Source organism: Enterococcus sp. AZ095b (assembly GCF_051714725.1).
Classification (GTDB): domain Bacteria; phylum Bacillota; class Bacilli; order Lactobacillales; family Enterococcaceae; genus Enterococcus_B; species Enterococcus_B pernyi.
The window spans coordinates 2,175,760-2,233,430 of sequence record NZ_JBIOSL010000001.1 but is presented as its reverse complement, the minus strand read 5'-3'; the positions used below and the strand labels follow the sequence as shown (position 1 = coordinate 2,233,430).

Sequence of the window (57,671 nt, the reverse complement as noted above, 5' to 3'; positions counted from 1 at the left end):
GTCGTTGGTTTGATTGCAGGTGGTGAAGCGGCTATGACTGTCGCAGTTGAAGGTGCAGAGGATTCACTTGAGTTAGGGAAAGAAGATTTGATCCAGTTGAACTTGACGGAAAATGATTTGGTCGTAGGTATCGCGGCAAGCGGTCGCACGCCTTATGTGATTGGTGGCTTAGACTATGCTCGTTCAATCGGCGCAAAGACGGCCACGATTTCTTGTAATAAAGAAGCTGAAATCAGTCAACATGCTGATTTTCCTATTGAGGTAGATGCCGGACCAGAATTTTTAACAGGTTCGACACGTTTAAAATCTGGAACTGCACAGAAATTGATTTTAAATATGATTTCTACAATCAGTATGATCGGTATCGGAAAAGTATTCAATAATCTAATGGTCGATGTCAAGCCAACAAATGACAAATTAGTCGAACGTTCAAAGCGAATCATCATGGAAGCAACAGAAGTGGATTATGAAACAGCAGAAAAATACTTTTATGAAGCGGAACAAAATGTTAAACTAGCGATCGTTATGTTATTGACGAATAGTGACAAAGAGACAGCAAAAAGAAAACTAGCTGAGGCAGACGGCTTTGTAAAACGAACGTTGTAAGGGGGAAAAGGAAATGGCAAAAAATGAATTGACTTTGACAGAACTGGCAAAACAAATTTATGCTGGGGCTGGTGGCATGGGCAACGTAGACAGCGTTGTCCATTGCATGACACGGGTTCGGATGAAGGTCATTGATGAATCGTTGGTCGACGTAGCGAAATTGAAAGCGATACCGGGCGTGTTAGGGGTAGTTGAGGACGAACAGTTACAAGTCATCATCGGACCAGGGAAAGTAAACAAAGTCGCACAAGAAATGGTTGACCAAGCAGGAGTCAAACTAGGTGAAAAAATTCCTGGAAACCCTAATGTTACAACTGGTTTATCAGGGAAAGACAAGGTCAACGAACGTGCCCAAGAGATGAAGAACGTACAAAAATCAAAACAAAAACCGTCAAAAATCAAATCTATTTTAAAAGATATCTCGAATATATTTGTCCCAATGATTCCAGCTTTTGTTGGTACAGGGATCGTTGCAGGGATTGCCGCAGTATTGACAAACCTTGTGACAGCCGGAACCATCGATGGCGCATCATGGCAACAGTACATTGACATCATGAACATTCTTAAAAATGGGATGTTTAGTTATCTTGTCATCTATACTGGGATCAATGCCGCTCAAGTATTTGGCGCAACGCCAACACTTGGTGGAGTAATCGGTGCGGTTGTCATGTTGACAGGGATGAATCCAGAAGCTCCTTTGACGAACCTGTTTACTGGAACCCCACTTGCTGCCGGACAAGGTGGGATCATCGGAGTGATCTTTGCGGTCTGGTTGCTTTCGATCGTTGAAAAGAAATTACACAAAATCGTTCCTGATGCAGTAGACATCATTGTGACACCAACACTTTCATTGATTGTCATCGGGCTGATCGAGATTTTCTTGATCATGCCATTAGCTGGTTTTATCTCAGATGGTATGGTAGGAGGGATCAATTGGGTACTTAGTGTGGGTGGTGCCTTCTCAGGATTTGTATTAGGTACATTATTCTTACCGATGGTCATGTTTGGTTTGCATCAAATATTGACTCCGATCCATGTGCAAATGATCGATGAAACAGGACGTACATTATTATTGCCTATTTTAGCAATGGCAGGAGCTGGACAAGTTGGTGCTGCGCTTGCTTTATGGGTACGTTGTAAGAAAGACAAAGAATTGACTGAAATGATCAAAGGTGCGTTACCTGTAGGGATTTTAGGGATTGGTGAACCATTGATCTATGGGGTAACATTGCCTTTAGGTCGTCCATTCATTACTGCTTGTATTGGAGGCGGTATCGGTGGTGCGGTGATTGGCTTGATCGGGAATATTGGTGCCATTGCTATTGGACCTTCTGGCGCAGCGTTGATTCCTTTGATTTCAGATGGCAAATGGTTTGGCTACGTCCTTGGATTATTAGCTGCTTATGCGGGCGGATTCTTAGCTACTTTCTTTTTCGGGATTCCTAAAGAACAATTAGCGAAAGAAGAATTAGCAGAAGAAGCACCTGTTTATACAGCATCAAGTACTGACTCAACAAATCAAACACAAGCCGTTCAATTATGTGCAGTAGCAGATGGTACAGTGCAATCAATCGAACAAGCGAGTGATCCTGTATTTGCTCAAAAGATGATGGGAGAAGGGTATTTTGTTGAACCAACGAATGGTCATATCTATGCGCCAACTTCTGGGATCATCAGCTCTATTTTCCCAACGAAACATGCCATCGGATTAACAACAGCTGATGGGTTAGAGCTATTAATCCACATGGGAGTCAATACTGTGGAACTAGGTGGGACGCCATTTGATATAAAAGTGAGTGAAGGACAAGCTGTCACAAAAGATACGATGATAGCGGACGTGGATCTAGCTGCGATCAAAGAGGCAGGAAAAGAAACCGCTATGATGGTTCTCCTGACAAATATGGAACATGTCCTAACGTTTGTTTTAACACATACAGGTGAAGTAACAGCAAAAACACCCGTGATGGATGTGGAAAGTGTAAAATAATAAAAAGCGCAAAATCAAAGGATTTTGCGCTTTTTATTAAGCTCTATATCGTTGAACTAAGGCATGGTAGATTCTTTCAACATCTATTGGTGTACCACGTAATTCATAATCTTCTATCATAGGAAAGCCGAATTGTTCAGCATATTGTTTCGCTGTCAAACAATATTGATAGTTAAAATTTTTATTTCCGCTACCGACAACACCAAGACAAAGCGCATGATTTTCTTGATATTCCAAGTATTCTCGCATGGTTTCTGTCAAAATCTCTTGGTCACCACTGTCAATGCCATTGCCTCCTTCTAGATAGGTTGGCACAAACACAAAGAAAGGTTTAGTTTCTTTTTCAAAGTCGCTATTTTCATGGATCTCTTTCAGGTGGACTAAGGGAAGTGAAGCATCTTTTTCATGTTGTTCCACAGCAAATGCTGCTAATTTTTTGACGAATCCTCGGGTGTTACCAGAAATTGAGATATATAAGATATTCATGATATCGTCCTCCAATCATTCTTATCCAGTATAGCATTTTTTTGTTTTTTGGGTAGATAAGAAGAGGAAGAGAAGCGGTCGCTTTCCTTGTATAATTAGAAAAAAATAGTTACAATTAAATTTCAATTAGAATTTTTTAGAAAAAAATAAATGAAACGAAGTTTTGCTATACTTTGCATAAAAGCGGTTTATTTTGGAGGATGCGTACATGGACACAGAGCAACAGAAAAAAGGTATTGGATTGATCCCACTAGCGGCCTTAGTGATTGGGTCAGCGATTGGAGGTGGCGTTTTCGGTATTATGACCGACATCTCAGGATCGGCTGGTGGCCCAGCATTGTTCAGCTGGGTATTAGTTGGGACGTCCATGATGATGCTCTCTTTGTCAATCAATAATATCAATAAGAAACGTCCAGAATTAGAAGGTGGTATTTTTAGCTATGCCGAAGCTGGCTTTGGTCGATTTTCGGGATTCATCAGTGGGTGGGGCTATTGGCTGACCTGCTGGTTAGGAAACGTGGCATTTGCTACGCTATTGATGAGTGCGTTGGGCTATTTCTTTCCAGTATTCGATGGGGGGCAAAATGTCGCCTCGGTCATCGTCAGTACTATATTTTTGTGGGGATATGCTTGGCTCGTCAATCGAGGAGTCGAAAATGCCAGTTACGTCAATGCAATCGTGACAATTTGTAAATTAGTTCCGCTATTTTTATTTATCATTGTTGCTATCAGCACGTTCTCATTGCAACAATTCATCAATAATTTTTCAAGTGATATCATCTTGAATGCCAATGGACAGCCGATTCCTTTCTCAAGTCAAATACTAAGTTGTATCATGGTGATGCTTTGGGTATTTGTTGGAATTGAAGGTGCATCTGTGGTTGGTTCACGAGCAAAGAAAAAATCAGATGTCGGAAAAGCCACGATTTTAGGAATTTTTGGATTGATCGTGATCTATGTTTTAGTTTCGATGTTGCCTTACGGTACAATGACGATGGAAGAACTCCAAACAATCCAAACGCAACCAGCAATGGGCTATGTGTTTGAGATGATGGTTGGTAAATGGGGAGCTGTCGTGATCAATGGTGGACTGATCATTTCCTTGGTCGGTGTATGGTTATCTTGGACGATTTTACCCATTGAAACGATGCGCAATATGGCGGATGACGGCTTATTGCCAGCGCGTTGGGGAAAAGTCAATAAAAAGGGCGCACCCACATATGCGATCGTATTAACGACTTTATGTACAAATGTCTTTTTGCTTTCGCTACTGTTTACAGATAGTGCCTATAACTTTGCTTATACCCTCGGAACAGCAGCGATCTTCTTTACGTGGTTATTCTTAGGATTGTATCAAATGAAACTATCTTATCAAAGAAAAGAATGGGTCCAGTTCTTGGTTGGCTCATTAGCAAGTGCTTTTCAAATTTGGGCAATGCTATTTGTCGCTTTCAATGAAGTGATGCTCGTTCTTGTATTATTTTTACCAGGTATCTTATTTTATCTCAAAGCAAGAAAAGAAAAACAGCAAGCTGTTCCACAGACAAAACTTGATTATTTATTGCTTTCGTTAGTATCGATTTTTGGAGTAGTGGCATTGGCATTATTTGCAACTGGAGTATTGCATTTATAAAACGCACAAAAGTTGAAACCCATTCTTTTGTATCACTCAAAAAGCATCTAAGAGATCGACCCGATTCAGGTCATTTCTTAGGTGTTTTTTCATGCTGCCTATTCACTGATTGTTTAGTAAAAACGATACGTGACTTTCTCACAACGTTTTTCCGCGATTGTTCGTTTCATTTCAGTGAAGAGGAATGGTTACGTTGTCACATTTTGACACATTGAGGCAGATTTTGTTTTAATGATGATCCAAACAAACAATTTTGTAAGAGAAAAAGTTGAGAGAAAGATGGTCGAAATAGGTAGTGATTGCCTATACTTATTCCTTGAGGCATAAAAAAATGGAGGGAATATATGAGAGTGAAAGGGTTGACGAGCTATCAATTGAAATGGATAGCAATTGTTTTTATGGTCGTTGATCATATCAACAGTTATTTCGGGATGCAATTAGGGTTACCAATTTGGGTCTCGTGGTTGGGACGTTTTGTTGCGCCATTATTTGTATTTTTATTAGTTGAAGGTTTCAAGTATACGCATAGTAAATATCAGTATGCGAAACGATTAGGAATAGCTGCATTCGTAGTAGCGATTGGAAATATCATCTATCATTTATTAACAGGAAATTACATCAGTGAATATAATCATCAGCCAAACTATTATTTATTTTTAGGTCCACATAATATCTTTTTGACATTATTTTTGCTGTTTTGCTTGATGTGGCTTCTTTCTATAATAAAAGGAAAAACACTTTGGAGAAAAGGAATGCTCGTAGCAGTAGCACTTTTATTGGTCATGATCACGATTGCTTTTTCAGAAGGTGGTCTGTATTTAGTTCCAATGTTGTTGCTGATGTATTTCTTCCGCGAGAAAAAAGAACGAGGGAAATTGGTTCTAGGTATTTTTGTGTATACGCTGATTTTATTTTGTCTAGCAATTTTATCCTACACACAAATGCCTGATTATCAATCATTGTATCAATTTTTAACGTTTGATAATGAATTTATGATGGTCACCGTCATCCCATTTATCATTCTTTATAATGGAAAACTAGGTGGAGCCGGACGCGCATTCGACAAATACTTTTTTTACTTGTTTTATCCGTTACATCTATGGATCATTTATTTGATTTTTTCTTTTATTCATTAAGAAACAAATGAGGCGAGGTCTGGACAGAAATATTCAGCCTCAAGAAATAAGGCACCATCCACAAAAATTGTTCTTCAAATTCTTGTGGATGGCGTCTTGTTTTTTCGAAGAGGTTACTTCTGTTCTTGTCGTTTATTCGGTTTTAAGGGAGAGAGGACTAATGTCTCAGAAACGTCTCATTTGTTTTTATGAGTTGTTTCAAACATTACAGTTTTGATCCCTTAGTTAGATGTAAAGAAATGTTATGTAGTTCAAGAAAATCGGCAGTATAAATAAGACTTCAAGTCATTTGTTGTTATGGAATTGACAGAATTTTTAAAATATATTATTTTTTTTGTAAGAATTCTCTATATTTTCAATCAATTTTATTTTATAATGAAAAAATATCATGTAATTTTTAGGAGGAAAACAGATGGAAAATTATCTTAGCCTGTTAGGCGTACTGATTGTTATTCTTGGTTTTGCTTTCAAGTTAGATTCGATCTTGATCGTTATGGTTGCGTTAGTCGTGACCGCATTTACTGGTGGATTAGGACTTGAAGGTATGCTGGAAACTTTAGGTACAAGTTTTGTAAATAACCGAGGAATGGCAATTTTTATTATTATTATGTTAGCAACTGGTACGTTAGAACGCAATGGTCTGAAGGAGTCTGCTGCAACGTTGATCAAACGTTTCAAGAAGGTATCCGCTGGAATGATCATCGATATTTATGGTGTTTTCCGCATGATCTTTGCAGCTTTCAATGTCAGTTTTGGTGGGGTGGCCGGCTTTGTACGTCCAATCATCATGCCAATGGCGTTAGGTACCGTTGAATCAAAAGGATTAACCGTCAATCCCGAACATGAAGAGGAATTAAAAGGAATGTCTTCAGCGATGGAAAATATTTGTTGGTTCTTTGGTCAAGTATTATTTATCGGTGGGGCCGGTGCTTTGTTAGTACAATCCACATTAAAAGACTTAGGCTACGAGGTAACTCTTGGACAGTTGGCACTGGTGCAAATACCAGTCGCAATCACAGCTCTAGTCGTGGCGAGTGTCTATTTTTATCTAAAAGAAAAGAAATTAGCGAAGAAATACTATTCAGGAAAGGAGAAATAAGATGGATTTTTTGAACTTTTTTACAAATTCTGAAATATTGTTAAGTGAAAAATTATTGGAAATCTTATATTTCTTGATGGGACTAGTCTTGATCTATACGGGCCTTCGTAATGCCTTTGATAAAAGTAATCCTCATCGATTTGGTTCTGCCTTTTTCTGGACAGTTTTAGGAGTCGTGATTGCTGCTGGACGTTGGATATCTCCAACTTACAACGGAATCTTGATTTTCGCGATGACGATCCCAGCAATCACCAAAAGAGTGAGTAAAGGTGCAAGTCGTTTGCCATCAAAAGAATACATGGAAAAAATGTCAGATAAATTAGGGATGAAAATCTTTATTCCGGCATTGAGTATTGGGATCTTTGCCATTTTATTCGCACTATTCACTGATTTAGGTGCTTTAGTCGGTGTAGGTGTTGGGGTATTTGTAGCGATGTTGATCTTGATGTTCTTTTCAAGAGATAATCGACCAACGACTTTCTTGGATGATGCTTCAGACATGTTAGGTACAGTCGGTCCTTTAAGTATGTTACCGATGCTCTTAGCTTCATTGGGTGCGGTCTTCACGAGTGCAGGTGTTGGTACCGTGATTTCTAGTGCAGTCGGTACGATCGTTCCAGAAGGAAATGTCAATATTGGTATCATCATCTATGCGCTAGGAATGGTTCTATTTACAGTGATCATGGGGAATGCTTTTGCGGCAATCACCGTCATGACAGTCGGAATCGGTGCACCTTTTGTCTTTAGTCAAGGGGCTAATCCAGCATTGATCGGTATGGTCGCGTTGACATGCGGTTTCTGTGGAACGTTGTTGACACCGATGGCTGCTAACTTTAACGTAGTACCAGTGGCGATGTTAGAAATGAAAGATAAATACGGCGTGATCAAGAATCAACTATTTGTTGCTGTATTCATGCTGGTTTTCCAAATCATCTATATGATTTTATTTAAATAGTATCTTGAGCGAAAAAGAATCAATGATTTCCATAAAATATGGAGAAGATTGATTCTTTTTCTGAACAGCTAAGCATTTCATTATTGACTGTTTTTTGTTAAAATAGATAGACACTGAGTCCTTCTAATAGGAATGACTTACTGAAAGTACTAAATACACGAGTGAGAAACAATCAAATTTTAATGTTTAGTTAAATCTTTGAAGGATGAATTGAGCGCATCATTTTATAGAATAATGGAGGAATGAAAAATGAAAGTACTCGTAACTGGTTTTGATCCATTTGGTGGAGATAAAGTAAATCCTGCCTATGAAGCAGTCAAAAAAATGCCGTCTGAGATTGCCGGTGCAGAAATCATCAAATTAGAAGTTCCCACTGTTTTTGGTAAAAGTGGTCAAGTCGTAAAAGAAGCAATCCAAGAACATCAACCTGAAATCGTGATTTGTGTTGGTCAAGCGGGTGGACGTTCAGCGATTTCTTTTGAACGCGTAGCAATCAATCTAGCTGAAGCACGTATTGCAGATAATGAAGGTAACCAGCCATTTGATACGCCGTTAGAAGCAGACGGCCCAGCTGCTTACTTTACTTCATTACCAATCAAAGCAATGACAAAAAATGTCCATGAACATGGTTTACCAGCCTATATTTCTTATACAGCTGGTACGTTTGTTTGCAACGACATCATGTATCGATTGTTACACTTGATCGAAACAGAGTTCCCAACGATTCGTGGAGGCTTTATCCATGTACCATTCTCACCAGATCAAGTCATCGATCGCCCTGTAGGGACACCGGCAATGTCACTTGATGATATTGCGGCTTCATTGACTTATGCGGTAGAAGCAGCAGTCAACAACAAAGAAGATATTTCAGGTAACGCAGGAACAACTCACTGATAGTTAGCTGAAGCGCAGCAAGTGCAAGACACTCCTGTCACAACCTCAGCTTCACGTATGAAAAAAGCGAAAAGCCGAAAATAGCTCACATTATTTTCGGCTTTTTTGTTGCTCTTTGAACGTATTTATTTTTACTCTCTTAATTTAGAAAGGCAGGTGAAAGGTATGAATGAAAGTTGGCAAGCAATTTTTGATGAATGGTTCCCAAAAGAAATCAAGCAACACTACCCAATAAAAATCTCCAAACAATATACAAGTAGACAACGATGGGAAATCTATGAACGATTGACGAAACAACAACGAATTGTCATGGATCAACATCGTCGTTACTTGATCCACTCACGGTTTTTGGAAGAAAACTATTTAGCAGCAACGGATTGGATTTTTTCTGACTTTAAGATCAATCCATTTTATCGCACATCACGTAGGCAACAGAAACTTTATTGTGAATGTGGCCGTGAACTGAAAGTCCAATACATCGTTCGTTCCCCTAAAACAGGTAAGGAATTAAAACTAGGGATCAATCATTTTGCAGAACACTTGCACGTTAGTCCAACAGTTGCAGCGTCGATCAATCAGGGAATGACTAAAGTGGATCTAGCGCTGGATGAGATCCTCTGGCTGAAACAACAAAATATTGCCTTTCCTGAACGACTCTGGCAAGAATATTGTCTAATGTTGTATCATAATCGCCGGCTGAAACAACCGATTTTACCAGATAAAAAGCTGACTAAACGACTCACTGAATTTCGTCATGCCCAGTTACCGATTTATCTGGCAGACTATCAAGCAATGGAAAAGTACATCCAACAAGTGAGCTATCAGGCAAAAGAAAAGCCGAAAAAAATCCTTGAGAAAAAATCATTATTTGAGGATTTTTCAGAAGATTTGACTAAAGATGTTGAAGCGTTCTTGACTAATTATCAACTATTTCTTCGAAAAGATTGGTCATCTGTTTCAATGGCTGAGACAAGCCAACCATCTGTCGCTTTTTTTGCAGAGTTTATCGCTAATCTGCGAGAAGGATCGAAGAATGAAGCTGTAGACGTCGATCGATTAGCAAAAGAACAGCGTTTTATCCAACCGCAAATTTATTATTTTGTTTGGCAACAATATCAGCGTTATGGATTTACAACTGGTTTTTTCGATAGTATCCCTCGGGTGATGAGAAATGGTTTTCTAAAGATTTTACGCAAAGAACGCGAAGAAAAACAGCAAGCTACAACAAAAACTGTGACAGAAACTGAATGGCAAGAACTTGCAAAGAAAATCAAAAAACAATCAGTCGCCTCTTTGATCCAAGAATATGAACAAGCAGACTATGTATTTACTTCAGAACAACAGCTTGCATTAAAAAAATTCCAAGAATTGGAATCAGTGATACAAACGATGGATGAAGACATTAGAATGTTGCTCAAGGATTTGATTTAGTTGACTCGAACCGCTGAGAGAATCTTGGTATGACGATACCTAGAAATAAGCGAGAAAAGTCCCATCCTATTTTGGGTGACTTTCTCGCTTTAGTAAGAGGTTTGAAAAACAAACCAATTTCTAGTACAAGTTTATTTATTGTTTTCCATCAAGAAACATGGTGCGAAAAATATTCTGCTTCCATGCGCTGCATGCGCGCTCTTTCTTTTTTGTTGTACCAAGGAGAGATAGTAAAGGCTAATAAGTCATTGATCAAGTAAACAGAGCTATTGATAAACATAGCTAAACTAGCAGACCCATGGGTATAGGAAACATACCATAAGACCATTTGTGCAAGACCAGAAGCAAGCCACCAATAATACTGATTGTTGTAGCGAAGGAAGCTAATGATGCCGGCAGAAAGACTGATCGAAAAAGCAATGGCATCGATCCAAGGACGAGGGTCGTCTGTATACGTACCAATCAAATAACCTGAAATCAAGTAAACGAAAACAGTCCCGGTTAATGCAATCAACCAACTTTTTCCACTAAATTCTCGAATTTTAGAAGCCATATTATGATTCCATTCTTTACTTAATAAAACTGGGATATCCAATGTGACCATGTAAGCAATTTGTTCGCCGATACTTAAATAGTTTTTGGCAGAAAAGCCAACGACGATAAAACAAATAGCAGAGAGAATTCCTAGAATACCGTTGACTGATTTAGCGGCATTGATTGATAAAATACATAACACCCCTAGATTTGTCCCGATAAAGGTAATGATCGATAACCAAGTGATTGGCTGATTCACAAGTGTCATGACTTGGCAACCTAAGCTAAAATAGAATAGATAATAATTTTGTTGAGGCCAACCTTTCAATTGATGAATCAAAAATCTGAAATAATTACTCATAATAAAAAACTCCTTGAAACACAATATATAGTGTCTGTTTATTTTAGAGACACAAATTATTGTATTCCTTTTAAAATTTATTTCTAGTCTTTCATTTTAAAAAAATATATGTTATTATTCGATTTGATTGTTTTCTGAGAAACATTTACTTTCAAACGATGAAAAGTAGGAGGCCATTTGATGTGGTCTCTCTTTTTTTGTGCAGCGGGAGAAAAATCTATGCTATGTATAAAAGTATTGATAAGATAAAGGAAACAAAAAGATTGGAAGTGTGAGAATGAATTTAACAACCGTTCACCATGTTGCGATCATTGTGTCGGATTACCAAAAGTCACGTGCTTTTTATGTTGATTTGCTAGGTTTTGAAGTTATTCGTGAAAATTATCGAGAAGACCGTGGCGATTATAAGCTAGATTTAAAACTAGGAGATATGGAGCTTGAGATTTTTGGCATCAAAGACGCACCTAAAAGACCGAGCTATCCAGAAGCTTGTGGTTTGAGGCACTTAGCATTCAAAGTGGAACATATCGAAGAAACAGTCGCGGAACTACAAGGATTGGGGATTGAAACTGAACCAGTCCGTATCGATACCTTTACAGGCGAAAAAATGACTTTCTTTTTTGATCCGGACGGATTGCCGTTGGAGTTACACGAATAAAGGTAACAAATTTGTCACTTTTTCTTCCGTTCATTCGATTTTTTTCTTTCCTATTTCTTGTTATTCTAGAAAAAAACGGGGAGAGAGTGGAATGAAAAAAATAATCATTGCAGCATCGATTGCTATCATTGTTAGCTTAGCGGCTTCGTTAGGACTATTGGATGCAAACTTTTCTTTTGATGACATCAGTGACCAAGAATATCAAATCTCATTGCAAAAGGCAGTGTCTATTTTGCGAGATGAGTACCATGAAGAGAAAGTCAGTCGTATCCAGTTCAACCAATTAGACGAAGAACAAAGTAATAAAAAGATGTATGAATATATTTTTTATACTCCCAATCGAGTGATCACAGTGAATCCAATCTCAGGAAAGACGATGGTTGTTGATGAAAGCCGAAACGAACCAGGGCAATTCTTTCACTTGAAAACGATCCATCAAGTGAAACATCCACAGGCAGCAATGAAAGAAGCAGTCCATAAAGTCGGAAAACATCACGGGAAAGCAAAAAGTTGGGAAATCACGACAAAAAGTGGTCAATTGTATTATTCTGTAGCCGTCGATGGAATGAATCATTTAGAAGATGTATTGATCAGTGCTTGAAAGAGAAGTGGTTTCACTTCTCTTTTTTTATAGATAAGAGTAATCTAAAAGTGTAAAACAAAGAAGGGATTGAGGGAATCATGCAAAAAATGGTTTGTCCAAACTGTGGAAAAAAATTCACTTATGAAGAAGTAAATCATATCGTCGAACACGTAAAAAAAGAGATGCCGATTGTTTGCCCCTACTGTCGTTTTGAAGCAAAAACAATCGTTTCGAATGGTTATTTCGTGACACAAAAAATTGAAGATTATTTGAATTAGCTGTTTTGCTCTGAGATTTCATTATGGTAAAATGAAAAAAAGGAGTGTCAGAAATGATTCGTAATGCAAAAAAAGAAGATGCGGCAGCTATCGCTCCGCTTATTTTAGTTATATTGAAAGATATGGACTTACCGTTTCTTTTAAAGTACGGTGAAGAAAAAACATTAGAAGTCTTGGAAGAAGCCATTACAGACCCAGACTATCGTTACAGCTATACAAGAGGGATCGTTGATGAGCGAGAAGGCAAGGTAGCAGGAATCGTTTACGGTTATACAGACGAAGAAGAACCAATCATCGACCAGCCGTTAGAAAAAATCTTACAAAAGCATGGCATTTATGAGCAAGTAAAAATGTTTACGGATAGAGAAACATTCCCTGATGAATGGTATTTAGATTCTATCTGTGTTTCAGAAGAATTTAGAGGACAAGGAATCGGTTCCTCTTTGTTAGAAGCATTGCCACCAATCGTCAAAAAACAAAACCGCGATGTCATTGGACTAAGTTGCGATAAGCAAAACCCGCAAGCTAGAAAATTGTACGAGCGCCATGGGTTCAAAGTAATCGGGGAACGAACGATTAGTGGACATCTGTATGATCATATGCAAAAGAAAATCGTCTAGTGAGTTTTTATTGCTCAATCAAGCTTACCAGATTAACAAAATGCAGGCATACCTGAAAAGGTGTGTCTTTTTTTATTAATAAAAAAGTGAGGAATATCACATAATTCAAAAATAATTGTGAAAGAATATAAATACTATACGTTATGTTAAATGAAGAATGTATGAAAATAATGTAATTTTTCTATATAATTTCAGAAAAATATGTATTTTATCGATTTTTAGGAATATAATTACGAATGTTTTTATGTTATGAAATTTCACATATTGATGAAAAGAGATGAAAAAATGTTCAAAAATAAAGTTGTGAATCTTTCCCTAATGTCTGTTTTGCTTCTCCATTTATTTTTTCCAATCCAAGTAATTGCTGAGACATTTCTTCCACAAGATCCAGGAAGTGTTTATAATGATTTGACTGGTGATTATGGGGTATTAGGGATTGCTTCTCAGTTCCATGTGTTCGCAAAAGAAAAAACGACCATCAATGCGCATACAGAGGGGAATGTAGCAACGAGTGTTTTATCAGCAACGAATAACTTCGGTACATCGATCAGTACAGGGGATTTAAATAAAGAGATCAATTATGCACAATCCGTTGAGACAATCATTAGCTCAGCAGAAACTGCGGCTTCTGTTAAACGATCGAATAAATTTATTGTGGGACCAAACAATGTGATCACGACGGAAAACGATAAAATAATTGTCAATGGAACAAGATTGGATCATTTATCAGTGGATGAGTTCTATCAAGATCGAGAAGATGCTCAATATATTGATTTCAACAAAGAGTTTGAAAATTTAATGCTGACATCAAATATGTTGATGTCATTAGATCCATTAAAAACATATACGCCAGATGATTTCCCTGATATGAATAATCGTGTGATTGACTGTACAGATCTGGTTGGGGACCAGCCCTATGTCATCAATGTTGCTGCTTCTGTTCTGGCAAAGAATACCCCCTTACGAATCAACAATCCTGAGGGAAAAGTGCTTATAATCAATGTTGTCGATGCACCGACTAATTTTTCGGTACAATCCCAGATCCAATATAATAAACGTTCCAATCATCAAACAGAAGATTTTTCTGATGCCAATATTTCTTGGAATTTTGGTAATCTAACAGAAAAATTAGAAATCAATGCACCTTTCCAAGGAACGATTATTGCACCTTGTGCGGATATTACAGTCAATCAAAGTCAAGATGGAACGATCATAGGGAAAAATGTGATCTTGAATGCTACAACAAATCGTTGGGACCCAAATGAAATTTTTGCTGTACCAAATACGCATGATGACACGACAGATACAACAAGTAGCAGTACAGAACCAAGTACGAGTGAAAGCAGTACAGAACCAAGTACGAGTGAAAGCAGTACAGAGCCAAGTACGAGTAAAAGCAGTACAGAACCAAGCACAAGTAAAAGCAGTACAGAACCAAGTACGAGCGAAAGCAGTACAGAACCAAGGACAAGTGAAAGCAGTACAGAGCCAAGTACGAGTGAAAGCAGTACAGAGCCAAGTACGAGTAAAAGCAGTACAGAACCAAGCACAAGTAAAAGCAGTACAGAACCAAGTACGAGCGAAAGCAGTACAGAACCAAGGACAAGTGAAAGCAGTACAGAGCCAAGTACGAGTGAAAGCAGTACAGAGCCAAGCACGAGTGAAAGCAGTACCTATCCAGGTAAAAATGGAAAGCAATCAGATACAAGTACCACAACAAGTAGTGCTAGTAGTGTTTCATCAACAAACGAGTCTGACGAGCCTGTTATCAGTGGAGAAGGAACAGTTGAAAGCGATGGATCAGGTACGATGCAAATGAACGATAGACGTGAAAATAAAGTAGCGCTAACTGTTGAATCAAATACCAATAATGATGATCCTTCGACTAAGAATGTACAATCACAAAATCAACAGCTTTTCCCTCAAACAAATGGGGAAAGAAATAATTTGTGGATCATGGTAGGTGCAGTGCTTATCTATGTAGTGACACTTCTTTTCTATAGAAGAAAACAGGTGTAAAAGAAAAAACGAAGCTGTGACATCGATTGTCTGATCCCTTTAAACCTGAATAAACGGTGTTCCAGAAGTAACTCCTTTAAAAATAAGCCAGAAAACTCCAAAAATTTGAAAGACAATTTTCGGAGTTTTCTGGCTTATTTCTCGGAGCTGGACATTTCTGTCACAACCTTATTTTTAGTTGACATCAAAGCGATAAGAAAGAGGTGTTTCTTTGTCTTTGTTTTTTCGATAGAGCCAGTAATCAAGGACAGCAGCGATACAGATACAGATAGGCGCATTTTCTTCACAAGGGATATCAAGGACATAATAATCACCGGTAAAGAGGGTTGCTTTGTCCATTTCCATGATTGGTTCATTGAAATGCTGGATCTGATAACGATGATTATAGATATCTCCTTGAACAGTCCAATGTAATCGGCGAATATAATAAAAATCTCCTGGCCAATTGAAAATCTTTTGCATCGTACCGACTTTTTCGAAATCTTTATAAAGTTCAAAGCGTGTCCCAAATGTCAGACTGATTTGTTTGATATGAGCGACTAGATCTCCATTCATGGCATAAAGAGATAAAGCATCTCCTTTCGTTCCCCAGCGGCCGACCATCAAAAAAAGTGATTTGCCTTTTTCGTCTTTGACGATTGTCCGGGTCGCACGACTCAGCTGTTTTTCCTGAATGAAAAATTCTGACATATTTGTTCCCCTCTTTCTTCAAACAACTATAGATTTTCGTTGATTGCGCGTAAGATGGCTTTGCCAACACCCGATTCAAGGTTCGTGTCTGTTAAGTATTTAGCGTAATCTTTGACTTCGATCTCTGCATTTCCCATAGCGAAACTAACGCCGGCGGTTTGCAACATGCTGACATCATTGAAATTATCACCGATCGTCATGACTTCATCTAAAGTGATCCCTCGTTCATGAGCGACATGAGCAACTGCGATTCCTTTTTGAGCATTTTTATGGTTGACTTCAAGATTATTTTGACCAGAAGAGGTCACTGCCAGTTCGCCTAAATTACTGATTTCTTTCCCTACAGGGCCTAAAATACGTGGACCTTCAGTATGGAAACAGATGATTTTTAGGACTTCAAGTTTATCATCAAGTAGTAATTCGCGAATGCTGTCAACATAAGTGATGTGTAAGAGTTCAAGATTAGCTGAAGCCATGGCGATCGCCATTTTGTAAGTCAAATGGGGCATATGGGTCGCAATGGAAGAAGCAAAGCTTTCGATTCTTTTTGGTTGGCTTTCCGAATACAATCCTTGGTTTGTCGCTACCTCGTAATAAATACCATTTGCATCTAAAATATCCATAACTGTCATGGCTTGGGGACTTGGAATTGGTACTGTAAAAAGCGACTTACCGGATCTGTCAAAAACTTGCGCGCCATTCAAAGTGATCATCGCACAATCGATTCCTGCTTCATCTAAGGCTGCTCGTGCTTCTTGTGCGTTACGTCCAGTAGCGACCATAAATTCAATACCCAGCTCATTTGCCATGCGGATTGCTTCAGTATTTTCTGTTGAGATACTCATATGTGCATCGAGTAAAGTGCCGTCCATATCAGAGGCAATTAATTTGATCATGTGATTACCGTTCCTTTCCTTTTCTCCCTCCTAGTTTAACATACTAATGCGAGATAAGATGGAAGATTTTGACTTGTTAACAAATAATTTGTGAGTTATTCTGGAAAATAGGAGGTGGGAAATTTGAAGAAAATCATCCACAATAGTTGGCAAGAAGTATTAGCTGATGAATTTGAAAAAGATTACTATCAGCAGTTGAGAATATTTTTAAAAAATGAGTACGTAACTCAAAAAATCCATCCGGATATGTATCATGTTTATGAAGCGTTAGAGCTGACTCCCTATGAAGAAGTCAAAGTCGTGATTCTAGGACAAGACCCTTATCATGGAGTAAATCAAGCGCATGGTCTTTCTTTTTCCGTACAACCAGGAGTAAAAACACCACCGTCTCTGGTCAATATCTACAAGGAATTGAAGAATGACTTAGGGATCGAACCAGTTTCTCATGGGAATTTAGTGACTTGGGCCAAACAAGGTGTGCTGCTGTTGAATACTGTACTAACTGTCAGAGAAGGGCAAGCTTATTCTCATCGCGGAAAAGGCTGGGAACAATTGACGGATGCGATCATTGAAAAGCTGAATGAACGAGACAAACCGATCGTATTTATTCTTTGGGGGAAACCTGCACAAGAAAAAATGAAAATGATCGATAAAAGTCGACACATTATAATAACAGCCCCACATCCAAGCCCATTATCGGCGCATCGTGGCTTTTTTGGTTCAAAACCATTTTCAAAAACGAATGATGCGTTGCTTGCTCTGGGTGAAACACCGATTGATTGGCAACTGCCTAAAACAGTGTAATGATACAGCGCTTTCCTGTTATAGTGCAGTTTTTCCGGATTATGTGAAAAACTTAATTATTATCCATTATTTGACTGATACAGAAATTTAAAACTGTTCTTTTTTTTGATAATAGTGTATCATGGTAGTTAATAAAAATAACTGGGGGTCATCTTGTGGAATTGTTTGATAGTTTAAGATTTAAAATTGTACGTCGCGGCATCAAAATCGTGTTTCCAGAAGCAACGGATGCAAGAATTTTAGGAGCAGCAGCACGTTTAAAAGCAGAAGAATTAGTTGAACCGATTTTGATCGGTAGCAAAGAAGAAATTGAAGCAGCAGCAAATGCACGTGGTATCCAAACATCTAACTTCACGATCATCAATCCAAATGATTATGAAAAATGGGATGAAATGGTCGAAGCTTTTGTTGAACGCCGTAATGGAAAAGCAACAAAAGAACAAGCAGAAAAAATCTTAAAAGATGTCAATTACTTTGGAACAATGCTTACATATATGGGCATTGCTGATGGTATGGTTTCTGGAGCGATCCATTCAACCGGAGATACAGTACGTCCAGCACTACAAATCATCAAAACAAAACCAGGTGTAAGTCGTACAAGTGGTGCTATGATCATGGTTCGCGGTAGAGATCAAGAAAAGTATGTCTTTTCTGACTGTGCGATCAACGTGAATCCAAACGCACAAGAATTAGCTGAAATTGCTGTGGAATCAGCAAAAACAGCTGAACTATTCGATATCGATCCAAAAATCGCATTGATGAGCTTTTCAACAAAAGGTTCTGCAGCAGCTCCTGAAGTAGATAAAGTGGTTGAAGCAACAAGAATCGCGAAAGAATTAGCGCCTCAATATACGATCGATGGCGAATTACAATTTGATGCTTCTTACGTTCCAGCAGTCGCTCAATTAAAAGCCCCTGATTCTAAAGTGGCAGGTCAAGCAACAGTCTTTGTCTTCCCTGAATTACAATCAGGAAACATTGGCTACAAGATCGCTCAACGTTTTGGTAACTTTGAAGCAATCGGACCAATCTTACAAGGATTGAACAAACCAGTAAGTGACCTTTCTCGTGGTGCTAATGAAGAAGATGTCTACAAATTAGCAATCATTACAGGTGCACAAACATTATTAGATTAATCGAACAGTAGATCTAAAAAGAAAAGGGCTAGGGAGCTGAGGATTCCTGACTCTTTTCTTTTTTTTTGTTGGATTACACGTTATACTGACAAAAAAGAATGAGGAGAAATGATGATGATTGAATTAACAAGTGTGGCGATGACAGACCAATTAGCAGAAATCATTGGAAAAGTCGCTCATCCGGGAGATAATCTAGTGTTAACTGGCGATCTAGGTGCTGGTAAAACGACTTTGACAAAAGGAATTGCAAAAGGATTAGGCATCGTTCAAATGATCAAGAGTCCGACCTATACGATCATTCGGGAATATACACAAGGAAAAATGCCTTTGTACCATATGGATATCTATCGTGTCGCTGCTAGCGGTGCTGATTTGGGATTAGATGAATATTTTGAAGGTGATGGACTTTCAGTCATTGAGTGGGGAAATCTATTAGAAGATGCTTTACCTGAAGATTATTTGGAACTGATTATTGAGAAAAGTGATACAGAATTAGAAAAAAGATATGTGAAATTCCAATCATACGGACCGAATAGTCAAGAGTTTGAAAAACGTATCTATGAAGCATGGGCGAATTCTCATGGCTAATGATGTTGAACTGACGTTAAAAGAAGCGGAGAAATCAGATGCTGAAGGATTGTTAGTGATGCTACGCCAAGCGAGACAAGAAACGGATTATTTTGTTGTTGAGGAGCGTTCACTCAATAAAAGTAAAGAGGTACTTGCAACTGAATTGTCTCGAATAAAAGAAAGTGCAGAACATTTATTATTTTTAGCCTGTGTCAAAAAACAGGTGGTAGGTGTTGTTTCTGTTGCTCCCAAACCTGACTTGCCCCGTCATGGCGAAATAGGGATCAGTATCTTGAAAGAATATTGGGGAATGGGGTTAGGTACGATTCTTTTAGAGGAGGCAATCATTTGGGCTACAGAAAATGCGCGATTTAGTACGTTGGTTCTTGACGTATTGGCGGGCAATCAACGAGCCATAAATCTTTATCAAAAAATGGGGTTTCAAGAGGAAACCCAAAGTGTTGACTCTTCGAGAAGACAAGGTCAATCATTGGCGATAATCAAGATGAAACGAACGATCGAGCATAAAATAAACTGATTTCAAAAACAAAGAACCTGAAAAGTAGTTGTCCACTTTTCAGGTTCTTTATTTATCATCATCTTTGATTCTTTCGTACGAGGGAATCAACCAATAGAAATGCAAGAATTAGCTTATTTTAGCTAGTTGAACTATTTCACTGTGACTAATTTTTTCAATGGGTCTGTCCCAAAATATTTTTCCTGATATAACAAGATTTCCGCACATGCTCGACTATCTTCTAACGCATCATGGTGATTTTTCAACGTGATATCCAAATTTTCACAAACTGTATTCAAGCGATGATTTGGCATTTCTGGAAACAAGCGGCGACTTGTTTTGACGGTACACAATGAGAGATAGTTCGGTTGAGGCAACTGATAATAATCTAAACAACCAGCTAATACTTTTGTATCAAATGCGGCGTTATGCGCAACGACTAATCGGTTTTTTTGGAAATACTTTTCGATTTTCTGCCAAACATCTGGAAATTTAGGTGCCTGTTGGACATCTTCGGGTCGGATACCATGGATCTGGATGTTCCGCCAGAAAAATGGCGTTTCCGGTTGGATCAAGGTATAAAATTCATCGACAATCTGACTGTTCTCCACTTTGACAAGGGCTAAGGAACACGCACTATGAGATTGGTGGTTCGCAGTTTCAAAGTCCATCGCGATAAAATTCATTTTCAAATAAGCCTCCTTTAAAAAATAAACCATAACATAGATTTGTATGAAAAGAAATAGCTTTTTCAGACTATGTATCAAGTAAATATGGTGCCAGTGAAGAATCAAGGGAAGAAAATCGGGACAACCCAATTTCTTCCGTTGCTATCCTAACTATTCGATAATTAATTCGACAGGGCAGTGGTCACTACCTAGAATCGATGTATGGATTTTTGCATCAACCAAACGAGGTGTCAAATCTTCACTCGTCAAGAAATAATCGATACGCCAACCTGCATTGTTTTTTCTAGCATTGAAACGATAACTCCACCAAGAATAGACACCTTCTAACTCTGGATAGAAGTAACGGAAAGTATCTACAAAACCATTATCAAGTAAATGAGACAATGCGTTTCGTTCTTCGATAGAGAAACCGGCACTTTTTTGATTCGTTTTCCAATTTTTCAAATCGATGTTCTCATGGGCAACATTTAGATCCCCACAAACAATTACCGGTTTTTGTTTTTTCAACTCTTCTAAATAATCATAAAAAGCAGATTCCCATTCTAAACGGTAATCGAGACGTTTCAATTCATTTTGTGAATTTGGTGTATAGCAAGTGACTAAGTAAAATTCAGGATATTCTAACGTGATCAATCGGCCTTCTTGATCATGGACATCAATGCCCATTCCATAAGAAACGTTCAATGCAGGTTCTTTGGCGAAGATCGCTGTACCTGAATAGCCTTTTTTGACTGCATAATTCCAATATTGATGGTAACCTGGTAAATCCAAGTCGATTTGACCTTCTTGTAGCTTTGTTTCTTGAAGACAGAAGAAATCTGCATCAAATTCCTTAAATGTTTCTAGAAAATTTTTGTTGACGATGGCTCTTAAACCATTGACATTCCACGAAATCAGTTTCAAAAAAACACGCTCCTTTTTCTATCAAGTCTGTGCGATTATATTGTACCTCATTTTTATTAAAAATAGTGTAAGATAAGAGTAATAACAGATAGCAGGAGGGAAACCATGAAAATTGGCGTAGTAGGAGTAGGTAACATTGCCGAAAAAGCATATTTACCCACATATGCAGGGAAACAAGGAATGGTTGATTTTTATTTTGCGACACGTAATCAGGTAACGAAAGATCGTCTGAAGAAAACCTATGGATTTGCTCATTTGTATGAGTCTTTGGATGACTTAATTGAAGAGGAGATCGAAGCATGTATGATCCATGCGGCAACAAGCGTTCATTTTCAATTAGCTAAAAAATGTTTGGAACATAATATCCATGTTTATATCGACAAGCCTTTAAGTGTCGACCTAAAAGAAATCCAAGAGTTACAAGAATTGGCAGAACAACATCAAGTGATTTTAATGGTGGGCTTCAACCGGCGATTCGCCCCAATGGTCGAAGAATTAAAAGCGATTCCAGAAAAACGGTTGATCCAGTTACAAAAAAATCGCATTGCGGCAAAAGAAACAACTGCTTTTGTCATTTACGATCTGTTCTTGCATCTGGTGGACACGGCTGTTTATTTATTAGACGAACCAGTGATCAAAACAACTTCTCATATCCGAGAAAAGGAAGGATCTATGGAAGTAGCGATGTTGCAACTTGAAACTGCGAACCAAATGGCAATTGTGACGATGGATCTTGGAAGTGGTGCAAATACTGAAACCTATCAAGTAACGAGCAAACAAGGAACCTATGAATTGAGTGATCTGACAGAATTAGTCATCCGTAAACCAGATACGGTGGAAATAAAGAAATTTGGTGATTGGGAAACCACGCTGAGCAAACGTGGTTTTGTGCCAATGGTTGAACGATTTTTTGAAGAAATCCAACAACCGACGCCAAATAATGAAAAGTTAAAACAAACCAACATTTATGAGAGCCATGCACTTTGTGAGGAGATGTTGAATAATCTTTATCGTCATCAGCTTTGAGCAAAACTGGCAAGATTGTTTTAAGCGTGATAGAATGATGGGGACGTTTGAAAAGAAAGGAAAGTCCTCAGTGAATAAAGAAGATATCGTTAAAAAAAATCCAGAGTTGAATCTGTTGCTTGATGAACCGTTAAGTCATTATACATTTACCAAAACCGGTGGACCGGTAGATGTTTTAGCTTTTCCCAAAACCAAATCAGAAGTCAAACAGTTAGTTGACTATTGTCGAGAAAACCAAGTGCCATGGTTGGTATTAGGAAATGCAAGTAACTTGATCGTCCAAGATGGTGGGATACGCGGCGTGGTCATCATGTTGACAGAGATGAACCAAATCAGCGTTGAAGGCACGATGGTGATTGCAGAAGCAGGTGCGAAACTGATCGATACGACGTATGCAGCCTTAGCAGAATCTTTGACAGGATTCGAATTTGCCTGTGGGATTCCTGGAAGTATCGGCGGTGCAGTCTACATGAATGCAGGAGCTTACGGTGGGGAGATCAAAGACGTGTTTGCAGAAGTCGATTTATTATTAAGTGATGGGACGATCCAAACTCTGTCAAATGAAGAAATGGCCTTTTCTTATCGCCACAGTGAATTACAGAAGATGGAGGCCATCGTCTTAGAAGCTCGTTTCCAATTAACACCTGGTGATCATGAGATGATCAAAGGTCGGATGGACGAATTGACGGAATTGCGTGAAGCAAAACAACCATTGGAATACCCTTCATGCGGTAGTGTCTTCAAACGACCTGAAGGACACTTCACAGGACAACTGATCCAAGAAGCAGGCTTACAAGGTTTGAAATGGGGCGGCGCACAGATTTCGGAAAAACATGCCGGCTTTATCGTCAATATCGACCATGCAACAGCAACTGATTATACAGAGTTGATTGCCCATATCCAAGAGGTGATCAAAGAGAAGTTTGATGTCGCATTAGAAACAGAAGTACGGATCATTGGTGAAAAAAGAAGCTAAAGGAAAGTAGGTGGCGTGATGTTAGATAAGCAATTGCCCTATGCAGAGATTTGGATGACACGCCCACTCAATGAAGAATTGCCTTCTTATCCCTTGAATCAGCAGTATCGCTTTGAAAAGTATCAACCAGGCGCAGAGCAGGATTGGGCAATCATTGAAACAGCAGTCGGTGAATTTGACTCTGTGGAGGAAGCACTGGTTTACTTTGACCAAGCTTTTGCCCCTTATCCAGAAGAACTGGCAAAGCGCATGTATTTTGTGGTCAACGAACAAGGTGAACGCATTGCCACATGCACTGCTTGGTGGAAGCTTCGTGAGAAAGAATATCCGCTTTTTCATTGGTTAGCGGTCAAGCCAGAACATCAAGGAAAAGGGATTGCCAGAAGTTTGACGATCGAAGTGCTCCATTGTTTTCAGCAAATAACGACACAAAGTCCAATTTATTTACACACACAGACATGGAGTCATCCAGCAATCAAACTTTATCAAAGTTTAGGTTTCACGTTCATCCCTGAGAAATTTGATGGTAGCGAAAATCCCGATTATGAAATGGTGATAGATATTTTATCATCGAAAATTAAAAAAGGCACCTAAAAAATAGGTGATGACAGAAGTATTCAGCTCCGAGAAATAAGCCGTGAAACCCGAAAATTGTTCTTCAAATTTTTGGGTTTCACGGCTTATTTTTGACGGAGTTGGCTTGCGAATACCGTATACACGATTTTAAGGATAGAAACAAAAAGGAATTTCATTTTTTTCCTAACGCTTCAAATTGCTTCAATGTTAGAGAATTATTAGGTTGATCGCTAAGTGGGAAATCCTTCACTAAGGTATTAAAGTTATTAGTTCATATACCAACGTTATTTAAATATCAAGAAATAATAGGTCAACTTAGAAAGAGGTTTGTGTGTATAATCCTGTTAATAAAAAAACAACAAATCGTCCAGATGATTTAGTTATAAGAGTCAATTAGATACTCGAGATAGTTGAATCACCAAAAAATGCAAGGTGTTTTGCTAAAATACTACAAAAATTTCGCATGGAAAAGAACCTCACGTTCATTACTTGTCCATTTCCAGCGTAAAATAGCTTATTAGGATTCCAAGCAGGTATTTCTGCCAAATCTAGCAATTTATCCTGATCGTTCGAATGATTTAGGCCATTCATTAGATAAATATGTCAATCATTGTTTTTGTGACTGGTTTACAACAGACAAAAAAACAGAACTTCAAAAGGTCATGGCTATTGATCCTACAAAACAAAAAAAGGTGGGACAGAAGTGTTTGGTCACGAGAAATAAGGTGTAATCCCCAAAAATTACTCTTTGAATTTCTGTGGATTTCACCTTTTTTCTGACTATTATCGCTTATGGTTCAGCCGGTTATTTGGGCTTGAGGTAAAAAACTAAAATCAAATTTACTTTTTCTCCAGCTACTCTTTTTTGTTTCCAGCAGTATCCATCCGTGTGGTCACACCTTTTTTTCTAGGGATGAAGTTCCGGATGAACGTAAATTTCCGATAATCGTTTCGTGTATAAAGATAGCCGAAAACGCTGAAGACAAGGGCTCCGATAAAATTGACGAATAAATCTTTCATCGTATCTAAGATCCCGATGTCCAAGTACCCATCTGCCATGACATACTCTTTGGTTTTGCCATGCTCATCTTTATATGTGACGGTTGTTTGTTGGATATCTTTGATCTTATATACGGTGTTGCCATCCTCACTTAATTTGACACTGTTGATCTGATCAACATAGTTATCTTTTTGCATGTCCATCTGCAAGACTTGATCCGCAGAGAATTCGATAAATTCCCAAAAAACCCCTACGGTCATGGAAAAACAGAAAGAGACTAGAGCGACTAGTAATGGCGTCAGATTCATTGTTTTCGTGTTTTTGTTCAAAAGATAGACAAGAGAAAAACCGACACCACCTGCTAGGAAGCCGCTTAGTGCGTGTAACGCTGTGTCCCATAGTGAAAAGTAGCCATAAAAGTCACTTAATTCACCCAAGACAGTGGCACTGAAAATAAAGGATAAGATGATGATTTCCAGTGTGTTAGGGATTTGGATCTTTAGTAATTTTTCTAGTAAATAGGGGATTTCAAACAATAATAAAGTTAATAATAAGAGCATGATATTCCCCATGTTCCGGTCGATCAATTGGTCGACGAGCATGACCACCACAATGATACGTAAAATGATGTAAATCGCATGAGTGACCTTCCCAGCAGACTTACTCCCTTTTGAAAAAAAATGTTTGATAAATTTCATAAATGAACTCCTTCGTGTTTCATATCGATTATACTTGTCTAATGAAAAAAGCCCAAATCTTCTGTTTGGATCAAAAAAAAAATTTTTTTTTGCCTGACTATTTATTCAAGAAACTCGACTGTTTTTCGATAGTTACTAACGAAAACTTGAAAAATTTGGAATATTAATGGTTATTTATAAAAGAGTGAGATACCAGTAGTACGGAAAATGTAAATTGTTGGTTGAATTTGTGAATGCTATCACTTATGATGGGGTAAGTGTTAAATTTTAGGAGGACAACTATGAAGAAAACAATTAAAGGGTTACTGACAGTTACAGCAATTTTTGCCTTAGGTGCCTGTACGCCTGATGAAAAAGAATCTGCATCCAGTAGCTCTTCCACAAAAGAATCAACAGAAGTATCATCCGGAGCATCTGCTCAAACTTACACAAATCCAGCTGATATGAAAGAAGAATATGATTTGATCATCGTCGGCGGAGGAGGAGCTGGTATGGCAGCTGCAATCGAAGCAAAAGATGCAGGCTTGAATCCAGTCATTTTTGAAAAAATGCCAGTTGCTGGTGGAAATACATTAAAATCTTCAAGTGGAATGAACGCATCTGAAACAAAATTCCAAGAAGAAGAAGGTATCACTGATTCGAACGACGCCTTTTATGAAGAAACATTAGCAGGTGCGAATGGCACAAATGATAAAGAAATGTTACGCTATTTTGTCGATCATTCGGCTGCTGCAATCGAGTGGTTAGATGAAAATGGCATTAAATTAGATAACTTGACGATCACTGGTGGAATGAGCGAAAGACGAACACATCGCCCTTCTGATGGTTCTGCTATTGGTGGCTATTTAGTCGATGGGTTATTACGAAATGTCCACGAACGCCAAATCCCGATTTTTGTAAATACTGAAGTGACAGATATCCAAAAAACGGGAGATACAGTTAACCAAGTAACAGTCCAAGTCCAAGGGGAAGAACCAAAAGAAATCACTGGTAAGGCTGTAGTTGTTACAACTGGTGGATTCGGTGCGAGTGAGCAATACATCCAAACTTACCGTCCAGATCTGGAAGGATATGTAACGACGAATCAAGTGGGATCAACAGGCGATGGTATCAAGATGATTGAAAAATTAGGCGGTCAAACGGTCGATATGGATAAGATCCAGATCCATCCAACGGTTCAACAAGATGAAGGATTCTTGATCGGAGAAGTGGTACGTGGTGAAGGAGCGATCTTAGTCGATCAAGATGGCGAGCGTTTCGTCAACGAAATGAATACACGAGACAAAGTATCAGATGCAATCACTGCATTGCCAGAAAAATCTGCTTATTTGATTTTTGACCAAGGGGTACGCGATCGCGCAACAGCAATTGAGTTTTATGATGAAAAAGGTTATGTAACTGCAGGTGAGACGATTGAAGAATTGGCAGAGAAAATCAACTTACCAGCAGAAACATTAGCACAAACAGTAACAACTTGGAACGAAGAAGTTGCCAATCAAGACGATACAGCATTTGGTCGTACGACAGCCATGGAGCATGATCTGTCTAAACCAAACTACTATGCGATCAAAATCGCACCTGGTATCCACTATACGATGGGTGGAATCAAAATCAATACGAACACAGAAGTTGTGGATAAAGACGGACAACCGATCACTGGACTTTACGCAGCAGGTGAAGTCACTGGTGGCTTACACGGTGAAAACCGCATCGGCGGAAACTCTGTAGCGGAAATCATTATTTTTGGACGTCAAGCAGGACAACAAGCAGCAAAATTTGTCTCTGCACAATAATAGAAATGATATAAAAAGAGAACCTAAGGCGCATGCCCTAGGTTCTCTTTTTAAGTTTCACTGACTGTCAAAATGATTTTTCCAACGTTTTTGTTGGCTTCCATATATTCATGGGCTTCTTTTGCTTCTGATAATGGAAAGGTTCGATCAATGATTGGACGGATCACTCCGGTTTCAAAATAAGGATCGATGTTTTTCATAAACTCTTGAGTCAGTTTTGCTTTGTATTCATCACTTCTTGGTGTCAATAGCGTACCAATCAATTGGATTCTTTTTTGCAGCAAAACGCTTAAATCAAGAGACTCGACTGTTGTGCCTCCTAGTGTGCCAATCAAGACCCAGCGACCATCTACAGCAATCGATGCCAGATTTTTTTCCCAATAAGAAGCACCGATGAAATCTAAGATGACATCAACGCCATGCCCATCAGTTATCTTTTTTACTTCCTCCGCGAAATCTTGCGTTTTATAGTTGATTACTTCATCTGCGCCTAATTCTTGGCAAAAGGCTAACTTTTCAGCTGAACCTGCGGTAACGATGATGCGTGCTTGCGAATATTGTTTGGCTAATTGGATCGCTGCTGTACCAACGCCACTTGCACCAGCATGGATCAAGACAGTCTCATTTTTTTGGAGTTTTCCTAACCAATACAAGGTTTGATAGGCAGTCAAGAAAACTTCAGCGATACCAGCGGCTGATACGTAGTCAAGGGAATCGGGCAAGAGGATTGCTCGATCTGCTGGGATTACGGCATATTCTGCATAGCCACCTAAATTCACTAGACCATAGACTCTCGTTCCAGTTGAAAACTCAGAACGGTCACTTGCGTTTTCAATGACTTCACCAGCAACCTCTACACCTAAGATCGGGTAAGGCGCTTGAAGTGCAGTATTTTCGCGACGCATGATATCCGTACGATTGACCGCAGCGGTGTGGACTTTTAACAATAACTCCCCAGCTTTTGGAATAGGTCTAGGGACATCCACTTCAGTCAAAACGTCTGCTGAACCGGGATGTTTCATAGAGATTCCACGCATGATTAAGCCTCCTCAACAAGTTGTTTAATGGCATCCGATACTGTATCCGATCCTTCAGATAGAACGACAGTTGTTTTTGAAATGTTTGGTTGATCCACTAACGCTGCTAAAACTTCTGCTACCGTTTTTCTTGTAATCGATTGAGCTGGTTTTTCGTCTGGTTTGGTCAATTGGATCGAAGTGACCTCCTCGTCGTTCGTCAAAGCTACAGGTTGTAGTATGACATAATCTAATGATGTCTGATTTTTCAACCATTCGTCTGCATAATATTTGGTAATATAATAATCAGTCATTGACTCAGGCCATTTCTCACGGTTATCCGCAAAAGCTGCACTGATCATCAAATAACGAGAGATATTTGCTTGCTCTGCTGCAATCATTGTTTTGATTGCGCCGTCTAAATCAACTTGTAAAAGATTTTGTCCTTGAGAACCAGCAGCAAAGATGACGAGTTCACTCTCTTGAAAGGCTTCCGCCATTTTTTCTGAAGACCAAGTTAAATCAAAGGGAACATAAGCGATATTTTCTTCATCATAAATCGCTTGGTTGGCAACATCTCGCACACCCGCGTAAACTTGATGTTCGGTTGTTCCGAGTTTTTGGATCAAATGACGCCCAATTTGTCCGTTTGCTCCTACTACAAAAATATTCATTTTCTTCATCCTTTCGCTACATATATGTATCAATCATGGTAACACCAAAAGATAAAAAATTCAGGACTAAACACTTATCAACAAAAAAACCAAAAAAGAGCTAACATACCGCATCACTCTTTTTTGGTTTTTTAATCCGATCATTAACGAATCATTCGTAGTAAAACGGTAGATACCGCAGCTGTGACTAAACCAGCGACGATTGCTTCTGGTACGCCACTAGTAAAGATGACCGCTAAAACTGCTGAATAGACTGCATTGATATTTGTCCCAAGAACCTGTGCATAATCTTGTTGGAATAGAAAATAGATCAAGTTCATCACTAAGATCGTATTGGTCAGAGAACCAGCGATCCCTGCGAGAAACAATGAGAGCGGACTAACTTTGTTTTTTGTCAATCGCTGTATTCCTTTATACACGAAATAAGGAACAACACCGATCAGGATTCTAGGTATCAAGGCAATGATCAAGGCTTTCCAGCTTCCTTGATCTGTGCCGATCACCGGAATAAACGGTGAGAAAACAAAAGACAACGGTGTTGGTATGAACGTACTGCGAATCAGACTGATCAAACCAAATGTACCACCGAGAAAGGCACCTAGCCGAGGACCTAAAATAATTGAAGCGACGATGACAGGGATATGCATCGTTGTTGCGTTGATCGGCCCAATCGGAATAAATCCGAGAGGCGTGACAGCGAGTAAGATCATAATTGCTAAAAACATAGCAGTTAAAGTAAAGTTTTTGGTATTTTTCATCATAACTCCTTAAATACTAGACCGACCTCTGCTTCAGCAGAAGTGTGACTTGGTCGATAATGATTTGGTTATCCGCTAAAGCACCTTTTCCGTAATCGCCACAAGCTAAGAGGGATTCTCTAGGTTCAATCTCTTGATAACCGATTTCTTTTAGCGTCATTAAATTTCTTTGATTGATCGGATGTTGGTACATATTAGTATTCATCGCCGGTGCAATCAATTTTGGTGTTTCCGGTAAAAGTGCCATGGCAACAGTCGATAAGAGATCATCCGCTAGACCATTCGCTAACTTGCCGATAATATTTGCAGTGGCTGGTGCAATCAAAAACAAGTCTGCTTGTTTGGCTAGCTCGATATGGTTGATCACTGAAGGATCGTTTTCTTGCATAACGTCTGTATGGACAGCACGTTTTGAAAGGGATTGCAATGTTAAAGGTGTAATAAATTTGGTACTACTTTTTGTCATGATGACATCGACTTGATAACCGAGTTTGACTAGTTGATTTGTGATATCTGCACTTTTATAAGCAGAGATACTGCCCGATACGCCTAATAGGATTTTTTTCATCGTGAATTCCTCCTTATTTTAAAATCGCAGTGACGATACATTTTGCAATCTCTTGCTTGGTATCGGCTTCTATGACCTCTCCATTTTTTGATAATAAGTATCCATGATGTTGTGTTTCACTGACTTGGGTCAAGTCATTTGCTAAAATATAGTCGGTTTGATTGGTGATCAAGCTATTTTTAGCTACTTCCAATAAGTGTTCTTTCGAGACATCGACTAATAATTTAAAACCAACGATGACAGCATTTGGTTGCCATTGGCGTAAAGAACGAATAATCTTTGGTGTTTTCTTCAATGTCAAAAAGAGATAGTCCGTATCAGATGAAATCTTGGCTTCTTTACTAGCGGTTCGTTCTGTTTCTGCAAACCATGCCGGCAGTGAATCAGGGGTCAATGCCTCTTTACTCAAGCGCTCAGCAAACTGTTGTTCAGAAAGACTGAAAGCCGGTGTGAAATCACTAACTGCCATGCTATGGATAATGGCATCATAGGTATTTTCTTGCATCAATCGTTCTAATGTAGTCAATAAGTCTTGAGTAGATTCGATGAGATGGATCTTCAAATGCTCAGAAGCAGTAGGCTTTACAGCAGAACGTGTCGTCACGTAGTCGATTCTCACCGTCTCGTGAGCCAGAAAGACTTCTGCGATGGCTTGACCTAATCGTCCAGTCGAATGGTTTGTGATCGAGCGGACTTGGTCGATTCGTTCGCTTGTGCCACCGGCTGTGATCAATACCTTCATATTGTTTCACCTACAGTGACAAGTGTTCTTCCTTGGTGTGTCCCATCAAGGATTTTTTGGGTCGTTTCTTCCAATTGATCTAAGGTGATCTCATTGACGACTAAATGATCTGTTACAGATAGGTCTGCTAGTTGTTGCCAGATATTCAAGCGTTTCTCATGTGGGACATTGACTGAATCGATACCGATCAACTGGATATTACGTAAAATAAAAGGTAACACTGTTGTTGTCAATTTGATGCCCCCCGCATTGCCACAGAGAGCAGCTGCGCCATCATAAGCAATCAAAGGCAATAATCGTGTGAGCTGTTCGCCCCCAACAGTATCGATCACATAATCGACTTGTTGTTTATCTAACGGTTTATTTTTTTCTGGTAGAAAGGCTTCTGGATGAACGACTTGAGTCGCCCCTAGTTTCTGTAGCCAAGTCTTTGCTTCTTCTTTACGAGAAAATGCGGTGATTTGCTGAAAGCCCATTTTATGCAACATGGCAATTGCCACACTACCAACTCCGCCAGAGGCACCAGTGACGATCACTTTGTCCTCTGCTTTCATTCCTTGGGTAAGTAAAGCATTCACGCAAAGTGCAGCAGTCAAACCAGCGGTGCCTAAAACCATTGCCTGACGTAGGGTCATCGTTTCTGGAAGAGGGATGAGCCAATCTCCAGTTACTTTCTGGTAATCGCTATAGCCACCAGGTTGACTAACACCCAACCCATAGCCGGTTGCTAGAACTTGATCTCCTGGTTGAAATCGTTTGTCCAAGCTTTTCATGACGACACCAGAAAAATCAATTCCGGGAGTCATTGGATAATGACGAATCACTTGGCCATGTTCACTACAAGCTAACGCATCTTTATAATTGACATCTGAGTAAGCGATTTTTACCCAAACTTCATTATTAGTCAGCTCAGGAAATTCTTTGTCAACGATGCTTGTATGAAAAGTAGGCTCGTTGTTTACTTGAAACTGTTTGAATGTATTCATTAGATAGAAGATACTCCTTTCGAAATTTTCCTTAATCATACCATAAAGCGTTTCATTTTCTAGTAGTTTGCTGATTAATTTCTTCTAAAAAAAAGTCGAGATAACCGAAAAAGTACAAAAGAAATTCAAGCAAAAGGGTTGTTTTTTCAGCGGAAATTTGTATACTAATACAGGTGGTAGTAAACTTGGAGTTTACTATTAGAAAACTTCGCATAGGGGGACAGTGACAAATGGAAATTGGTGAGAAGTTACGAAATCTGCGTATCCAAAAAAACTTGACACAAGAAGAATTAGGGGAGCGGACAGATTTATCAAAGGGCTATATCTCACAACTTGAGCGGGATTTAAGTTCGCCATCGATGGAAACATTTTTCTCAATCCTTGAAGTATTAGGAGTTACCCCAGAAGCTTTTTTTCATCAAGAAACACCTAACCTTCAAATCGTTTATACGAAAGAAGATCGAACGGTCTATTATGATGAGGAAAATGGTTATGAACTGGAATGGTTAGTGACAGATTCCAACGAAAAAGAAATGGAACCAGTTTTATTGACATTCGATACAGCTGGTGAATATAAAACCTTTGAACCTTCACTCTCAGAGACATTTATCTTTGTCTTAGAAGGGGAGATCGCGCTAAGCTTGGGTGAGCGAGAGTATGTAGCAAAAAAAGGTCAATCGATGTACTATCAGGCAACGACACATCATCAATTACGCAATCATCAAAACAAACAAACTAAGGTATTGATCGTCGCAACCGAATCATACTTGTAATATAGGGGGCAGAAAAAGTGGGAAAACCAATCATATCATTCGATCAGGTCGTAAAAAGCTATGATGATGAAACAATTTTGAAGAATGTCAGTTTTGAGATCGAACAAGGGAAATTTTATACATTGTTGGGGCCTTCTGGTTGTGGGAAAACAACGATTTTACGAATCATTGCAGGATTTACGGAAGCAACCGAAGGAGATATTTATTTTGAAGGAAAGCGCCTAAACGATCTACCGGCAAATAAGCGCCAAGTCAATACGGTTTTCCAAGATTACGCCTTATTTCCTCATATGAATGTATTTGATAATGTTGCATTTGGATTGAAAATCAAAAAAATGCCTAAATCAGAAATCGAAAAAAAAGTCAAAGACGCATTACGTATGGTGCAATTACCTGGATATGAAACGCGGGAGATCAGCGAGATGTCAGGGGGACAACGCCAACGGGTGGCCATCGCGCGAGCTATCGTCAATGAGCCGAAAGTCTTGTTATTGGATGAACCGTTATCAGCCTTGGATCTAAAGTTACGTACTGATATGCAATATGAGTTGCGCGAACTACAACAACGTTTAGGGATCACCTTTATTTTTGTGACGCATGATCAAGAAGAAGCGTTAGCAATGAGTGATGAGATTTTTGTGATGAACAAAGGGAAAATCGTCCAAAGTGGTACTCCTGTGGATATTTATGATGAACCAATCAATCATTTTGTGGCAGATTTTGTTGGTGAAAGCAATATCGTCAATGGCGTGATGATTGAAGATAACTTGGTTGAGTTTGTTGGCAAACAATTTGAGTGTGTCGATGGTGGGATGCGCGTCAATGAACCAGTTGAAGTCGTACTTCGTCCAGAGGATTTAACGATCACCACACCGGATAAAGGGAAATTAGTCGTGACAGTTGACACTCAGCTATTTCGTGGTGTCCATTATGAGATCATTTGCTATGATGAGCAACAAAATGAATGGATGGTCCACTCAACGAAAAAAGCGCGCGAAGGGAGTCAAGTCGGCTTAGCCTTTGAACCAGAAGACATCCACGTTATGCGTTTCAATGAGTCAGAAGAAGACTTCGATGCACGTTTGGAAAGCTACGAAGAATAGGGGGAGAGAATATGAGAACAATGCGTAGGATCTATTCCATCCCTTATGTTTTGTGGCTTGGATTATTTGTGATTGCGCCTGTTTTGATGATCATCTATCAATCTTTTTTTGATATGAGTGGTCAGTTTACATTAAGCAATTATGCTGCGTACTTTACTTCAGGAACTTACATCGCCATGACGATCAATTCGGTATGGTATGCGTTCTTGATTACATTATTCACATTGTTGATCAGCTATCCAACAGCTTATTTTTTAACGAAATTGAAACATAAGCAATTATGGTTGATGTTGATCATTTTACCGACATGGGTCAATTTATTGTTGAAGGCATATGCCTTTATCGGGATTTTCAGTATCCATGGAAGTGTCAACCACTTTTTCGAGTTTGTCGGCATTGGCCCACAACAGATTTTATTTACTGATTTTAGCTTCTTATTCGTAGCGACATATATCGAGATTCCTTTCATGATCATGCCGATTTTTAATGCTTTAGAAGAAATGAATCCTTCATTATTGAGTGCTAGTAAAGATCTAGGAGCAAGTAATTTTGAAACATTTCGCCGAGTGATTTTTCCTTTGTCATTGAACGGCGTGAAAAGTGGGGTACAAGCAGTTTTCATTCCCTCACTATCACTTTTTATGTTGACACGTTTGATTGGTGGAAATCGAGTGATCACGCTAGGTACAGCGATCGAACAGCATTTCTTAGTGACGCAAAATTGGGGCATGGGTTCAACGATCGGCGTGATTTTGATCATCGCTATGTTCGTTGTGATGTTACTAACTGGTGAGAAGAAAAAAGGAGGTCGCTCATGAGAAAAAAATTCAAATGGTCGTATCTCTATCTAACAGTTGTCTTTCTATTATTGTATTTACCGATTTTTTATTTGATTTTTTATTCCTTCAATGAAGGCGGAACGATGAACAGCTTTACCGGCTTTACTTGGGAGAATTATCAAGCGGTATTTGAGGATACACGACTGATCATCATCGTATTGAATACATTTATGCTGGCGTTCTTATCGGCTTTGATTGCAACGATCATCGGGACATTTGGCGCGATGGGGATCTATTACACGAAAAAACGTCAAGCACGAACGGCGCTATTGAGCATGAACAATATTTTACTTGTTTCTCCCGATGTGATCATCGGTGCGAGTTTTTTGATTTTCTTTACGCTAATCGGCTTTGGGTTAGGCTTTCAGAGTGTCTTGCTTTCCCATATCGCTTTTAGTATCCCTATCGTTGTTTTAATGGTCTTACCAAAATTGCAAGAAATGAACGATTCGATGGTGGATGCTGCGAGAGATTTAGGAGCGAATAATTTCCAAGTCGTAAAAAATATCATTTTACCGTTTTTATCTCCAGGAATCATTGCCGGTTATTTCATGGCGTTCACATACTCTTTAGATGATTTTGCGGTCACTTTCTTTGTAACAGGAAACGGCTTTACTACTTTATCCGTTGAGATCTATTCAAGAGCACGACAAGGAATCAGCTTAGAGATCAATGCGTTGAGCGCACTTGTCTTCCTGTTCTCGATGGTGTTAGTGATCGGCTACTACTTTATCAGTAAAGAAAACCGACCAAAACGATTGAAAAAAAATCGCCGCAACCGTGAGGAGGTGGCTCGTTTACGATGAAAAAATTACAATCTTTGCTGATCGGTATTATCTTGATCATTGGTGTATTGCTTGTCAGTGTTAGACAATTAGAAAAAGCGAGCGGAATGAGTGGAGCGAAAATCGTGACCATTTATAACTGGGGAGACTACATCGATCCTAGTTTGATCACGAAGTTTGAACAAGAATCCGGTTATAAAGTCAATTACGAAACATTTGACTCGAATGAAGCCATGTTTACCAAGATCCAACAGGGCGGAACCAATTATGATATTGCTATTCCTAGTGAATACATGATCCAAAAAATGATTGAAGAAAAACTTGTCATGCCTTTAGATCATAGTAAGATCAAAGGCCTGAACAATATCGATGATCGCTTCTTGGATTTGGATTTCGATCCTGATAATAAATATTCGATTCCTTATTTCTGGGGAACACTGGGTATCGTGTATAACGATAAAGTGTTCGACGAAGAAGAAATCAAGCATTGGGATGACCTTTGGAAACCAGAATTAAAAGACAGCTTGATGTTGATTGATGGAGCAAGAGAAGTGATGGGCTTATCTTTGAATAGTTTAGGGTATTCTTTGAACAGCAAAGACATGACCGAACTGAACGAAGCAGCACAAAAATTGAATAAAATGACGCCAAATGTCAAAGCAATCGTTGCAGATGAGATCAAAATGTATATGATCAACGAAGAGGCATCAGCAGCTGTGACTTTCTCAGGTGAAGCAGCAGATATGATGTATGAAAATGAACATTTACATTATGTGATCCCAACAGAAGGCTCAAATCTTTGGTTTGATAACATCGTCATGCCAAAAACAGCTAAAAACCAAGAAGGCGCCTATGATTTTATCAACTTCATGCTCGATCCGGAGAATGCCGCTCAAAATGCAGAATATATCGGCTACTCTACACCAAATAAAGCAGCCAAAGCATTGTTACCAAAGGAAATCTCCGAAGATGAACAATTTTATCCATCTGATGAAACGATTTCGCATCTTGAAGTTTACGAAAATCTCGGTTCAGAATACTTAGGAATCTATAATGATTTATTCTTAGAGTTTAAGATGTATCGGAAATGATGGTAAAACTCAAGGATCAAAAAACTTTGTTTTCGTACTTTTAGAAGCTCAGTTTTTCAAATTTCTACCAAAAGCGCCTTTTTAGGCGTTTTTTTTTTGTTTTGATTTAAGGATAGCAATATAGATTAAAATAATAGTCTTTAATTAGCGTAATTGATTGTGTAAAGGATAAATCAACCATGAAAAGAAGGGAAAAATAAACATGCAATTTTGATTTGCCTAAAGAAAAAAGTTTTTAACAAATAGTAGAAAAATATAGCTAATTCGCTATATAATGATATGATTACAAGGAAATAAGTTGAATCATCCTAAATTTAAGTGGGACGATGATTTTGAAAGTTTCCTTGATTCATTGAGTGACAAGGAGGCTGCAAAAATTTTATCAATCATTGATAAAATTGAAAAAACAGATATACATACAGCCATGCGGCAAAAGTGGGTAAAAAAACTGGAGAGCAATCTACATGAAGTGCGAGCAAGTATAAGTAGTAATGCTTTAAGAGGGATATATTTTCAAAGAAAAGGGAATGAATATTTTATTACTCATGGGTTTCGAAAGAAAGCAAATAAGCTTTCCAGACGAGAGTTAGAAAAAGGTAGAAAGTTGCGAGACAATTTTGTAAGTAAGAACGAGAGGTGGATATGATGAGTCAAGTACAAAATTATATAAAAAAAAGAGCGGAAAAAAGTGAAGAATTTGTGCATCTAATGGAAATTGAAGAAGATAAATTAGATGTTGCGTTAAAACTAGCAGAATTAAGGAAAAGTGCTGGATTAACACAAAAACAATTAGCGCAAAAAATTGGGAAACCTCAATCAACCATTTCACGAGTTGAAACAGGTGAAATGAATCCTAGTATTGAGTTAGTGATCGAACTAGCACAAGGATTGGATAAAAAGCTTGTCATAAATTTTGAGTAATCATTTTTTAAGTCGGAATCTATTGGTCCAGCCAATTAGTTGTCTCCATAAATCCTTCTTATATATCAATCAGAATTGAAGAAGAAGCCGAAGTTGTGCTATAATAAAAACGAAAAAAGGAACTGCGTCAACAGTTCCCTTTTGACAGCACCGCTAAACCCGGTGACAGAATTTTATTCTAAGTTGGAAATAGTCGTCTCCGGGAAAAAGTGACGGCTATTTCTTTTTGTCATTTTTGTTGGTCAAGGCTAGGATGCCAAAGATCAAAGTAGCGGTAAATGAACCGAAACTGATCATTAGCCCTAACGCTGTTTCAACAGACAAAAGGCTTCTCCTTTCTTCGATTTCAGTACTTATCTCCATAAGCACCACCACCTTTTTGAAGTCGCCACCGTCATTCAACTTTACTGTCCCAAAAAGTATAGCATATCGCCCTAGATAGAGTCCTTGAACTTTAGATAAACACGGATGTTTTTTTGAAAAATTTGTATGTTCACTTAAAATACATTGAATCAGGAATCAGAATTGAAGAAGAAGCTGGAGTTGTGCTATAATAAAAACGAAAAAAGGAACTGCGTCAACAGTTCCCTTTTGACAGCACCGCTAAAAACTAGTGGCAAGTGTAATAGTTAACTCAAAGAGAAGTAAACCATCGGCTCGCTAAAGTGACGGTTACTTCTCTTTGTCATTTTTCAGCATCGTAACACCCAAACCAACTAAAGCAACGGTAAACATACCGAAAGCTATCATTGTTTGGATTGTTTCATATCAAGACAAAAAGGTCAGTTACTTAGAGTTAGAAAAATGACACTATCAATTTAAGCGATTACGTCCTTTTCAATGGGCTCATATTTTGAATATCTAAAAAATAGTTAGTTGTTTATCTGTATCTGCGTAAATCAATTGCTAAGAAAAAGAAAGCAATCAGAAAATACATCCGTGTATTTTCTGGTTGTTTTTCTTTTTTTCTTTTTTTTGTCAGTTAAAAGATCCGAAAATACTATCAAAATAAAATAACAAAAAAATATTTGTTTTATGATTGATCGAATCATCATTCATGGTGGTTATCGGACACCTTCGCTTTTGATTGCCTGAATTAACAATGATTAACCTTATCATTTTATGAGGAGTAAAATTTACAATGTGCAAGTTGGCGGTTGTTTTTTCTATTTTTAGGAAACATTATAATTATCATTCTATGAAACGAAGTAAGAGATCGACAAATTAATAATTAAACTGGAAGCCGTTAAGAAGATATTGAAAGTTCTCTCGATTCAGAGAGGGACATACTTTTATTTTAGTGGAAAATAAAAAAGATTTTTTTTGCATAACAATGTTTTAATATCTTGTGTTTCCTTATTGGTAAAAAAGTAATAACAAGAAGTTTCATGAAGTAAACATGAACTTTCATATCATAAATAAAAAAATATTTAGTTATAATATAATTGGAGTTCTCTAATTATAGGTGCTGCTTAGATAGTAAAAAAAAGTTCATTTATCAAATTTTTTATGAGATAATTTGTATATAAATTAAAATATGGTTAGAGAGCGAAGGGCTGACATATTTATGATTAAACTGAACAAGAAAAAACTTATTGCAAATATATTTTTAAGTTCAATGGTGTTAACGCAAACAGTACCGACTTTTGCAAACGTTCTAGAAGATATTGATCCAGTAAGACATACAGTTATTGAAGAAGAGCCAATAGACGAAGAAAAAGAAAGCTTTGATGATGAAATCATAAATGAAAAAGTGTCTTCCGAGGAAGTCGTGGTTCTGGAGGATGATCGTCATGTGGTGGTAACTGAAGAAGACGACCATGTAACACTCGAGACAACCGATCAACTGGTTGAAGTGCAACAGACAGTGATGGAAGAAATGGAAGCGCAAAACGAAACGATCATTGAATCGTACTTTTCTGGAGCAGGTGATGGTTCTCTCACCTCGCCCTTCCAAATCACCACTGAAGCTGAATTGAATGAAATGCGAAATGATCTCGCGGCGCATTACCAATTGATGAATGATATTACACTCACTTCAGATTGGATACCTGTTGGATATGGGACAACTTTAGCAACAAAATTTACTGGAAGTTTTACAGCTGAACCTGGAACAGTGATCCGTAATATGATAGTGAATACTGGGGTACAACTTGGGGATCTGCATAATCGTGGGTTCTTCGGTGTGACAGACGGTGCAAAGATTTCCGACATCACATTAGAAAATCCTCGGGTTGTGGGAGGGCTCTACGGAAATAATGTTGGGGGATTGATTGGTCAAATCAATGACCTATCTAAAGGACCAACGACCGTCACTGATTCTACTGTTATTGGTGGAAGTATTGAAGCAAGTGGGAATAACATTGGTGGACTAGTTGGTTATATGGCGAATACTGTCGCAGGTACTACGATTGCGCGCTCATCTTCTTCAGCAACGATAACAGTTAATGCCAATCCTTACATGTATCCTCAAGCTGTTGGGGGGCTGATCGGAGTAAATGGAAATACAGTTGTAGATAGTTATGCCACAGGAAATGTCACAGCGAATACAACCAATACTGGAGGACTAATTGGTCTGAATAGCTGGGGTAAAGTCAGCCGCTCGTATGCTACTGGGAACATTGACAGCCCGGAAAGTGAAAACGTGGGAGGTTTGATTGGTGGACACGACTTCTACAGTACAGTAGTCGATTCCTATGCGACAGGCGATGTTATTTGGAGAACAAACGTTCGTGGCCATTCATCCATATGCGATTGAAGTAGCACGCAACTATAGTACAGGACATGTAACTGGCATTGAAGCTGTTGGCGGTTTTGTCGGTAATGCCGGCTCTTTAACAATCAAAAACAGTTATGGGATGGGGGATGTCACTGGAGAATCCGATGTCGATCATTTCGGTTTAGGTGGAACGAATATCAATAATTACTACTATAATAACTCTGAAGCTTTATACGGCGGGGTTCCAGTTAGTGGTCAAGTGATCAAAGATGTCATTGAATTGCGCACGCAAGCGACTTATGAATCTAATGGTTGGGATTTCGGTAGTACTTGGGTGTGGGATACTGCGACAAATTATCTGAAGCTAGGACTAGGTAACGAGATGGATACTTTACCGATCAATGCGTTAGGAGAAACGCTTCAAGTGCCATATGGTGGAGCAGAAACAAAGATTCCACTTACTGATGTCTTTTCTTTATTCGGACGAGGTGGAAATCCAAATGATTATCTTTTTGAGACAGATGCGGATGGGGTAAGCATTTCAGCCGATGGTATGGATTTGATCTTGGAAATTTCTAGTGTTGGGATTTATGAAGTGACTGCTACACCAATTAGTCGTATCACTACATTAGAACCTGGACAGAATTGGAATAAAGCAATGATTGAAGTGACTCCGGCTGAGATCATTCTAGAAAAAGGGACAGTTTTTGCTCGTTCATTCAATGGAACGACTGAAATTGATCATTTCGATATGCCGACGTTAACTGGGGTGGCACCTGGAGATGAGGTGATTTGGCAATAAGCAAGCTTCCAATATACGAATAGTGCTGCTGGAACGAATACGATCGAAGGAGCGAACTGGACCATTGATTGGGGCACGGTTAACCTTTCCAACTATGAGGTTACCGGCTTACCGACTATTGGGAATCATGAGTATCTGGTCACAGATCTCTTTGATGTCGAAGCAATCACGAAAGCAGCCGGTGCATTTCTGAGAATAGATGAGGAATTAGCAAAACAAAACAATACCCATGAAGTGATCACGATTGCGGATACTGCACTTCTACACCATGACGACACCCCAAATACACCAGGCGAGCACTGGTACCATGACCATGCGGAAGAATTGCTGCAAGATGTGACCTACCTGATTTACGACACAGATCCACAAGCCACTCCGCTTGCACGAGTAGTAGCTTATGCGGATGGTGTAGCAGCGGTAGATGGGGTTTTTGTAGGATTAAGTGCCAACACTACCTATTGGATCACTGCAATTTCAGATGAGAGCGACAACTTTTTAGCAGGGGAAGAGTCTGAACCCATTATGCTTACTACAGCACAGTCGGGAGGCACTGGGAATACTGGAAATGGTGGGAATAACATCAGCGCTCCTTCTGGCAACAATCAGTCAGGCAACAATCAAACCGGCACGACTCCAAATGGTGGTAGTGGCAGTGTAGCGACAAATGTTGCATCAACAAAAAATAATGGCAGAGACAGCAATCTACCGAAAACTGGCGAAGTAGCTAGTACATTCGCATTACTTGGTTTTGGCTCGGTAGGTACAGCTTTAGCTAGCTGGCTGAAGCGTAAGAAAAATAATTAAGTGGTGACATAAAGATTGAGCTAATTGTGTATAGTGTCAAGAAATATTTCTATGAATCTAGAATTTGTTTTTCGGATTTTTAGGTTTTGGACTATTTCTGAGAACTAACATGATTGTCTCAATCTTTTTTTCGTTGATTAAAAAAGAATAGGGAAGATCAGTGAGTAGTCATTCGACAGACAATCGTCGCCTACGGGCTCAAACTTCTATTTGCTGATTCTTTCGAGTATACTATAAGAAAAGATCAAGTACGAGAGGCAAAAGAAATGAACTCATCAAAAAAAGATAACACATGCAAAGACTACTTTGTAAGTAGAAGCCAACACTTTTTGATTTGATTGCTTGTTACTCCTACTTGCTCAAAATAAAAAATGGAGAATCACTATGACAAACATTTTATTAGTAGATGATAGTGCACTGATTACAAGCGGCTTAAAAATCATTTTAGAAAGTACAAACGATTTTCAAGTAGTGGGTATTTGTCATGATGGGCGTTCAGCTATTGCTTTTTGCGAAAAAAATCAAGTCGATCTTGTATTGATGGATGTCCGAATGCCGGGAATGGATGGCGTCACTGCTACGCAACAGATTACGGAAGAATATCAGATACCTGTCATCATTTTAACTACGTTTGATGAAGATCGTTACATAGAGGAAGGGATACGCAACGGTGCAAGTGGTTACTTGCTGAAAACAACTCCTCCTGAAGCGGTGATCCAAGCAATCAAGAGTGTGTTACAGGGACAAACGATCCTTTCGAAAGAAATCCTCGTGAAGGCAACGCAACAATTAGGTAACAAGAATGATCAAGAAGCAGATCTCTCCTTACTGACGGAACGAGAGCAAGAAATAGCCTACCTCGTCGCAAAAGGAATGACAAATAAAGTGATTGCGCAAACACTATTTTTAAGTGAAGGAACTGTCCATAACAATCTTTCAATGATTTTAAAAAAATTGAACTTGGATCATCGTACGCAATTAGCGATCTATGTTCTCACAGGTGAGGTTATGACGTAGATGCAAACAATCAAATTATCGATCAACTTGCTATCGATCATTGGTTTGATCGGGTTGATGATCTATCAAACATCCGCTACCATTTTGATGTTTGTCATTAGTTTAAGTATGGTATGGTTGACATTTTTTTTCTTAGGCGAAAGTTTTCAGAAACATCGGCCTTGGTTTGTTGCTTTGCAATTGATCAGTGTTCTATTGAGTTTGATTTTTGTCGAACAAGCGATTTTTCTATTGTCACTTTCCTTGCTGCAAGGTTATTTTTGCTTCCAAAAATCATGGTTACTTTTAGTCGTAGCCTTGATCAATTATAGTGTTGGCAGCTTTTTTCTCTCTGATTCACTTTATTTTCTCTTTGTACTGTGGGTAAGTGGGATGATCAGTATCGTTTGGTCTGCGGAAAAAATGATGAAACAACAAGAAGAGTTAACTACTTCTTCCGATTTTTTACGGATTGAACGAAACAAATTATCAAAACTCTTTGCACAAAGCACTTTGAATGCTGAAGCGATGCAAAAAGAAGCAACGTCAGTAGAAAGACAACGGATCATTCATGAAATCCATGACCATCTTGGGCACGACTTAACGAGTTGCTTGATCCAAATAGAGGCGGCAAAGGTCATCAATCGAGAACAACCGGAACAAGCGCATCAATTATTGAGTCAATCTGCTGGTCGCTTAAGAAAGTCGATCAACGAAGTGCGCAACGTGTTACATGACGAGCGACCAAAGAATGAAACCTTGAACATCAATAAAGTAAAGGCTGAACTCCAACGTTTCTCCGAGACTCACCAGATTATCGTGGATTTCCAATATAGCGGTTCCTTAGATAAAATCAGTCGTTTTCATTGGCAAGTATTAGCGGCGAATTTGAAAGAGTTTTTGACGAATACGTTGAAATATAGTGAAGCTTCAACGGTTACGGTGCGTTTACATGTGTATCAAAAATTTTTACGATTTGAATCGAAGAACAATGGAAAAAGTGCAATAGACTATCGTAAAGGTCTGGGGATCGTAGGAATGGAAGAACGAACAGCCGTATTGAGCGGCAAATTGTTGATCGATGGAACGGATGGTTTTCACATCACCACGATATTACCTTTTGATGAAGAACATGAGATTTCTAATTCGTAAATCATGAGAAACTGTACTATTACAGTTTCTCTTTTTTTTATAAAATAAAGAAAAGGAGTGATTGAATGAATATACTCAGTGTGCAAAAATTGACAAAAAAATTTGGACAGAAAATTGCTGTGGATGGTGTGTCATTTGAAGTACCAGAAGGAACGATTTTAGGGTTACTAGGTCCAAATGGAGCAGGAAAGTCAACCGTTATCAATATGATTACTGGTTTATTGAATAAGACATCTGGAACGGTTCAGTTGTTTTCAGAAGAGATGAGCGAGCGAAAAAGAGAACTTAGGCGAAAATTAGGCGTTGTTCCGCAAGAGTTAGCGATTTATTATGATTTGTCTGCTGAAGAAAATGTCCGCTTTTTTTGTGGGCTATATGGACTCAGAGGGGAAGAACTAAAAAAGAATGTAGAAAAGGCATTGAGAACGGTTGATTTGTATGAACGAAGAAAAGAGCGACCGAGTGCTTTTTCTGGAGGAATGCAACGACGATTGAATATTGCAATGGCGATTGCCCATCAACCTGCTTTACTGATCATGGATGAACCGACAGTGGGGATCGATCCACAATCTAGAAATTATATTTTAGATGCCATTGAAAAAATGAAAGAAAACGGTACGACGATCATCTATACGAGTCACTATATGGAAGAAGTCGCACGTTTGGCGGATGAAATCGTCATTATTGATAAAGGTCAAGTGATTGCTATCGGTAGTGAAGAAGAATTGGTGAATCTCGTCACGGATAAAATCAATCTGCAAATCACTGTGGAGAATCCAGAGGCACTGGATTTAGAAGAAATCAATAATATTAACGGGATCATCAATGTTTCACTCGACAAACAGCAAGTACAGATCGTGACGGTGCTTGAGAGCAAATTGTTGAATCAAATATTAATGATACTGATCAAGCAAGAAGTTAGCGTAGTCGATGTACTGCAACAAGCTCCAGATTTAGAAACAGTTTTTCTTAGTTTGACTGGACGTAATCTACGTGATTAGGAGGAGTGAGTATGAATGAAAGAATAATTATCCGGACCCTGATACAAAATTTTCGTGAAAAATCCAATTACATTTATTATCTCGCTTTTCCGATCACGTTGATGTTTATTCTAGGGGCCGTCCTCCAAGGTGTATTCAATAATGACATAACCTCTGATATGGAGCCATTGACGGTACTATATCAGGTAGACGATCAAGAAGTTCGTGAAATATTCCAACAAGTAAGTTCTTTTGCAGAAGGTGCTATTCATTTTGAAGAAGTGACAAATGAAAAGGAAGGATTAGCGAATATAAGACAACAAGAAGCTGATGCTTACTTACATTTTTCCGATCGCATCGAAGTGCAGAGTCGGGAATTGACCAATGTAGAAAAAACAATCCTACAAAGCTATCTAGTAGAAATCGTACAGGAAATCAAACGACAAAGTTTCATTATGGAACAGCACTTGCCACCAACTACTGGCCTAGTTTCAGCAGAGCAGTTTACAGAGGCGATTGTCGTCGATCAAGAAAATCAACGAGAAAGCGCATCTTCCTACCAATACTATGCGATTGCTATGATTAGTCTATTTGTTTTATATTTTTCTGAAATTGGTCTGAGCATGTTTCGAGAAGCACGACAGCATGGAACGGTGCAAAGAGAATTAGTCACGCCACTTAGCCGTAAAACAATCATTTTTTCGACATTTTCTGGACACTTCATATTTGGCATGTTGGTAGTGTTGGTCTTGATGCTCATCTCTCAATTTTTATTTGATGTTCCATGGTATTTAAGATTTGGCTTTTCTTACCTAAACTTAATCGCACTTATGGGCAGTTTTCTCGCACTCGGTTTATTTTTAGAAACCATTGGAGACCGTGATGAAAAAAGAATTGGTTCTGGCATTACCCAGATATTTATTCAACTCACTGGATTTTTAGGTGGTGCCTATTTTCCAACGAATGAAACAATGATGGGATTGTCACCATTAGGTTGGGTTTTAGCATCTGTAAGAGAAAGTTTGTGGACCAACAATTCCTTACAAGGGTTAGGTATCTATGGAAATTTTGGGTTAATGTTTGTTTTACTCATGTCGTCAGTCGTCATTTTAGATAAAAGGGAGGTATTCTAATGAGAGATATCTTTTGGATCGTTAGAGAACGGTTGGTTCTTTGGAGAAATCGACCATTGCAAATCTTGTTTCTTTTAGGAATTCCTTTCTTGAGTGTCGTCCTTTATCTTTTTGCTTATGGAGATCAAGAAACGAATCTACTGACGATAGGGGTAGTTGATCAGGACCGCTCATCCTATAGTGAATTGCTTATTGAAAGTTTGGAAAAACGAGTCAGCGTTCAGGAAATTGGTTCAGTAGAAGAAATCGATCAGGTTCTTTCCCGACAACAGGCGGTGGCAGTCATCACAATCCCTAAAGGTTATCAAGAAAATGTTTCTGAAAATACGAAACTCTCTCTCCGAACATTCCAAAAAGGGGAGCTGTTGGAGAATATCGACCGATTGACCCAACGCGCATTGGCAGAAGTTTCTAGTATCCATCTGTTAGCAGAAGCTGAAGGGGAGGACGAATCGCTGGAACGCTTGAAAGAATCGACAGAAATCGAGATCAAGCAAGTAGATCAAAGCACAACGACCGAACGAATGTCAGTGCAAATCGTTGGCTTTTTGTTGATGATGTTTCTTTTCCAAGCAGGTAATTTTGGAACGACGACGATTCAACAAGAACGACGAAATAAAATTTATACGCGTTTGATGACGACTTCGGTAGCTAAAAGTACGTATTTTATCGGGACAACGATTTTTGCGACATTCGCTATGCTGATCCAAGTAATGTTAGCAGTTATCGTCATGACAAGTCTATTCAACATCGACCCAGGGTTAAGCGCTTTTGATTTGATTGGCCTACTAAGTCTATTTAGTTTATTAGCGGTAGGTTGGTCGATCGCGATTGGTGTGCTTGCACCAAGTACAAGTGTGGCAGCGGCTTTGCAAAGTATTTTGATTACCGTCACAAGTTTACTATCGGGTGCTTTGATCCCCCATGAGGTGATGCCAGAATTGATGCAGAACGTATCGATGATTACTCCGCAATATTGGGTCTTGACGATTATCAAAAACCTTCAATCCGGACAAACATGGGGAGCTAACAGTAGGGAAATACTCATCTTGGTCATTTATATTCTATTCTTTCTAAGTTTGGCGATATATGGATATACGAGAAGAACGAGGCAAGAAGTATATAGCTGAGCAAAAAAGCGTGAGGTAATTCATGATGGATACGCCAAATTAAAAGAAAAACAAGAGACCGATACAGAAGTATTTAACCTCGAAAAATAAGGCGTCATCCACGGAATTTGTGTTTCAAATTTTTGTGGATGGCGCCTTGTTTTTGAAGAGGTTAAGTTCAATAAAAACGTCAAGTCTTTTTTTTGCATGTATAAGAAAAGAAAGGCGAACGAATCGATTTACAAACTGTATACTCATTTTATCAACAGAAACAAGGAGGAATATTATGAGAATCAGCCAACGTATCAGGAATATCTTTAGTCAAAATCAGGAACCAACCTTGACGATTGAAAATCAACAAACTTCTTTTAATGAGTTTGACAAAACGGTCAAAGAAGAAGTAGAGAAAATTCTAAAACACCAGATACCTGACGGGGCTTGGTCAAGTAAGGAAGCTGCCATCATTCGCCTCCAACAAGCAGAAAAAATTGCAATCAACTGCAAAGACAGTGGACAAAATGAGTTGACTAATCAAATAACTAAGTATTACGATAAAAATTTCTATTTATCGGATTATATACATTTATGGTTAAGTATCGATAAAGAAAAACTTGAGCAATTTCAGCAACAGAAAAATCGAACAATCGATGGAAATGTCGATGCTAGTGTGCTTACGAGATTAGTTCAGTCATTAGAAGAAACCGTTGATATACGAAAGGGAATCCTTCAGTTCTGCTTAAAGAATCCAAAGTACAATCGACTGCTGAAGGATGAGGTAAGAGAAGAAGTGAGCCACCGAGCGAAACCTAGCTTTTTTATGCTTGATCCGATGATCCAAGAATATTTGAAAGACATGGACAAGCAAGAAGCCGCTATTCCATCAACGAATGTTCAAGAAGATTCATTGACTAACCTGTCATCAGAGAGCGTATTAGAAAAAAATAATCGTCTGAAACAAGAACAGGATGCTAGACGAGTGGGTGTATTTGAAACGGTGATGGTTCAAAATAGAAAAATGACCATCCTAGAAAAAAACAAAGAGCCCCAAGAATTAGGAACAGCGTCATCAAAAGATGATCAGAGTCAAAAAAAACAGTTATCATCAGTGCTAGATGCGAGCAAGAATAGCGCCAGACAAAAAAATAAGAAGGCTATTATCATCGCGAATAGGAAAGTAACCATTTATCAAAAGAAACAAAAATCAATGAATAATAGAAGAAGATTCGTCTTTATTCGGAACCAACTAAGAAAACTTAATTTCAGAAATCGAAAAAAAATAAGTTTCTTAAAGCAACAAGCAAAAGCAAGCAAGAAAGTAAGAAGTAGACGAACCGATTACTTTAACTACCTTAGATAAGGGGAAAACAAGGTGTAAAGTTTATCCTATGGAATGATTATCTTGTTACTAAGTAACTAAAGGACTTGGCATTTTACTTTTTCTTAATGAATTATCCTAACAAAAGACAACTATTATAGTGAAAATTCTTCAAACTTTTCTTCTATTCTATATACATACCAACCAACAACCCTATACTTTTTCATTTTTACTCCTCAAGTAAAAATAAACTCCTAGACCGCGGCCACCCACCGCGGTCGCTTTTTTGTCCTATGATGAATTCCTGTGAATCTGCCACCATTATCCTTATTTTTTGCTATTGTAAACGCTTGCTTTAAATTGGAAAATAAAGAAGTAAGAACCAAATGATAATTGCTAGGGTCGAGCAGATCGAACAATCAGTGAAAGGGGAATAAAAATGATCAAAAAAGCAGTAAAAATGAAGTTGTACCCAGGATACGAAGCAGAGTACCTCAAAAGACACCATGAATTGTGGCCGGAGATGCGTGACATGTTGGCTGAACATGGTGCGCGCTCTTATTCGATTTTTCTTGATCCAGAAACAAATACTCTTTTTGGGTATCTAGAGATTGAAGATGAAGAAAAATGGCGCCATGTACCAGAAACAGCAATCAATCAAAAGTGGTGGGTGTTCATGGAAGATCTGATGGAAACAAATCCAGACCATTCTCCAGTAACTGTCGAATTGAAACATGTTTTCGATTTATATCAACAAGTCTAAAGTAAAACCGCTGAAAGCAGGATATAAAGCCAGCTTTCAGCGGTTTTGTTTAAAAAGGATGACAGGAGCGAGTCTATTGATTATTTTCGATTTCTTCTAACTCAAGACTCAAGTTTTCCCATTCAGACAACTTTTCTTCTTGTAGTTGATGTGCTTCATCAAGCGCTTGATTTAATTCATTCAATTTGACATGATCATCTAATACAGCAGGAGAAACCATCTGTTGTTCGAGTTCATCCACTGTTTCTTCTAGTTGAGCCATATCTTCTTCGATTTGCGTGATCTTACGTTGCAAGCTCCGCATGATCTTTTGTTGCTCTTTGCTTTGGAAGTAAGTGGATTTGTTTGTTGAAGGCGTGCTGACCTCAGGTTGTTCAGCTGCTAACAGTTCCGCAATTTCTTCTTCTTCTTTTTTCTTTTCTAAATAATAATCATAGTCCCCCAAGTAGACTTTGCTTCCGTTTTCTGAGAGTTCAATGACTTTAGTGGCGATACGATTGATGAAGTAGCGGTCATGAGAGACAAAGAGCAATGTTCCTTCATAGTCGATCAATGCATTTTCCAACACTTCTTTATTGTCGATATCTAAGTGGTTGGTTGGCTCATCTAAAATCAAAAAGTTCTCTTGATTCATTGCTAGCTTAGCTAACGCGACACGTGCCTTCTCTCCACCACTTAACAAGGGGATCGTTTTTTCAACGTCTTCACCAGAAAATAAAAAAGCGCCTAAAATCGAACGGATATCTTTTTCTGGAACGGTTGGATGTTCATCCCACAATTCAGCTAGAATCGTTTTATTAGTGTGCAGTTCCGCTTGTCCTTGATCGTAATAACCAATGCTGACATTCGTACCAAGTATTTCTTTTCCACGGATGAAAGGCAGCTGTTGGATGATCGATTTTAGTAAAGTGGATTTACCGATTCCATTTGGTCCCACTAATGCGATTGCTTCTTGACGACGGATATCCAAGTTGATTGGTTCAGATAAGATGGTGCCGTCATAGCCAATAGCGGCATCTTCTACTTGCAACACAACATTTCCCGAAGGTTTCGCCACGTTGAAGAGAAAATGAGCTTGTTTCTCATCTCCTTGTGGACGGTCTAACCGTTCCATTTTTTCTAATGCCTTTCGACGACTTTGGGCACGTTTTGTCGTTGACGCACGGACAAGATTTCTGGCAACAAAATCTTCGAGTTTATTGATTTCTGTTTGTTGTTTTTCATAGGCTTTCCAATCAGAAGCTAATTGTTCAGCTTTCATATCTAAATATTTGGAATAATTTCCTTTATAGTGACGCATCTTTTTCCGACTTAGTTCATATACCTCAGTCGCCACTTTATCCAAGAAATAACGGTCATGGGAGACAATCAGAAGGGCACCAGTATAACTTTGCAAATAGTTTTCCAACCAAGCAAGTGTTTCGATGTCCAAGTGGTTGGTTGGCTCATCCAGGATCAAGATATCTGGATGTTGTAAAAGCATCCTAGCTAAAGCTAATCTTGTTTTTTGACCACCAGATAACGTATCGATTCTTTGCTCGTAAAACGACGGATCAAATTTGAATCCATGCAATACAGAGCGAATTTCATTTTCATAACTATAGCCGTTCTTATCAGAAAAATCATGCTGCAATTTATCATATTCTTTCAAGAAGGCTTGATAAGCCGGCGTGTCAGGAGTGCCTTCACTGATAAATACTTCAAGGTCACGCATCCGCTGTTCCATCAAGCGCACTTCTTCAAATGCTTTTAGCATCTCATTCCAGACGGTTTCAGTGGAATCTAATCCTGTATCTTGGGCCAAATAACCAAGGGTAGCTGTTTTATTTTTTGCGATATTACCTACATCTGGGGCTTCAATGCCAGCAATGATTTTTAATAATGTCGATTTACCGGCGCCGTTACGTCCGACTAAAGCGATACGTGCGCCCGTTTGGATCTCTAAGTGGATATTTTCAAATAAAATCTCAGCGCCAAAATGGCGAGCGATTTGATTGGCTTGTAATAGTATCATCGAATCCTCTTTTCTACTTTGTGAATTATCCTAGAATTTCATGGACTTTTTCTATTGTAGTCTACCACAAATTCATAGTTACTGCGAGGTTCTGAGAAGCTAGGAAAATGAGAATAAGAATAAAAATTCACAATATACAAGCAACGAAATTGATTTTTTTGTGTAAGTACTGATATGATGTATAAATCGAGAAGAAATACAGTGGAGGTAATGAAGTGAAAGACCATGTAATTCCAAAGGCAACCGCAAAACGCCTGCCTTTATATTATCGTTATTTAAGAATCTTGAATAACGCAGGTAAGAAAAAAGTTTCATCAACTGAACTAAGTGAAGCAGTCCAAGTAGATAGTGCGACGATCCGTCGTGATTTTTCCTATTTCGGCGAACTAGGAAAACGTGGTTACGGTTATGATGTAGAGGACTTGATGCATTTCTTTGCAAAAACCTTGAATGATGACCAATTGACGAACGTTGCATTGATCGGGGTCGGTAATCTAGGAAGTGCCTTGTTGAAATATAAGTTTCACCAAAGTAATAGTATCCGTGTCAGCTGCGCTTTTGACGTGAACCCAGAAATCGTGGGTCGGATCGTTGATGGTATCCCCGTTTATCCAATGGATGACATGATCGAACAAATCAAGATCCAACAAATCGAAGTGGCAATCTTAACGATACCTGCCGAAAAAGCACAAGAAGTAGTGAATCGTTTGACAGAAGCTGGTGTCAAAGGGATATTAAACTTTACATCTGCTCGACTAAATGCACCATCCGAAGTATTGATCCAAAATGTCGATTTGACGAACGAGTTACAAACGTTGATCTACTTCTTGCATTCCGATGCGTCCTTGCATGAGCATGACGACAACGAATAACCGGAAATAAAGAAAAGTTAAACCATCAATGACAAACTATTTTTCTATTCACTAGAAAAAATAGTTTGTTTTTTTATGATCTTTTTTAGAAATAGATAAAAATAAGTGATATTTTCCTTCATTGGCGTCTCTTCAATTAGGAGGCTGATAGGTGAACAACTGAAAGCTTCGAAATTTATTATAGTGATACATTGTTTCTGTGTTATAATAATACTTCACCAAAAAAATCGAGGGAATACGGGAGGATCAGCAATGCAGGAATATATCAGGATACATAATGCCAGACGGGAGGATCAGCAATGCAGGAATATATCAGGATACATAATGCCAGACAGAACAATCTAAAAGGGTTTGATTTACAAATCCCAAAAAGAAAGATCACGATTTTTACAGGTGTCTCCGGTTCGGGAAAATCTTCCATCGTTTTTGATACGATTGCCCAAGAAGCGGGAAGACAACTCAATGAAAATTTCTCTAAATTTGTGCAGAATTTCTTACCTAAGTATAGTCAGCCAGAAGCAGATGCCATCGACAATTTATCTATGGCAGTCGTTGTAGATCAAAGCCGTTTAGGTGGAAATTCGCGTTCAACACTAGGAACGATCACAGATATCAACCCACTGATCCGCTTGCTTTTCTCTCGTATTGGCATTCCCCATTTAGGCCCCGCTTGGAATTTCTCATTCAATGATCCTCACGGCATGTGCCCAGCGTGTGAAGGGATTGGTCGGATCGTTGGATTGAATCTAGACAAAGCGTTAGATTTAGAAAAATCGTTGAATGAAGGAGCGATTATACTTCCAGGCTACAAAGTCGGATCTTGGTTATTGAAGTCTTTCACGAACACAGGTTTTTTTGACAATGATAAGCCATTAAAGGATTATTCAACAGAAGAAATGGAAAAGTTCTTGTATGCTTCAGGAGAAAAAATCGATTCGTTGTATATGGAAGGGATGAGTTCGACCTATGAGGGATTAGTGGCACGTTTCAATCGTTCCAATATCAAAGGGGGCAATGAGAGCTCTGCCGCGACCCAGAAAAAAATCGCAGCGTTCATGGATGAACAAAGATGTCCAGAATGTCAGGGAAAACGATTCAATCAAAAGGTTTTGGGCTGCAAGATCAACGGATATTCAATCGCAGATTTCTTAGCGATGCAACTGGATGAACTATTAGAAATCTTACCGGGGATCACAGATGAAATGATCCAACCAGTGTTGAAAAATCTCCAATCACGACTACAAGATCTGATCAATATTGGGTTAGATTACGTTTCTTTAGATCGCGAGACAGCGACTTTATCTGGAGGAGAAAGCCAACGAGTGAAAATGGTCAAGCACTTATCTTCTAGTTTGAATGACGTCATTTATATCTTCGATGAGCCTAGTATTGGGTTACATCCACGAGATGTTCATCGGTTAAACGAACTATTGATCAAATTGCGTGATAAAGGAAACACGGTCATTGTTGTAGAACATGATCCAGATGTCATCAAAGCAGCAGATCATATCATTGACGTTGGACCAAAAGCAGGAAAAAATGGTGGGTATATCACCTATGAAGGTAGTTACGAAGGATTACTGGCTTCAGATACATTGACAGGAAAAGCTTTTGGACAAATGACAGATTTCAAACAGGAGCCAAGAAAAACAGACAAGTTTATTGAAACTTCAAAATCGACATTGCATAATCTTAAAAATACTTCTCTCAGAGTACCATTAGGTGTTTTTACAGTAGTGACCGGAGTAGCTGGTTCAGGAAAGAGCAGTTTAGTGAATGGTGTGTTTGCGAAGGAGTACCCGGAAGCAATCAATATCGATCAGTCAGCTGTTGCAGGGAATATTCGTTCTAACCCAGCGACTTATTCAGGGATCATGAACGATATCCGCAAGGTCTTCTCGTTGGAAAATAATGTTTCTGCCGGACTGTTCTCTTATAATTCAGAAGGGGCATGTGAAACTTGTAAAGGACATGGTCATATCAAAATGGAATTATCTTTTATGGATTCTGTAGAGGTCCTTTGCCAAGCCTGTGGCGGTAAACGATTCAAAGAAGAAGTTTATCAGTACAAATTAAAAGAGAAATCGATCGATGAAGTATTAGCGATGAGTGTGACTGAAGCGGTGGCATTTTTTGAAGAAAAATCGATTCAACGAAAATTGAAACAAATTTTAGAAGTAGGGCTAGGATATATGACGTTGGGACAACCGTTAAATACATTGTCAGGAGGAGAATGTCAACGGTTGAAACTGGCGAAAGAATTAAGTAAAAAAGGCAATATCTACATTATGGACGAACCAACAACCGGTTTACACATGGCAGATATCAAGAGTATCTTAGAAATCATCGAGCGGTTGGTCAATAAAGGCAATACGGTCATCGTCATTGAACATAACCTGGAAATCATGAAGGCGGCAGATTGGTTGATCGATGTAGGGATCGATGGGGGAATTCGTGGTGGCGAGATCCTTTATGAAGGAACACCAGAAAAAATCGTTACTTGTGAACAGTCGATCACAGCTCGTTATTTGATGGATGTTTAAATAAAAAGAGCGACAAGTCATTGTTTGTAGAAAATGACTTGTCGCTCTTTTTTCAAGTGATCAAATAAAGTATCGTAGCCGATTTGATCACTTGATTCATTTAATTGATCTAAACGCTTTGTCAGTTGTTCAAATTGAATAAAGCGGGCTTGTCGCTCGACTTCTTTTCCAAAATGGAAGAGCAAGATCACTGGTGCAGTAAATGTTTGGAATGTGCCAGCTACTTCCGGCATCTCGAAGGCATCTAAATGATACGCTGGGAAATTATAATGAGTCAATAATTGTTCCAATTTTGGCACTACTGCATGACAAACACTACAATTGGGGGTGGAAATCGCAAGCACGACAGTCGGTTCTTCTTGGATAGTTTTTAAGACTTCAGTTAAATCATGGGTTTCTTTCATGGTGATAACTCCTTAAGGTTACTTTTAGCACATCGCTAATTCGATGGTGAAAAAGTATTCAGTCGTATACAGATAGAAAATAGGCAAATGACTCTCTTCTTTTTACCTGAATCTTCATCTTAGCTGTGCTAAAAGTAAATCCTTATGACGGAGATGTCAATAAAAAAGCTTTTTTTGATTTCTTAAACTTATGAAAAAAATTTAAGCTTTCTTGTATTTTATTGAAGAAAAGCGTATATTGATGGGCGAATGAAGTTCAAATGACAAGGAGAAATTATATGTTTTCGTTTATTCCAAATTCGGTATCGCAGATGGGAACGATTTTTTTATCGATCGTTATCGAAGCCTTGCCGTTTGTTTTATTGGGATGTATCATCTCAGGTGCTTTACAAGTATTTTTGACCCCCGAACGTGTCAAACGATGGTTACCTAAAAATCGCTTTTTATCGATTATTGTTGGGTCTATTTTAGGTTTTTTCTTTCCTTCATGTGAATGTGGGATCGTTCCAATCGTTCATCAGTTTGTAAAAAAAGGGGTTCCTGTCCACACAGCATTTGCGTTTATGCTCACTGCGCCAATCATTAATCCAGTCGTGATCTTTTCAACTTTTATTGCATTTGGCAATACTTGGAAAATGGCGGGTCTGCGCATGTTAGGAAGTTTTATTGTCGCACTGATTGTAGGTGTCTGGTTGGCCTATATCCAAAAAGGCACAATCTTGAAGTCTTCATTTGATTCAGCGATGGTTGAGCCTAACTCCCATACACATGAGCATGAGGAAGTGGAAGCAATCGCACCACAGAAATGGGGATATCGAATCCTCCATGTCTTGACTCACTCGATTGATGAGTTCTTCGATACGGGCCGCTATTTGATCATTGGCGGTTTGATTGCTGCAGGGATGCAAACCTATTTACCTACGAGAGTGATGTTGACGTTAGGTTCGACAAAGCTATTAGCCATTTTGATCATGCTAGTATTGGCATTCACGATGTCTCTTTGTTCCGAGGCGGATGCGTTTATTGGTTCCTCTTTGTTAAGTCTTTTTGGAACAGCGCCAGTTGTTGCTTTCTTAGTTTTTGGACCAATGGTGGATATCAAAAACCTATTGATGATGAAACGTTACTTCAACACACGCTTCATCGTTTCATTGATCGGGCTGATTGCCTTAAGTGTTATCGGCTTTACACTATTTATTTAGGAGGAGAATCATGCTGCGATTTTTGATTTTATCTGGTTATTTTGAAATGATGATGTATCTTCAAGTTTCAGGGCGTTTAGATCAATACATCAATGTCCATTATCGTTATTTGGCAGTATTATCGATGGTTTTATCTGCCTTACTAGCCTTAGTTCAGTTGTATCTTTGGGTAAAAGCAGATGGAAAAAAAGGAGTCCATGAGTCCCATGATTCTCATGATCACGGATTATCAAAACCGTATCAGCGTTGGATTGCTTATCTCTTATTAGCCTTGCCGATCGTTGTAGGAACACTGTTTCCGACAGTTAGTTTAAACACAACGATCGTGGAAGCGAAAGGGTTCAACTTTCCACTAAGCAAAGAATCTGTCGGTGATCCACAAGTGCAAACGCAATATTTGAAACCAGATACGAGTATTTATTTCAATAAATCCGACTATCAAGATCAAATGAATGAGTTAAAAGACAAATACGAAGATGAACAAACGATTGCGATCACAGACGATAATTATTTAGAGATCATGGAATTGATCTACAACTATCCAAGCGAATTCATTGGTAAGAAAGTCTCTTATGAAGGCTTTATCTATCAGTCGAAAAATGACAAGGCTACTGATACCTTTCTCTTTCGATTTGGGATCATCCACTGTGTTGCTGATTCCGGGGTTTTTGGATTGTTGACGCATCTGCCAGAAGGAATGACTGTGAAAAATGATGACTGGTACAAAGTCGAAGGAACGATCCAAACCGATTTTTATCAACCTTTCAAGCGAGAGATTCCTTCAGTCGTAGTGACGAAAGTAGAAAAAATCACTGCTCCTGAAAATCAATATGTGTATCGTGCATTTTAAATGAACGAAATAAAGTTGTAGTCATGTACAACACAAATAAAAAAGTGATAAGAGATGAAACTCGTAAGAATTTCCTCTCTTATCACTTTTTTTATTAAAGCTTGCAAGAATCCCACAGTATGATTGCTCTGTACAAAAAAGATTAAAGCGAGAAACGCTCATTTTTTCTTTCTTCTCTTCAATACAATCGCTTCACGTTTCAG

59 protein-coding genes and 1 pseudogene (2 of these 60 only partly in view) are annotated in these 57,671 nt (G+C 38.7%); 42 read left to right on the top strand and 18 right to left on the bottom strand.

Annotated elements, in window-relative coordinates:
• Positions 1–606, top strand: partial view of an N-acetylmuramic acid 6-phosphate etherase gene (gene murQ / locus IGJ99_RS10670; RefSeq protein ID WP_023520118.1) — the 3' portion only. 288 nt of this gene lie to the left of the window's left edge; only the last 606 of its 894 coding nucleotides appear in the window; its start codon lies beyond the left edge, outside the window; its stop codon occupies positions 604–606.
• A 13-nt stretch (positions 607–619) separates the two neighbouring features.
• Positions 620–2,593 carry a glucose PTS transporter subunit IIA gene (locus tag IGJ99_RS10665; RefSeq protein WP_023520117.1) on the top strand — a complete coding sequence of 658 codons (1,974 nt, stop codon included), beginning with the start codon at positions 620–622 and terminating at the stop codon, positions 2,591–2,593.
• Positions 2,594–2,629: 36 nt separating this feature from the next.
• Here IGJ99_RS10665 and nrdI read toward each other — a convergent pair whose 3' ends face one another.
• A complete protein-coding gene (gene nrdI, locus IGJ99_RS10660) occupies positions 2,630–3,079 on the bottom strand; it encodes a class Ib ribonucleoside-diphosphate reductase assembly flavoprotein NrdI (RefSeq protein ID WP_010734744.1) in 450 nt (149 codons plus the stop codon).
• A gap of 208 nt (positions 3,080–3,287) precedes the next feature.
• Here nrdI and IGJ99_RS10655 point away from each other — a divergent pair, with 208 nt between their 5' ends.
• The 6 genes from IGJ99_RS10655 to IGJ99_RS10630 all read left to right on the top strand — a co-directional run bounded on the left by IGJ99_RS10655 (position 3,288) and on the right by IGJ99_RS10630 (position 10,227).
• The gene (locus IGJ99_RS10655; RefSeq protein ID WP_023520116.1) at positions 3,288–4,712 is read left to right on the top strand and encodes a basic amino acid/polyamine antiporter; all 1,425 of its coding nucleotides are present in this window, start codon (positions 3,288–3,290) and stop codon (positions 4,710–4,712) included.
• 344 nt (positions 4,713–5,056) lie between these two features.
• Positions 5,057–5,848, top strand: coding sequence for a TraX family protein (locus IGJ99_RS10650; RefSeq protein ID WP_194179478.1), 792 nt, complete (start codon positions 5,057–5,059; stop codon positions 5,846–5,848).
• A 412-nt stretch (positions 5,849–6,260) separates the two neighbouring features.
• Positions 6,261–6,947 (top strand): DUF969 domain-containing protein, encoded by a 687-nt coding sequence (locus tag IGJ99_RS10645; protein ID WP_023520114.1) that lies wholly within the window; start codon positions 6,261–6,263, stop codon positions 6,945–6,947.
• Positions 6,948–6,957: 10 nt separating this feature from the next.
• Positions 6,958–7,902: a DUF979 domain-containing protein gene (locus IGJ99_RS10640; protein WP_438770924.1), complete on the top strand. Its 945-nt coding sequence runs from the start codon at positions 6,958–6,960 to the stop codon at positions 7,900–7,902.
• Positions 7,903–8,151: 249 nt separating this feature from the next.
• Entirely contained in the window at positions 8,152–8,796 is a 645-nt protein-coding gene (gene pcp / locus IGJ99_RS10635; RefSeq protein ID WP_010734749.1) for a pyroglutamyl-peptidase I, read from the top strand.
• Between the two features lie 165 nt (positions 8,797–8,961).
• Positions 8,962–10,227, top strand: a complete 1,266-nt coding sequence (locus tag IGJ99_RS10630) for a hypothetical protein (protein ID WP_438770821.1) — start codon at positions 8,962–8,964, stop codon at positions 10,225–10,227.
• A 148-nt stretch (positions 10,228–10,375) separates the two neighbouring features.
• Here IGJ99_RS10630 and pnuC read toward each other — a convergent pair whose 3' ends face one another.
• Positions 10,376–11,122 carry a nicotinamide riboside transporter PnuC gene (pnuC, locus tag IGJ99_RS10625; protein ID WP_438770820.1) on the bottom strand — a complete coding sequence of 249 codons (747 nt, stop codon included), beginning with the start codon at positions 11,120–11,122 and terminating at the stop codon, positions 10,376–10,378.
• Between the two features lie 277 nt (positions 11,123–11,399).
• Here pnuC and gloA2 point away from each other — a divergent pair, with 277 nt between their 5' ends.
• From gloA2 to IGJ99_RS10600, 5 genes are all read left to right on the top strand, one after another.
• Positions 11,400–11,780 (top strand): SMU1112c/YaeR family gloxylase I-like metalloprotein, encoded by a 381-nt coding sequence (gloA2, locus tag IGJ99_RS10620; RefSeq protein ID WP_010734753.1) that lies wholly within the window; start codon positions 11,400–11,402, stop codon positions 11,778–11,780.
• Between the two features lie 91 nt (positions 11,781–11,871).
• Positions 11,872–12,381 carry a hypothetical protein gene (locus tag IGJ99_RS10615; RefSeq protein WP_153830274.1) on the top strand — a complete coding sequence of 170 codons (510 nt, stop codon included), beginning with the start codon at positions 11,872–11,874 and terminating at the stop codon, positions 12,379–12,381.
• A gap of 80 nt (positions 12,382–12,461) precedes the next feature.
• Complete coding sequence (locus IGJ99_RS10610) at positions 12,462–12,641, top strand: hypothetical protein (RefSeq protein WP_010734755.1); 180 nt, start codon at positions 12,462–12,464, stop codon at positions 12,639–12,641.
• A gap of 53 nt (positions 12,642–12,694) precedes the next feature.
• On the top strand, positions 12,695–13,261 hold the full coding sequence (locus IGJ99_RS10605; RefSeq protein ID WP_023520112.1) for a GNAT family N-acetyltransferase: 567 nt from the start codon (positions 12,695–12,697) through the stop codon (positions 13,259–13,261).
• Positions 13,262–13,510: 249 nt separating this feature from the next.
• A complete protein-coding gene (locus tag IGJ99_RS10600) occupies positions 13,511–15,280 on the top strand; it encodes a hypothetical protein (RefSeq protein WP_438770819.1) in 1,770 nt (589 codons plus the stop codon).
• A 174-nt stretch (positions 15,281–15,454) separates the two neighbouring features.
• Here IGJ99_RS10600 and IGJ99_RS10595 read toward each other — a convergent pair whose 3' ends face one another.
• Both IGJ99_RS10595 and IGJ99_RS10590 read right to left on the bottom strand, forming a co-directional pair.
• Positions 15,455–15,970: an LURP-one-related/scramblase family protein gene (locus IGJ99_RS10595; protein ID WP_010734759.1), complete on the bottom strand. Its 516-nt coding sequence runs from the start codon at positions 15,968–15,970 to the stop codon at positions 15,455–15,457.
• Between the two features lie 26 nt (positions 15,971–15,996).
• On the bottom strand, positions 15,997–16,866 hold the full coding sequence (locus IGJ99_RS10590; protein ID WP_023520110.1) for a Cof-type HAD-IIB family hydrolase: 870 nt from the start codon (positions 16,864–16,866) through the stop codon (positions 15,997–15,999).
• Between the two features lie 123 nt (positions 16,867–16,989).
• On the opposite strand from IGJ99_RS10590, the gene IGJ99_RS10585 reads away from it, so the two are divergent.
• From IGJ99_RS10585 to IGJ99_RS10570, 4 genes are all read left to right on the top strand, one after another.
• Positions 16,990–17,670 carry a uracil-DNA glycosylase gene (locus tag IGJ99_RS10585; RefSeq protein WP_438770818.1) on the top strand — a complete coding sequence of 227 codons (681 nt, stop codon included), beginning with the start codon at positions 16,990–16,992 and terminating at the stop codon, positions 17,668–17,670.
• Between the two features lie 155 nt (positions 17,671–17,825).
• Complete coding sequence (pta, locus tag IGJ99_RS10580; RefSeq protein ID WP_010734762.1) at positions 17,826–18,806, top strand: phosphate acetyltransferase; 981 nt, start codon at positions 17,826–17,828, stop codon at positions 18,804–18,806.
• A gap of 114 nt (positions 18,807–18,920) precedes the next feature.
• Positions 18,921–19,394 (top strand): tRNA (adenosine(37)-N6)-threonylcarbamoyltransferase complex ATPase subunit type 1 TsaE, encoded by a 474-nt coding sequence (gene tsaE / locus IGJ99_RS10575; RefSeq protein ID WP_023520108.1) that lies wholly within the window; start codon positions 18,921–18,923, stop codon positions 19,392–19,394.
• Positions 19,387–19,914 (top strand): GNAT family N-acetyltransferase, encoded by a 528-nt coding sequence (locus IGJ99_RS10570; protein ID WP_062804838.1) that lies wholly within the window; start codon positions 19,387–19,389, stop codon positions 19,912–19,914. Before tsaE ends, IGJ99_RS10570 begins: the two co-directional genes overlap by 8 nt.
• 131 nt (positions 19,915–20,045) lie before the next feature.
• On the opposite strand, the gene IGJ99_RS10565 is transcribed toward IGJ99_RS10570, so the two are convergent.
• Both IGJ99_RS10565 and IGJ99_RS10560 read right to left on the bottom strand, forming a co-directional pair.
• Positions 20,046–20,579: a 3'-5' exonuclease gene (locus tag IGJ99_RS10565; protein ID WP_010734765.1), complete on the bottom strand. Its 534-nt coding sequence runs from the start codon at positions 20,577–20,579 to the stop codon at positions 20,046–20,048.
• A gap of 153 nt (positions 20,580–20,732) precedes the next feature.
• Positions 20,733–21,485, bottom strand: a complete 753-nt coding sequence (locus tag IGJ99_RS10560) for an exodeoxyribonuclease III (RefSeq protein WP_023520106.1) — start codon at positions 21,483–21,485, stop codon at positions 20,733–20,735.
• A 105-nt stretch (positions 21,486–21,590) separates the two neighbouring features.
• On the opposite strand from IGJ99_RS10560, the gene IGJ99_RS10555 reads away from it, so the two are divergent.
• From IGJ99_RS10555 to IGJ99_RS10545, 3 genes are all read left to right on the top strand, one after another.
• The gene (locus tag IGJ99_RS10555; protein WP_077151088.1) at positions 21,591–22,511 is read left to right on the top strand and encodes a Gfo/Idh/MocA family protein; all 921 of its coding nucleotides are present in this window, start codon (positions 21,591–21,593) and stop codon (positions 22,509–22,511) included.
• A gap of 70 nt (positions 22,512–22,581) precedes the next feature.
• A complete protein-coding gene (gene murB, locus IGJ99_RS10550; protein WP_062804841.1) occupies positions 22,582–23,487 on the top strand; it encodes a UDP-N-acetylmuramate dehydrogenase in 906 nt (301 codons plus the stop codon).
• Between the two features lie 18 nt (positions 23,488–23,505).
• Complete coding sequence (locus IGJ99_RS10545) at positions 23,506–24,081, top strand: GNAT family N-acetyltransferase (RefSeq protein ID WP_438770817.1); 576 nt, start codon at positions 23,506–23,508, stop codon at positions 24,079–24,081.
• A gap of 837 nt (positions 24,082–24,918) precedes the next feature.
• On the opposite strand, the gene IGJ99_RS10540 is transcribed toward IGJ99_RS10545, so the two are convergent.
• The gene (locus tag IGJ99_RS10540) at positions 24,919–25,761 is read right to left on the bottom strand and encodes a hypothetical protein (protein ID WP_023520102.1); all 843 of its coding nucleotides are present in this window, start codon (positions 25,759–25,761) and stop codon (positions 24,919–24,921) included.
• A gap of 281 nt (positions 25,762–26,042) precedes the next feature.
• Here IGJ99_RS10540 and IGJ99_RS10535 point away from each other — a divergent pair, with 281 nt between their 5' ends.
• Positions 26,043–27,554 (top strand): flavocytochrome c, encoded by a 1,512-nt coding sequence (locus IGJ99_RS10535; protein ID WP_137072690.1) that lies wholly within the window; start codon positions 26,043–26,045, stop codon positions 27,552–27,554.
• A 50-nt stretch (positions 27,555–27,604) separates the two neighbouring features.
• Here the strand turns inward: IGJ99_RS10535 and IGJ99_RS10530 are convergent, their stop codons facing one another.
• The 6 genes from IGJ99_RS10530 to IGJ99_RS10505 all read right to left on the bottom strand — a co-directional run bounded on the left by IGJ99_RS10530 (position 27,605) and on the right by IGJ99_RS10505 (position 32,298).
• Positions 27,605–28,591 carry an NAD(P)H-quinone oxidoreductase gene (locus IGJ99_RS10530; protein ID WP_409173528.1) on the bottom strand — a complete coding sequence of 329 codons (987 nt, stop codon included), beginning with the start codon at positions 28,589–28,591 and terminating at the stop codon, positions 27,605–27,607.
• Between the two features lie 2 nt (positions 28,592–28,593).
• Complete coding sequence (locus IGJ99_RS10525; RefSeq protein WP_409173527.1) at positions 28,594–29,244, bottom strand: NAD(P)-binding oxidoreductase; 651 nt, start codon at positions 29,242–29,244, stop codon at positions 28,594–28,596.
• Between the two features lie 143 nt (positions 29,245–29,387).
• Positions 29,388–30,002, bottom strand: coding sequence for an ECF transporter S component (locus IGJ99_RS10520; RefSeq protein ID WP_010734774.1), 615 nt, complete (start codon positions 30,000–30,002; stop codon positions 29,388–29,390).
• A gap of 16 nt (positions 30,003–30,018) precedes the next feature.
• On the bottom strand, positions 30,019–30,570 hold the full coding sequence (gene coaC / locus IGJ99_RS10515) for a phosphopantothenoylcysteine decarboxylase (protein ID WP_409173526.1): 552 nt from the start codon (positions 30,568–30,570) through the stop codon (positions 30,019–30,021).
• A 13-nt stretch (positions 30,571–30,583) separates the two neighbouring features.
• Positions 30,584–31,312, bottom strand: coding sequence for a phosphopantothenate--cysteine ligase (locus IGJ99_RS10510; protein ID WP_137072688.1), 729 nt, complete (start codon positions 31,310–31,312; stop codon positions 30,584–30,586).
• A complete protein-coding gene (locus IGJ99_RS10505) occupies positions 31,309–32,298 on the bottom strand; it encodes an acrylyl-CoA reductase family protein (RefSeq protein ID WP_062804846.1) in 990 nt (329 codons plus the stop codon). Before IGJ99_RS10505 ends, IGJ99_RS10510 begins: the two co-directional genes overlap by 4 nt.
• Positions 32,299–32,528: 230 nt before the next feature.
• Between IGJ99_RS10505 and IGJ99_RS10500 the strand changes: the two genes are divergently transcribed.
• The 7 genes from IGJ99_RS10500 to IGJ99_RS10470 all read left to right on the top strand — a co-directional run bounded on the left by IGJ99_RS10500 (position 32,529) and on the right by IGJ99_RS10470 (position 37,810).
• Positions 32,529–33,071 carry a helix-turn-helix domain-containing protein gene (locus IGJ99_RS10500; protein WP_019723760.1) on the top strand — a complete coding sequence of 181 codons (543 nt, stop codon included), beginning with the start codon at positions 32,529–32,531 and terminating at the stop codon, positions 33,069–33,071.
• A gap of 17 nt (positions 33,072–33,088) precedes the next feature.
• Positions 33,089–34,174 (top strand): ABC transporter ATP-binding protein, encoded by a 1,086-nt coding sequence (locus IGJ99_RS10495; protein WP_010734779.1) that lies wholly within the window; start codon positions 33,089–33,091, stop codon positions 34,172–34,174.
• An 11-nt stretch (positions 34,175–34,185) separates the two neighbouring features.
• Positions 34,186–34,992 (top strand): ABC transporter permease, encoded by an 807-nt coding sequence (locus IGJ99_RS10490; RefSeq protein WP_019723761.1) that lies wholly within the window; start codon positions 34,186–34,188, stop codon positions 34,990–34,992.
• On the top strand, positions 34,989–35,819 hold the full coding sequence (locus tag IGJ99_RS10485) for an ABC transporter permease (protein ID WP_019723762.1): 831 nt from the start codon (positions 34,989–34,991) through the stop codon (positions 35,817–35,819). The genes IGJ99_RS10490 and IGJ99_RS10485 overlap by 4 nt, the downstream gene beginning before the upstream one ends.
• Positions 35,816–36,889, top strand: coding sequence for an ABC transporter substrate-binding protein (locus IGJ99_RS10480; RefSeq protein WP_023520096.1), 1,074 nt, complete (start codon positions 35,816–35,818; stop codon positions 36,887–36,889). Before IGJ99_RS10485 ends, IGJ99_RS10480 begins: the two co-directional genes overlap by 4 nt.
• Before the next feature lie 298 nt (positions 36,890–37,187).
• Positions 37,188–37,535: a type II toxin-antitoxin system RelE/ParE family toxin gene (locus IGJ99_RS10475; RefSeq protein WP_153830269.1), complete on the top strand. Its 348-nt coding sequence runs from the start codon at positions 37,188–37,190 to the stop codon at positions 37,533–37,535.
• The gene (locus IGJ99_RS10470) at positions 37,535–37,810 is read left to right on the top strand and encodes a helix-turn-helix domain-containing protein (RefSeq protein ID WP_077151091.1); all 276 of its coding nucleotides are present in this window, start codon (positions 37,535–37,537) and stop codon (positions 37,808–37,810) included. The genes IGJ99_RS10475 and IGJ99_RS10470 overlap by 1 nt, the downstream gene beginning before the upstream one ends.
• Before the next feature lie 216 nt (positions 37,811–38,026).
• Here the strand turns inward: IGJ99_RS10470 and IGJ99_RS10465 are convergent, their stop codons facing one another.
• Entirely contained in the window at positions 38,027–38,173 is a 147-nt protein-coding gene (locus tag IGJ99_RS10465) for a putative holin-like toxin (RefSeq protein WP_010734785.1), read from the bottom strand.
• A gap of 309 nt (positions 38,174–38,482) precedes the next feature.
• Positions 38,483–38,578, bottom strand: a pseudogene (locus tag IGJ99_RS10460) (putative holin-like toxin); the annotation flags it as partial.
• Between the two features lie 853 nt (positions 38,579–39,431).
• On the opposite strand from IGJ99_RS10460, the gene IGJ99_RS10455 reads away from it, so the two are divergent.
• The 10 genes from IGJ99_RS10455 (at position 39,432) to rhaM (ending at position 49,583) form a co-directional block, all read left to right on the top strand.
• Positions 39,432–40,568 carry a GLUG motif-containing protein gene (locus IGJ99_RS10455; protein WP_438770816.1) on the top strand — a complete coding sequence of 379 codons (1,137 nt, stop codon included), beginning with the start codon at positions 39,432–39,434 and terminating at the stop codon, positions 40,566–40,568.
• Positions 40,519–41,331, top strand: a complete 813-nt coding sequence (locus IGJ99_RS10450) for a hypothetical protein (protein WP_438770815.1) — start codon at positions 40,519–40,521, stop codon at positions 41,329–41,331. Before IGJ99_RS10455 ends, IGJ99_RS10450 begins: the two co-directional genes overlap by 50 nt.
• Before the next feature lie 234 nt (positions 41,332–41,565).
• Positions 41,566–42,135, top strand: coding sequence for an LPXTG cell wall anchor domain-containing protein (locus tag IGJ99_RS10445; RefSeq protein WP_010734788.1), 570 nt, complete (start codon positions 41,566–41,568; stop codon positions 42,133–42,135).
• Positions 42,136–42,519: 384 nt separating this feature from the next.
• The gene (locus tag IGJ99_RS10440; protein WP_010734789.1) at positions 42,520–43,152 is read left to right on the top strand and encodes a response regulator transcription factor; all 633 of its coding nucleotides are present in this window, start codon (positions 42,520–42,522) and stop codon (positions 43,150–43,152) included.
• Complete coding sequence (locus tag IGJ99_RS10435) at positions 43,153–44,283, top strand: sensor histidine kinase (protein ID WP_438770814.1); 1,131 nt, start codon at positions 43,153–43,155, stop codon at positions 44,281–44,283.
• 65 nt (positions 44,284–44,348) lie between these two features.
• Positions 44,349–45,284 carry an ABC transporter ATP-binding protein gene (locus tag IGJ99_RS10430; RefSeq protein ID WP_023520088.1) on the top strand — a complete coding sequence of 312 codons (936 nt, stop codon included), beginning with the start codon at positions 44,349–44,351 and terminating at the stop codon, positions 45,282–45,284.
• 11 nt (positions 45,285–45,295) lie between these two features.
• Positions 45,296–46,396, top strand: coding sequence for an ABC transporter permease (locus tag IGJ99_RS10425; protein WP_409173523.1), 1,101 nt, complete (start codon positions 45,296–45,298; stop codon positions 46,394–46,396).
• The gene (locus tag IGJ99_RS10420; protein ID WP_023520086.1) at positions 46,396–47,526 is read left to right on the top strand and encodes an ABC transporter permease; all 1,131 of its coding nucleotides are present in this window, start codon (positions 46,396–46,398) and stop codon (positions 47,524–47,526) included. The genes IGJ99_RS10425 and IGJ99_RS10420 overlap by 1 nt, the downstream gene beginning before the upstream one ends.
• A 265-nt stretch (positions 47,527–47,791) precedes the next feature.
• Positions 47,792–48,862 (top strand): hypothetical protein, encoded by a 1,071-nt coding sequence (locus IGJ99_RS10415; protein WP_409173522.1) that lies wholly within the window; start codon positions 47,792–47,794, stop codon positions 48,860–48,862.
• Positions 48,863–49,259: 397 nt separating this feature from the next.
• On the top strand, positions 49,260–49,583 hold the full coding sequence (gene rhaM / locus IGJ99_RS10410; protein WP_010734796.1) for an L-rhamnose mutarotase: 324 nt from the start codon (positions 49,260–49,262) through the stop codon (positions 49,581–49,583).
• A gap of 73 nt (positions 49,584–49,656) precedes the next feature.
• Here the strand turns inward: rhaM and IGJ99_RS10405 are convergent, their stop codons facing one another.
• A complete protein-coding gene (locus IGJ99_RS10405; protein WP_438748410.1) occupies positions 49,657–51,597 on the bottom strand; it encodes an ABC-F family ATP-binding cassette domain-containing protein in 1,941 nt (646 codons plus the stop codon).
• Positions 51,598–51,812: 215 nt separating this feature from the next.
• Here IGJ99_RS10405 and IGJ99_RS10400 point away from each other — a divergent pair, with 215 nt between their 5' ends.
• Both IGJ99_RS10400 and IGJ99_RS10395 read left to right on the top strand, forming a co-directional pair.
• On the top strand, positions 51,813–52,469 hold the full coding sequence (locus tag IGJ99_RS10400; RefSeq protein ID WP_010734798.1) for a redox-sensing transcriptional repressor Rex: 657 nt from the start codon (positions 51,813–51,815) through the stop codon (positions 52,467–52,469).
• Between the two features lie 299 nt (positions 52,470–52,768).
• Positions 52,769–55,012, top strand: a complete 2,244-nt coding sequence (locus IGJ99_RS10395) for an ATP-binding cassette domain-containing protein (protein ID WP_409173520.1) — start codon at positions 52,769–52,771, stop codon at positions 55,010–55,012.
• A 17-nt stretch (positions 55,013–55,029) separates the two neighbouring features.
• Here IGJ99_RS10395 and IGJ99_RS10390 read toward each other — a convergent pair whose 3' ends face one another.
• On the bottom strand, positions 55,030–55,416 hold the full coding sequence (locus IGJ99_RS10390; protein WP_438770813.1) for a thioredoxin family protein: 387 nt from the start codon (positions 55,414–55,416) through the stop codon (positions 55,030–55,032).
• Positions 55,417–55,694: 278 nt separating this feature from the next.
• Here IGJ99_RS10390 and IGJ99_RS10385 point away from each other — a divergent pair, with 278 nt between their 5' ends.
• Both IGJ99_RS10385 and IGJ99_RS10380 read left to right on the top strand, forming a co-directional pair.
• A complete protein-coding gene (locus IGJ99_RS10385; protein ID WP_023520083.1) occupies positions 55,695–56,618 on the top strand; it encodes a permease in 924 nt (307 codons plus the stop codon).
• A gap of 10 nt (positions 56,619–56,628) precedes the next feature.
• Positions 56,629–57,468 (top strand): TIGR03943 family putative permease subunit, encoded by an 840-nt coding sequence (locus IGJ99_RS10380; RefSeq protein WP_062804858.1) that lies wholly within the window; start codon positions 56,629–56,631, stop codon positions 57,466–57,468.
• A 158-nt stretch (positions 57,469–57,626) separates the two neighbouring features.
• Here IGJ99_RS10380 and IGJ99_RS10375 read toward each other — a convergent pair whose 3' ends face one another.
• Positions 57,627–57,671, bottom strand: the final stretch of a protein-coding gene (locus IGJ99_RS10375) for a threonine/serine exporter family protein (protein ID WP_010734803.1). Its footprint extends 429 nt past the window's final position; only the last 45 of its 474 coding nucleotides appear in the window; its start codon lies off the right edge, out of view; its stop codon occupies positions 57,627–57,629.

Coding starts and splice junctions, on each gene's coding strand:
- IGJ99_RS10435 (WP_438770814.1), top strand. CDS start 43,153: ATGCAAACAATCAAATTATCGATCAACTTGCTATCGATCATTGGTTTG.
- IGJ99_RS10450 (WP_438770815.1), top strand. CDS start 40,519: ATGTTATTTGGAGAACAAACGTTCGTGGCCATTCATCCATATGCGATT.
- IGJ99_RS10535 (WP_137072690.1), top strand. CDS start 26,043: ATGAAGAAAACAATTAAAGGGTTACTGACAGTTACAGCAATTTTTGCC.
- IGJ99_RS10470 (WP_077151091.1), top strand. CDS start 37,535: ATGAGTCAAGTACAAAATTATATAAAAAAAAGAGCGGAAAAAAGTGAA.
- tsaE (WP_023520108.1), top strand. CDS start 18,921: ATGATTGAATTAACAAGTGTGGCGATGACAGACCAATTAGCAGAAATC.
- pcp (WP_010734749.1), top strand. CDS start 8,152: ATGAAAGTACTCGTAACTGGTTTTGATCCATTTGGTGGAGATAAAGTA.
- IGJ99_RS10490 (WP_019723761.1), top strand. CDS start 34,186: ATGAGAACAATGCGTAGGATCTATTCCATCCCTTATGTTTTGTGGCTT.
- IGJ99_RS10565 (WP_010734765.1), bottom strand. CDS start 20,579: ATGAATTTTATCGCGATGGACTTTGAAACTGCGAACCACCAATCTCAT.
- IGJ99_RS10440 (WP_010734789.1), top strand. CDS start 42,520: ATGACAAACATTTTATTAGTAGATGATAGTGCACTGATTACAAGCGGC.
- IGJ99_RS10540 (WP_023520102.1), bottom strand. CDS start 25,761: ATGAAATTTATCAAACATTTTTTTTCAAAAGGGAGTAAGTCTGCTGGG.
- nrdI (WP_010734744.1), bottom strand. CDS start 3,079: ATGAATATCTTATATATCTCAATTTCTGGTAACACCCGAGGATTCGTC.
- IGJ99_RS10665 (WP_023520117.1), top strand. CDS start 620: ATGGCAAAAAATGAATTGACTTTGACAGAACTGGCAAAACAAATTTAT.
- IGJ99_RS10485 (WP_019723762.1), top strand. CDS start 34,989: ATGAGAAAAAAATTCAAATGGTCGTATCTCTATCTAACAGTTGTCTTT.
- IGJ99_RS10425 (WP_409173523.1), top strand. CDS start 45,296: ATGAATGAAAGAATAATTATCCGGACCCTGATACAAAATTTTCGTGAA.
- coaC (WP_409173526.1), bottom strand. CDS start 30,570: ATGAAAAAAATCCTATTAGGCGTATCGGGCAGTATCTCTGCTTATAAA.
- IGJ99_RS10570 (WP_062804838.1), top strand. CDS start 19,387: ATGGCTAATGATGTTGAACTGACGTTAAAAGAAGCGGAGAAATCAGAT.
- gloA2 (WP_010734753.1), top strand. CDS start 11,400: ATGAATTTAACAACCGTTCACCATGTTGCGATCATTGTGTCGGATTAC.
- IGJ99_RS10430 (WP_023520088.1), top strand. CDS start 44,349: ATGAATATACTCAGTGTGCAAAAATTGACAAAAAAATTTGGACAGAAA.
- IGJ99_RS10380 (WP_062804858.1), top strand. CDS start 56,629: ATGCTGCGATTTTTGATTTTATCTGGTTATTTTGAAATGATGATGTAT.
- IGJ99_RS10650 (WP_194179478.1), top strand. CDS start 5,057: ATGAGAGTGAAAGGGTTGACGAGCTATCAATTGAAATGGATAGCAATT.
- IGJ99_RS10415 (WP_409173522.1), top strand. CDS start 47,792: ATGAGAATCAGCCAACGTATCAGGAATATCTTTAGTCAAAATCAGGAA.
- IGJ99_RS10520 (WP_010734774.1), bottom strand. CDS start 30,002: ATGAAAAATACCAAAAACTTTACTTTAACTGCTATGTTTTTAGCAATT.
- IGJ99_RS10405 (WP_438748410.1), bottom strand. CDS start 51,597: ATGATACTATTACAAGCCAATCAAATCGCTCGCCATTTTGGCGCTGAG.
- IGJ99_RS10605 (WP_023520112.1), top strand. CDS start 12,695: ATGATTCGTAATGCAAAAAAAGAAGATGCGGCAGCTATCGCTCCGCTT.
- IGJ99_RS10525 (WP_409173527.1), bottom strand. CDS start 29,244: ATGAATATTTTTGTAGTAGGAGCAAACGGACAAATTGGGCGTCATTTG.
- IGJ99_RS10645 (WP_023520114.1), top strand. CDS start 6,261: ATGGAAAATTATCTTAGCCTGTTAGGCGTACTGATTGTTATTCTTGGT.
- IGJ99_RS10505 (WP_062804846.1), bottom strand. CDS start 32,298: ATGAATACATTCAAACAGTTTCAAGTAAACAACGAGCCTACTTTTCAT.
- IGJ99_RS10630 (WP_438770821.1), top strand. CDS start 8,962: ATGAATGAAAGTTGGCAAGCAATTTTTGATGAATGGTTCCCAAAAGAA.
- IGJ99_RS10390 (WP_438770813.1), bottom strand. CDS start 55,416: ATGAAAGAAACCCATGATTTAACTGAAGTCTTAAAAACTATCCAAGAA.
- IGJ99_RS10510 (WP_137072688.1), bottom strand. CDS start 31,312: ATGAAGGTATTGATCACAGCCGGTGGCACAAGCGAACGAATCGACCAA.
- IGJ99_RS10385 (WP_023520083.1), top strand. CDS start 55,695: ATGTTTTCGTTTATTCCAAATTCGGTATCGCAGATGGGAACGATTTTT.
- IGJ99_RS10595 (WP_010734759.1), bottom strand. CDS start 15,970: ATGTCAGAATTTTTCATTCAGGAAAAACAGCTGAGTCGTGCGACCCGG.
- rhaM (WP_010734796.1), top strand. CDS start 49,260: ATGATCAAAAAAGCAGTAAAAATGAAGTTGTACCCAGGATACGAAGCA.
- IGJ99_RS10545 (WP_438770817.1), top strand. CDS start 23,506: ATGTTAGATAAGCAATTGCCCTATGCAGAGATTTGGATGACACGCCCA.
- IGJ99_RS10655 (WP_023520116.1), top strand. CDS start 3,288: ATGGACACAGAGCAACAGAAAAAAGGTATTGGATTGATCCCACTAGCG.
- IGJ99_RS10590 (WP_023520110.1), bottom strand. CDS start 16,866: ATGATCAAATTAATTGCCTCTGATATGGACGGCACTTTACTCGATGCA.
- IGJ99_RS10420 (WP_023520086.1), top strand. CDS start 46,396: ATGAGAGATATCTTTTGGATCGTTAGAGAACGGTTGGTTCTTTGGAGA.
- IGJ99_RS10600 (WP_438770819.1), top strand. CDS start 13,511: ATGAAATTTCACATATTGATGAAAAGAGATGAAAAAATGTTCAAAAAT.
- IGJ99_RS10480 (WP_023520096.1), top strand. CDS start 35,816: ATGAAAAAATTACAATCTTTGCTGATCGGTATTATCTTGATCATTGGT.
- IGJ99_RS10465 (WP_010734785.1), bottom strand. CDS start 38,173: ATGGAGATAAGTACTGAAATCGAAGAAAGGAGAAGCCTTTTGTCTGTT.
- IGJ99_RS10555 (WP_077151088.1), top strand. CDS start 21,591: ATGAAAATTGGCGTAGTAGGAGTAGGTAACATTGCCGAAAAAGCATAT.
- IGJ99_RS10610 (WP_010734755.1), top strand. CDS start 12,462: ATGCAAAAAATGGTTTGTCCAAACTGTGGAAAAAAATTCACTTATGAA.
- pnuC (WP_438770820.1), bottom strand. CDS start 11,122: ATGAGTAATTATTTCAGATTTTTGATTCATCAATTGAAAGGTTGGCCT.
- IGJ99_RS10530 (WP_409173528.1), bottom strand. CDS start 28,591: ATGCGTGGAATCTCTATGAAACATCCCGGTTCAGCAGACGTTTTGACT.
- IGJ99_RS10500 (WP_019723760.1), top strand. CDS start 32,529: ATGGAAATTGGTGAGAAGTTACGAAATCTGCGTATCCAAAAAAACTTG.
- IGJ99_RS10395 (WP_409173520.1), top strand. CDS start 52,769: ATGCAGGAATATATCAGGATACATAATGCCAGACAGAACAATCTAAAA.
- IGJ99_RS10615 (WP_153830274.1), top strand. CDS start 11,872: ATGAAAAAAATAATCATTGCAGCATCGATTGCTATCATTGTTAGCTTA.